This window comes from Psychroflexus planctonicus (assembly GCF_014640195.1).
Classification (GTDB): Bacteria; Bacteroidota; Bacteroidia; order Flavobacteriales; family Flavobacteriaceae; genus Psychroflexus; species Psychroflexus planctonicus.
This window is the reverse complement of record NZ_BMGM01000007.1, coordinates 1-57,671: the sequence shown is the minus strand read 5'-3', so window position 1 is coordinate 57,671 and position 57,671 is coordinate 1. Positions and strand designations below refer to the sequence as shown.

55 protein-coding genes and 1 tRNA gene (1 of these 56 running past the window's edge) are annotated in these 57,671 nt (G+C 34.9%); 35 read left to right on the top strand and 21 right to left on the bottom strand.

All coding sequences use genetic code 11. The annotated features are described in order from the left end of the window. On the bottom strand, window positions 1-365 hold the 5' portion of the coding sequence (locus IEV72_RS08705) for a hypothetical protein (RefSeq protein WP_188458712.1). Its footprint begins 103 nt before the window's first position; 365 of the gene's 468 nt are visible here — the first part of the coding sequence; the start codon lies at window positions 363-365; the stop codon falls past the left edge of the window. A gap of 629 nt (window positions 366-994) precedes the next feature. Here IEV72_RS08705 and IEV72_RS08700 point away from each other — a divergent pair. Then, the gene (locus tag IEV72_RS08700; protein ID WP_188458711.1) at window positions 995-1,507 is read left to right on the top strand and encodes a hypothetical protein; all 513 of its coding nucleotides are present in this window, start codon (window positions 995-997) and stop codon (window positions 1,505-1,507) included. Window positions 1,508-1,519: 12 nt separating this feature from the next. Here the strand turns inward: IEV72_RS08700 and IEV72_RS08695 are convergent, their stop codons facing one another. The 4 genes from IEV72_RS08695 to IEV72_RS08680 all read right to left on the bottom strand — a co-directional run bounded on the left by IEV72_RS08695 (window position 1,520) and on the right by IEV72_RS08680 (window position 6,554). Beyond that, on the bottom strand, window positions 1,520-2,671 hold the full coding sequence (locus IEV72_RS08695; RefSeq protein WP_188458710.1) for a tetratricopeptide repeat protein: 1,152 nt from the start codon (window positions 2,669-2,671) through the stop codon (window positions 1,520-1,522). A 111-nt stretch (window positions 2,672-2,782) separates the two neighbouring features. Continuing rightward, window positions 2,783-4,363, bottom strand: a complete 1,581-nt coding sequence (locus IEV72_RS08690) for a M56 family metallopeptidase (protein ID WP_188458709.1) — start codon at window positions 4,361-4,363, stop codon at window positions 2,783-2,785. Next, window positions 4,363-4,725 (bottom strand): BlaI/MecI/CopY family transcriptional regulator, encoded by a 363-nt coding sequence (locus IEV72_RS08685; RefSeq protein ID WP_188458708.1) that lies wholly within the window; start codon window positions 4,723-4,725, stop codon window positions 4,363-4,365. Before IEV72_RS08685 ends, IEV72_RS08690 begins: the two co-directional genes overlap by 1 nt. A 104-nt stretch (window positions 4,726-4,829) precedes the next feature. Beyond that, entirely contained in the window at window positions 4,830-6,554 is a 1,725-nt protein-coding gene (locus IEV72_RS08680) for an energy transducer TonB (RefSeq protein WP_188458707.1), read from the bottom strand. Between the two features lie 159 nt (window positions 6,555-6,713). On the opposite strand from IEV72_RS08680, the gene IEV72_RS08675 reads away from it, so the two are divergent. The 6 genes from IEV72_RS08675 (at window position 6,714) to IEV72_RS08650 (ending at window position 12,894) form a co-directional block, all read left to right on the top strand. Then, window positions 6,714-7,466: an enoyl-CoA hydratase/isomerase family protein gene (locus IEV72_RS08675; protein ID WP_188458706.1), complete on the top strand. Its 753-nt coding sequence runs from the start codon at window positions 6,714-6,716 to the stop codon at window positions 7,464-7,466. Between the two features lie 93 nt (window positions 7,467-7,559). Next, the gene (locus IEV72_RS08670; protein WP_188458705.1) at window positions 7,560-8,165 is read left to right on the top strand and encodes an acyltransferase; all 606 of its coding nucleotides are present in this window, start codon (window positions 7,560-7,562) and stop codon (window positions 8,163-8,165) included. A gap of 109 nt (window positions 8,166-8,274) precedes the next feature. Further along, the gene (locus IEV72_RS08665) at window positions 8,275-9,600 is read left to right on the top strand and encodes a dihydrolipoamide acetyltransferase family protein (RefSeq protein ID WP_188458704.1); all 1,326 of its coding nucleotides are present in this window, start codon (window positions 8,275-8,277) and stop codon (window positions 9,598-9,600) included. Window positions 9,601-9,718: 118 nt separating this feature from the next. Beyond that, a complete protein-coding gene (locus IEV72_RS08660) occupies window positions 9,719-10,096 on the top strand; it encodes a GxxExxY protein (protein ID WP_188458703.1) in 378 nt (125 codons plus the stop codon). A 44-nt stretch (window positions 10,097-10,140) separates the two neighbouring features. Further along, window positions 10,141-12,198 carry an alpha-ketoacid dehydrogenase subunit alpha/beta gene (locus IEV72_RS08655; RefSeq protein ID WP_188458702.1) on the top strand — a complete coding sequence of 686 codons (2,058 nt, stop codon included), beginning with the start codon at window positions 10,141-10,143 and terminating at the stop codon, window positions 12,196-12,198. 264 nt (window positions 12,199-12,462) lie between these two features. Beyond that, window positions 12,463-12,894, top strand: a complete 432-nt coding sequence (locus IEV72_RS08650; RefSeq protein ID WP_188458701.1) for a hypothetical protein — start codon at window positions 12,463-12,465, stop codon at window positions 12,892-12,894. Between the two features lie 8 nt (window positions 12,895-12,902). Here IEV72_RS08650 and IEV72_RS08645 read toward each other — a convergent pair whose 3' ends face one another. Continuing rightward, window positions 12,903-13,565 (bottom strand): ferredoxin reductase domain-containing protein, encoded by a 663-nt coding sequence (locus IEV72_RS08645; RefSeq protein WP_188458700.1) that lies wholly within the window; start codon window positions 13,563-13,565, stop codon window positions 12,903-12,905. A 145-nt stretch (window positions 13,566-13,710) separates the two neighbouring features. On the opposite strand from IEV72_RS08645, the gene IEV72_RS08640 reads away from it, so the two are divergent. Next, window positions 13,711-14,562 carry a mechanosensitive ion channel family protein gene (locus tag IEV72_RS08640; protein WP_188458699.1) on the top strand — a complete coding sequence of 284 codons (852 nt, stop codon included), beginning with the start codon at window positions 13,711-13,713 and terminating at the stop codon, window positions 14,560-14,562. Between the two features lie 32 nt (window positions 14,563-14,594). Here IEV72_RS08640 and IEV72_RS08635 read toward each other — a convergent pair whose 3' ends face one another. Next, window positions 14,595-15,686: a diphosphomevalonate decarboxylase gene (locus IEV72_RS08635; protein WP_188458698.1), complete on the bottom strand. Its 1,092-nt coding sequence runs from the start codon at window positions 15,684-15,686 to the stop codon at window positions 14,595-14,597. Between the two features lie 230 nt (window positions 15,687-15,916). On the opposite strand from IEV72_RS08635, the gene IEV72_RS08630 reads away from it, so the two are divergent. Beyond that, a complete protein-coding gene (locus IEV72_RS08630) occupies window positions 15,917-16,393 on the top strand; it encodes a TspO/MBR family protein (RefSeq protein WP_188458697.1) in 477 nt (158 codons plus the stop codon). Window positions 16,394-16,805: 412 nt separating this feature from the next. Here the strand turns inward: IEV72_RS08630 and IEV72_RS08625 are convergent, their stop codons facing one another. The 5 genes from IEV72_RS08625 to fabD all read right to left on the bottom strand — a co-directional run bounded on the left by IEV72_RS08625 (window position 16,806) and on the right by fabD (window position 20,738). Beyond that, window positions 16,806-18,068 (bottom strand): BaiN/RdsA family NAD(P)/FAD-dependent oxidoreductase, encoded by a 1,263-nt coding sequence (locus IEV72_RS08625; RefSeq protein WP_308420170.1) that lies wholly within the window; start codon window positions 18,066-18,068, stop codon window positions 16,806-16,808. 34 nt (window positions 18,069-18,102) lie between these two features. Further along, window positions 18,103-18,525 (bottom strand): hypothetical protein, encoded by a 423-nt coding sequence (locus IEV72_RS08620; protein ID WP_188458696.1) that lies wholly within the window; start codon window positions 18,523-18,525, stop codon window positions 18,103-18,105. 115 nt (window positions 18,526-18,640) lie between these two features. Next, on the bottom strand, window positions 18,641-19,513 hold the full coding sequence (locus IEV72_RS08615) for a hypothetical protein (RefSeq protein ID WP_188458695.1): 873 nt from the start codon (window positions 19,511-19,513) through the stop codon (window positions 18,641-18,643). Between the two features lie 71 nt (window positions 19,514-19,584). Further along, window positions 19,585-19,731 carry a BCCT family transporter gene (locus IEV72_RS13660; protein WP_262890029.1) on the bottom strand — a complete coding sequence of 49 codons (147 nt, stop codon included), beginning with the start codon at window positions 19,729-19,731 and terminating at the stop codon, window positions 19,585-19,587. Between the two features lie 119 nt (window positions 19,732-19,850). Then, the gene (fabD, locus tag IEV72_RS08605; RefSeq protein WP_188458694.1) at window positions 19,851-20,738 is read right to left on the bottom strand and encodes an ACP S-malonyltransferase; all 888 of its coding nucleotides are present in this window, start codon (window positions 20,736-20,738) and stop codon (window positions 19,851-19,853) included. Between the two features lie 205 nt (window positions 20,739-20,943). On the opposite strand from fabD, the gene hpt reads away from it, so the two are divergent. The 12 genes from hpt to hisS all read left to right on the top strand — a co-directional run bounded on the left by hpt (window position 20,944) and on the right by hisS (window position 30,160). Further along, the gene (gene hpt, locus IEV72_RS08600) at window positions 20,944-21,483 is read left to right on the top strand and encodes a hypoxanthine phosphoribosyltransferase (protein WP_188458693.1); all 540 of its coding nucleotides are present in this window, start codon (window positions 20,944-20,946) and stop codon (window positions 21,481-21,483) included. Further along, window positions 21,476-22,051, top strand: a complete 576-nt coding sequence (locus tag IEV72_RS08595) for an adenylate kinase (RefSeq protein WP_188458692.1) — start codon at window positions 21,476-21,478, stop codon at window positions 22,049-22,051. The genes hpt and IEV72_RS08595 overlap by 8 nt, the downstream gene beginning before the upstream one ends. A 163-nt stretch (window positions 22,052-22,214) precedes the next feature. Continuing rightward, on the top strand, window positions 22,215-23,216 hold the full coding sequence (obgE, locus tag IEV72_RS08590) for a GTPase ObgE (RefSeq protein ID WP_188458859.1): 1,002 nt from the start codon (window positions 22,215-22,217) through the stop codon (window positions 23,214-23,216). A gap of 85 nt (window positions 23,217-23,301) precedes the next feature. After that, window positions 23,302-23,841 carry a DUF4136 domain-containing protein gene (locus IEV72_RS08585; RefSeq protein ID WP_194428398.1) on the top strand — a complete coding sequence of 180 codons (540 nt, stop codon included), beginning with the start codon at window positions 23,302-23,304 and terminating at the stop codon, window positions 23,839-23,841. Between the two features lie 88 nt (window positions 23,842-23,929). Further along, window positions 23,930-24,502, top strand: a complete 573-nt coding sequence (locus tag IEV72_RS08580; protein ID WP_194428397.1) for a DUF4136 domain-containing protein — start codon at window positions 23,930-23,932, stop codon at window positions 24,500-24,502. 12 nt (window positions 24,503-24,514) lie between these two features. Continuing rightward, a complete protein-coding gene (locus tag IEV72_RS08575; RefSeq protein ID WP_188458689.1) occupies window positions 24,515-25,252 on the top strand; it encodes a tetratricopeptide repeat protein in 738 nt (245 codons plus the stop codon). Between the two features lie 69 nt (window positions 25,253-25,321). Continuing rightward, entirely contained in the window at window positions 25,322-26,677 is a 1,356-nt protein-coding gene (locus tag IEV72_RS08570) for a UDP-N-acetylmuramate--L-alanine ligase (protein ID WP_188458688.1), read from the top strand. A 406-nt stretch (window positions 26,678-27,083) separates the two neighbouring features. After that, window positions 27,084-27,425 carry a 30S ribosomal protein S6 gene (rpsF, locus tag IEV72_RS08565; protein ID WP_188458687.1) on the top strand — a complete coding sequence of 114 codons (342 nt, stop codon included), beginning with the start codon at window positions 27,084-27,086 and terminating at the stop codon, window positions 27,423-27,425. 2 nt (window positions 27,426-27,427) lie between these two features. After that, window positions 27,428-27,724 carry a 30S ribosomal protein S18 gene (rpsR, locus tag IEV72_RS08560; RefSeq protein ID WP_188458686.1) on the top strand — a complete coding sequence of 99 codons (297 nt, stop codon included), beginning with the start codon at window positions 27,428-27,430 and terminating at the stop codon, window positions 27,722-27,724. A gap of 13 nt (window positions 27,725-27,737) precedes the next feature. Beyond that, window positions 27,738-28,190, top strand: a complete 453-nt coding sequence (rplI, locus tag IEV72_RS08555) for a 50S ribosomal protein L9 (RefSeq protein WP_188458685.1) — start codon at window positions 27,738-27,740, stop codon at window positions 28,188-28,190. A gap of 66 nt (window positions 28,191-28,256) precedes the next feature. Then, complete coding sequence (locus tag IEV72_RS08550; RefSeq protein ID WP_188458684.1) at window positions 28,257-28,730, top strand: DUF6495 family protein; 474 nt, start codon at window positions 28,257-28,259, stop codon at window positions 28,728-28,730. Window positions 28,731-28,777: 47 nt separating this feature from the next. After that, window positions 28,778-30,160 carry a histidine--tRNA ligase gene (gene hisS, locus IEV72_RS08545; RefSeq protein WP_188458683.1) on the top strand — a complete coding sequence of 461 codons (1,383 nt, stop codon included), beginning with the start codon at window positions 28,778-28,780 and terminating at the stop codon, window positions 30,158-30,160. 414 nt (window positions 30,161-30,574) lie between these two features. On the opposite strand, the gene IEV72_RS08540 is transcribed toward hisS, so the two are convergent. The 8 genes from IEV72_RS08540 to miaB all read right to left on the bottom strand — a co-directional run bounded on the left by IEV72_RS08540 (window position 30,575) and on the right by miaB (window position 38,718). Beyond that, window positions 30,575-32,059: a S10 family peptidase gene (locus IEV72_RS08540; protein ID WP_188458682.1), complete on the bottom strand. Its 1,485-nt coding sequence runs from the start codon at window positions 32,057-32,059 to the stop codon at window positions 30,575-30,577. A 238-nt stretch (window positions 32,060-32,297) separates the two neighbouring features. Continuing rightward, the gene (gene groL / locus IEV72_RS08535; protein WP_188458681.1) at window positions 32,298-33,932 is read right to left on the bottom strand and encodes a chaperonin GroEL; all 1,635 of its coding nucleotides are present in this window, start codon (window positions 33,930-33,932) and stop codon (window positions 32,298-32,300) included. A 32-nt stretch (window positions 33,933-33,964) separates the two neighbouring features. Continuing rightward, window positions 33,965-34,240 carry a co-chaperone GroES gene (locus IEV72_RS08530; protein WP_188458680.1) on the bottom strand — a complete coding sequence of 92 codons (276 nt, stop codon included), beginning with the start codon at window positions 34,238-34,240 and terminating at the stop codon, window positions 33,965-33,967. Window positions 34,241-34,371: 131 nt separating this feature from the next. Next, the gene (gene secG, locus IEV72_RS08525; protein WP_188458679.1) at window positions 34,372-34,698 is read right to left on the bottom strand and encodes a preprotein translocase subunit SecG; all 327 of its coding nucleotides are present in this window, start codon (window positions 34,696-34,698) and stop codon (window positions 34,372-34,374) included. Continuing rightward, window positions 34,698-35,492 carry a DUF8458 domain-containing protein gene (locus IEV72_RS08520; RefSeq protein ID WP_188458678.1) on the bottom strand — a complete coding sequence of 265 codons (795 nt, stop codon included), beginning with the start codon at window positions 35,490-35,492 and terminating at the stop codon, window positions 34,698-34,700. Before IEV72_RS08520 ends, secG begins: the two co-directional genes overlap by 1 nt. After that, window positions 35,492-36,001: an LptE family protein gene (locus IEV72_RS08515; RefSeq protein ID WP_188458677.1), complete on the bottom strand. Its 510-nt coding sequence runs from the start codon at window positions 35,999-36,001 to the stop codon at window positions 35,492-35,494. The genes IEV72_RS08520 and IEV72_RS08515 overlap by 1 nt, the downstream gene beginning before the upstream one ends. Beyond that, a complete protein-coding gene (locus IEV72_RS08510; protein ID WP_188458676.1) occupies window positions 35,991-37,268 on the bottom strand; it encodes a sigma-54 interaction domain-containing protein in 1,278 nt (425 codons plus the stop codon). Before IEV72_RS08510 ends, IEV72_RS08515 begins: the two co-directional genes overlap by 11 nt. A gap of 1 nt (window position 37,269) precedes the next feature. Further along, on the bottom strand, window positions 37,270-38,718 hold the full coding sequence (gene miaB / locus IEV72_RS08505; protein WP_188458675.1) for a tRNA (N6-isopentenyl adenosine(37)-C2)-methylthiotransferase MiaB: 1,449 nt from the start codon (window positions 38,716-38,718) through the stop codon (window positions 37,270-37,272). A 69-nt stretch (window positions 38,719-38,787) separates the two neighbouring features. Here miaB and IEV72_RS08500 point away from each other — a divergent pair, with 69 nt between their 5' ends. The 8 genes from IEV72_RS08500 to IEV72_RS08465 all read left to right on the top strand — a co-directional run bounded on the left by IEV72_RS08500 (window position 38,788) and on the right by IEV72_RS08465 (window position 49,023). Beyond that, window positions 38,788-39,261, top strand: a complete 474-nt coding sequence (locus IEV72_RS08500; RefSeq protein ID WP_188458674.1) for a hypothetical protein — start codon at window positions 38,788-38,790, stop codon at window positions 39,259-39,261. 165 nt (window positions 39,262-39,426) lie between these two features. Next, window positions 39,427-41,955: a type I DNA topoisomerase gene (gene topA / locus IEV72_RS08495; protein WP_188458673.1), complete on the top strand. Its 2,529-nt coding sequence runs from the start codon at window positions 39,427-39,429 to the stop codon at window positions 41,953-41,955. Window positions 41,956-41,960: 5 nt separating this feature from the next. Then, on the top strand, window positions 41,961-43,121 hold the full coding sequence (locus tag IEV72_RS08490; protein ID WP_188458672.1) for a formimidoylglutamase: 1,161 nt from the start codon (window positions 41,961-41,963) through the stop codon (window positions 43,119-43,121). A gap of 101 nt (window positions 43,122-43,222) precedes the next feature. After that, the gene (gene porK, locus IEV72_RS08485; protein WP_188458671.1) at window positions 43,223-44,581 is read left to right on the top strand and encodes a T9SS ring complex lipoprotein PorK/GldK; all 1,359 of its coding nucleotides are present in this window, start codon (window positions 43,223-43,225) and stop codon (window positions 44,579-44,581) included. 44 nt (window positions 44,582-44,625) lie between these two features. Then, complete coding sequence (gene porL, locus IEV72_RS08480; protein ID WP_188458670.1) at window positions 44,626-45,279, top strand: type IX secretion system motor protein PorL/GldL; 654 nt, start codon at window positions 44,626-44,628, stop codon at window positions 45,277-45,279. Between the two features lie 44 nt (window positions 45,280-45,323). Beyond that, window positions 45,324-46,904, top strand: coding sequence for a type IX secretion system motor protein PorM/GldM (porM, locus tag IEV72_RS08475; protein WP_188458669.1), 1,581 nt, complete (start codon window positions 45,324-45,326; stop codon window positions 46,902-46,904). A 4-nt stretch (window positions 46,905-46,908) separates the two neighbouring features. After that, window positions 46,909-47,925, top strand: coding sequence for a type IX secretion system ring subunit PorN/GldN (porN, locus tag IEV72_RS08470; RefSeq protein ID WP_308420169.1), 1,017 nt, complete (start codon window positions 46,909-46,911; stop codon window positions 47,923-47,925). 72 nt (window positions 47,926-47,997) lie between these two features. Then, window positions 47,998-49,023 (top strand): NAD(P)/FAD-dependent oxidoreductase, encoded by a 1,026-nt coding sequence (locus tag IEV72_RS08465; protein WP_188458668.1) that lies wholly within the window; start codon window positions 47,998-48,000, stop codon window positions 49,021-49,023. On the opposite strand, the gene IEV72_RS08460 is transcribed toward IEV72_RS08465, so the two are convergent. After that, a complete protein-coding gene (locus tag IEV72_RS08460; protein WP_188458667.1) occupies window positions 49,010-49,393 on the bottom strand; it encodes a DUF983 domain-containing protein in 384 nt (127 codons plus the stop codon). The genes IEV72_RS08465 and IEV72_RS08460 overlap by 14 nt on opposite strands. Before the next feature lie 64 nt (window positions 49,394-49,457). Here IEV72_RS08460 and IEV72_RS08455 point away from each other — a divergent pair, with 64 nt between their 5' ends. From IEV72_RS08455 to IEV72_RS08430, 6 genes are all read left to right on the top strand, one after another. Beyond that, entirely contained in the window at window positions 49,458-51,389 is a 1,932-nt protein-coding gene (locus tag IEV72_RS08455) for an ABC-F family ATP-binding cassette domain-containing protein (protein ID WP_188458666.1), read from the top strand. Window positions 51,390-51,410: 21 nt separating this feature from the next. Beyond that, window positions 51,411-52,520 carry an efflux RND transporter periplasmic adaptor subunit gene (locus IEV72_RS08450; RefSeq protein ID WP_188458665.1) on the top strand — a complete coding sequence of 370 codons (1,110 nt, stop codon included), beginning with the start codon at window positions 51,411-51,413 and terminating at the stop codon, window positions 52,518-52,520. 6 nt (window positions 52,521-52,526) lie between these two features. Beyond that, window positions 52,527-55,721, top strand: a complete 3,195-nt coding sequence (locus IEV72_RS08445; RefSeq protein WP_188458664.1) for an efflux RND transporter permease subunit — start codon at window positions 52,527-52,529, stop codon at window positions 55,719-55,721. After that, the gene (locus IEV72_RS08440) at window positions 55,699-57,045 is read left to right on the top strand and encodes a TolC family protein (RefSeq protein ID WP_229731848.1); all 1,347 of its coding nucleotides are present in this window, start codon (window positions 55,699-55,701) and stop codon (window positions 57,043-57,045) included. Before IEV72_RS08445 ends, IEV72_RS08440 begins: the two co-directional genes overlap by 23 nt. Window position 57,046: 1 nt before the next feature. Then, window positions 57,047-57,229 carry a CPXCG motif-containing cysteine-rich protein gene (locus IEV72_RS08435; RefSeq protein ID WP_188458663.1) on the top strand — a complete coding sequence of 61 codons (183 nt, stop codon included), beginning with the start codon at window positions 57,047-57,049 and terminating at the stop codon, window positions 57,227-57,229. Between the two features lie 246 nt (window positions 57,230-57,475). Continuing rightward, a tRNA-Met gene (locus tag IEV72_RS08430) sits at window positions 57,476-57,548 on the top strand. Window positions 57,549-57,671 lie beyond the last annotated feature (123 nt).

The following is a 57,671-nucleotide window of genomic DNA, read 5'->3' as shown; positions in this document are numbered from 1 at the left end:
TGGTTTAAATTCAGTTTTAAACTTTGGGGTACTTTTCCTTTTGAACTTTGCACATCGATAAGCCTTATTTTTCCTTTCTTATCTACCTGAATAGCTAAATTTAAGCTATCATTTTGAGTTTGGTAATTTTCAAAAAATAAGTTGAAATGTCGATGTAAAGTTTCAATAAAACATTGCTTTGTAGCCTTAGCATCTTCGCTGGTTTTACAAGTAGAAAAGCTAGGATAAATGTCTACTTCTTCAAAAGAAATTTGGTTTAGCTCGTTTGTGAAAACATCATTCTTGTCAATTTTTTTTACATTTTTATTTTCACATGAAGCTAACATCATGCAGAACAATGCAAGTACACACAGTATTAATCTCATACATCAAAAATAGCTAAAAAAAGTGATTTACTAATTTTTACTACAAGTGTTTAATCCTTTGTTGTGCTTTTGATTTTTTTTACAATTCTATTCAATTATATTTTTAAAAAGGCTATTTTAGTTTAATGTTAGCTTATCGGTCAGACTTATTAAATCTTTTATTTATACTAATATCTTTTGTATTAGCAGTATTCCTTCCGTTCGAACTATTTTTATTCTCGTATGCGTTTTTAGGACCGCTTCATTACTTAACTGAAATTAATTGGCTTAAGGGTAAAAAATATTTTTCCAAAAGCAACTTTCCAATTTACTTTATTATTGCTGTAACGCTTATTGTTAGTCTTTTGTATCTCAATGCTTATTTTGAAATTTGGCAGATTTCATTTAAGCAAATAAGCGCAGTTTCTATAGTAACTTATTTTATACTAATCAGCTTTATGTTTGTTTTGTGTACAGAACTTCTAAAGGATCGGCTCTCTAAATATAAATACCATGTGGCCATTATTTTTGCTACATCATTGCTACTCACTTTTATAATACTTAAAAACAACTATCATGCTCACTTGGCCACATTTGTGTTTTTACCCACTTTAATTCATGTATTTGTTTTTACGCTTTTGTTTATGTGGATGGGCTATTTAAAAAGTCCTAATGCAATTGCATTAATTTCCCTAATTTCTATGCTTGCTATACCTATGCTTATTTTTCAAGCACCATCAGATTTCATTTTTCGTGCAGCTTCAGTTGCTGGTGTCGAGCTTTATAAAAATAGTGGATTTAACATACTCAATAATACTTTTTTAAGTTATTTAAATGCTGGTGATCAGCCTTCTATAGATGTGTATAATTCTGCAATTGGATTAAAAATTCAATCTTTTATAGCATTTGCTTACACATATCATTATTTAAATTGGTTTGCTAAAATCAATATTATAGGTTGGGCTAAGTCCATTTCAAAAACCAATATTTCAGTGATTATTTTGATTTGGCTTTTTGCAATTGGTTTGTATCTTTATAATTTTAGACTTGGTTTAATAGTATTGTTTTTTATGAGTTTAGGCCATGTTTTATTAGAGTTTCCACTAAACATAAAAGTAATGAAAGGTATTTTTAGTCATTACCAAATCAAGTTTTTTAGGTAAGCATTTCATACATTACTTTCTCTTTTCCTTTAGCCGTTCTCCTGCTAAAAAAATCTCTTTTCGGAGTTCTTTTACTCTATAATTAGCCAAATCTGCATAATTCCCATCAGGAAAATTTTGAAGGTATAATTCGTAAGCTTCTAGTATTTTTTGTTGGTCAGCATAAAATCGATCTTTTGCATTAGCTAAGGCATAAGTGGCTTTTTCGTGGTTGGCATCTTCTTCAATACATTGTGTAAATAATCCAATAGCTCTTTCAAAATCTTCTTTTTGTAAAAAAACAGTTCCAAAAATATAATATTGCCGAGACCGGCTTACATCTTTTAATGCAAAAGCTTGCGAAATATAGATTTGTGCTTTTTTGGTTTCTTCGCAAAAAGTAGCCACTTCGGCAGCATCTTCTAAGATTTGAAAATCGGTTGGGTCTTTGGCAATGCAGTTTTCGTAATGCTTAAGCGCATCGGGGTAATTGCCTAATTTTACATGCGCTTTGGCCAATCGTAATTCTACAAAAAGTGGAACATCGCTTACTTTTTTCAGCTGATTAAAAGTTGAAACGCATTCTTCCCACTTGCCTCGCGCATACAAAGCTTGACCTTTTATGGAAAGTAAGCTTGTGTTTTCAGGATTGTTCCATAAAGCTTGTGTAGCAATACGATTGGCAATTGCATAATTTTTCTGCTTGAGCTCTTCTTTGGCTAATTCGTAAGCTACTAGCAAATGATTTTGCTGTAAATCGTAAGCTTGATACAAGGTTTTTTTGAAGTCTTCACTGTCTAATTTTTGTTTGGCTAAAGCCGAACGATACAAAAACTCAGCATTATTAGGATTCTTTTCGTGTAAATAGGAGAAAATGGAATCGGCTAATTTTGCCTGATTTTGTTGAAGAAGGACTTTTCCATAAGAATAGAAATGTCGCAAGTCGTCGCCATCTTCTAGATTTTGTTGATAGACTTCACTTGCTTTTTTAGCATTTCCTAAACCAATATAGGCTTTAGCTACTAAAAAAGCTTCTTTCTTGCTTTGGCTTTCAATTGAAGCATCTGCCATTTCAATTAGCTTAGCAAATTCACCAGTAATCATCAAAGAATCTAAGGCTTTGGTTTGCGCAACGCTTAGGTTTACAAGAAGCAAAATCAACAAAAAGGATAAGAAGTTTTTCATAGTACATTCATTAGTTTCAATTTTGTATTCCAACAGAAACATATCTAACTATACAGATCAAGTTCATTTAAATTACAAAGAATCTTAAATCAACAATCTGAAATCGAAAAATCATTTTCCTTCCGTTTCTTCTTTCTCTGGTACCATAAGTGTTATGGGTAAAGTATAAATTACATTTACCGCTTCTTTGTTATGTATACCCGGTTTCATTTTAGGTAAGCTGTTTACAACTCGTTCACCTTCATCTGATAAATCTGGATGCGCTGCACGAGCGTTAACATCGGCAATATTTCCATCTTTTGCTATGGCAAATCGTACGTAAATTCTAGTTTGTCCTTCTATTCCTAGTTTTGATGCCACTGAAGTCTTAAAATTGGAGTTGACGTGCTGTTGAATCTTTTCAGACATGCATTTTCTTAATTCATTATTGTTTAAGCTTTCATCACAACCCGGATAAATGGGAACACGATCTACAGATGCGAAAGGCACGTCAGAATTATATTCGATTTTTTTATTTTCTTTTTTTGCACTTCCCATAACAACAATCTCTTTCCGCTTATTCATTCTTTTGGTGTAAGCAGAATAATCTTCTGTTAATAAAGCCTTATCCAATTTTTTTGTTGGCTTCATCCCTTTTTCATTAGCCAAAATGCCGAAAGCCTTCATTCTGTAAAATGCATCTTTGGTAAGCATATTGTTTTCGTCTTTTTCAACATTTATTACATAATCGTAATAAACAGACATGTCTCCTTGCTCAACCAGTTCAGCAATTTCTTTTTTATACTTCTCTAAAAGCACTTGTTCGTCTTTGGGTAAGCTACTTTGCGCTACTAAATTGAAGCTGAAAGCCATCAATAAAATAGGTGTAACAATGGCATATTTAAAAATGCTTTGGCTGTTTTTGTTTCTTTTTTGTAACATAGTTATTCGGTTTTTAATGAATGATGAATGATAAAATGAACTCATTAAGCTCATGTTTTTGGTTTTAAATGCAGAATTGAGCAACTGCCATGCATAGGTTTTCGGATTGTGTTGTTCGCACACCTTAGCATCGGCTTGGTACTCATGTAACAATTGCAATTCTTTTTGATAGTAATAGAGTAGTGGGTTAAACCACATGAATACGCGCAATGCAGCTACAAAGCTATTGTCTAAACTGTGTTTCAATTTTACGTGTTGTTGTTCGTGTGCTAAAATGGTAATTTGTTGCTTTGGGCAAATTTCTTCACCTATAAATACATAATTGTAAAAGCTAAACGCTTCGTGTTCGCCTTTTAAATAAACAAGTTTACAATTTGGTTTGGGTAATGAATTGTTTTCTTGAATTAGCTGAATAAGTCCTTCAACTTTAATGTATAATAGACTAACTGCAATTGAAAAACCTAAAAAGTATAGATTTTCCAAAATAGCCATATATTGAATTGATGTGTGTTGTTGTGTGTTTTTTGTAGTTGAAGCGGCATCGTTTCCAATAACTACTTCTGGTAAATTGATGGCGTTTAGTTTTTGAAAAGTTTCTTGTTCTAAATTAAACTGAAACCAATTCCACTCCACAAAAGGCAAGGCAAATGAAGCGATTAAAGTGAATAGCAAATAAAACCGATTCAGTTGAAAAAAGGGCTCTTTTTTTATCAGCTGGTAAACCAGTAAAAACAAGCCTTGATAAAATAGTATTTGAATTAAAATCGGCATTATTTTTCGTTTTTATTCAAGTCCTTCATAATCTGTTCCAAATCTGATAAACGCAAGTCATTTTTTTTCATAAAAAAGGAAACCATCGAAGAAAATGAACCTTCAAAATAGTTATTGATTAGCTTTTTCATGCTTGCGTCTTTGTATTGCGCTTGTTCTACTTTTGGGAAATATATATGTCCACGGCCTTGTTTTTGGTAACCTACAAATCCTTTTTGTTCCAAAATCCGAATTAAGGTAGAAACCGTGTTATATGCTGGTTTCGGATTTGGCATGTGTTCAATAATATCGGCTACTTTAGCTTCTTTTAGCTTCCATACATATTGCATTACTTCTTCTTCTGCCTTGGTCAATTCTTTCATTGGATAAATTTATTTTTCAAATATAACTAAATATTTAGTTTAAACTATTTTTTTAGTTGAAAAAATCTAAATTGCTCTATTTAAGAAAGCTTAATTAACTTTTATTAGTCAATTTCAATGCTAAAAGAAATACGATGTTCGCTCTTTACTGCCAAGCCTTCTTCTTTTGCTGGAAAAATAGGAGGCAATTTTTTTAAAATTGATTCCACTTCATTATTCAATGAAGTAAAAAGTCCATCGGCATTGATATCTGAAACTTTTCCTGTAGCATCAATTTGGAAGTTCACTAGCACATTATAGTTTCCGGTGTCAATTTTTTCTGAAAAATTGGCCTTTTTAATTTGCTTTTGAAAGAAATATTGAATTTTCTCTTGCATACAGTGTTTAAGCTCATAATTGCTCATATCCATATCACATCCCGGGTAAATGGGAGCTTTAAAATTTTTAGTTGAGCTAGAATTGCCGATTTTTATATTTAAAGGAATGGTGTAAAATACTGCAACTGATTTTCCTTTTAATAAAGCAGGTTTCATTTTTGGTAATCCAGCAATCATTTCTTCAACAAGTGGAATTAATTTAGGTTGGTCTGTGTTTATTTTGAAAACTTCAACATAACCTTCTTTTGTAACTTTAAATTTAACATAAGCTTTGTACATGCCTTCATCTAAAACTTTTTTAGCTGCTTCGCTAAGTGAACTTTTGTTGAGAAATGAAGAAACCTTTTCGTTCATGCAATCCCTTAGAAGATTGTTACTCATTTTTTCATCGCAGCCAGGATAAATTGGTGCTCTACGTTCTTGCATCTTTAATCTTTGGTTTTTAGCAGCATTGGTATCAAATCCAAATGGCATTACGTAATTGTACTCAACAGCTTTTCCTTCACTTTTTGCTGGTTTTAGCTTAGGTAATTTTTCCAAGGCTTCTTTTGCTAATACATCTAGTTTTTTATTTGGTGTGTAGCCTTGTATATTTTTAATGTTCCCTTGTTTATCAATATCAAAATGAACAAAAAACTGAATTGTTTCAGTATTCATTATTTTTTGAGCCTGCTCCATATCAAAATTTTTGTCAAAAAAAGCTTTGATTTTAGAACGAGTACAATATTCTAAGCTTTGATTAGGTAAGTTAGGATCACAACCTTCATAAACTGGAGACTTAACAAAATGATAATTTTCTTTTGTTAACTTTTTTTCATTACTACTAGCGTTTAGCATGCCTGTACTAATCATTCTATCAAGATAATAATCGTAGTCTGACTTTAGATTTAGAAGATCTTCTCTAATATAATCTAAGAAGTCGTATCGAGCAGCAACTTTTGCGTAAGCCTTAAGTTTATAGAAGCTTTCTCTAGATAAAATCTCATTTTTATCCCGATCTAGTCTTAAGTCTTTATTTATAATTTGATTAGTTTTTTGCTTTTCAAAAAAAGCTTCCGCTTCAGCTAAATAATTCTGGTATATCTTTTCTTCTTCAGGAGAAATTTCAGTTACATTTTCAACAAATCCTTTTTTTAAATGCTGTAAATAGGTAGTGTACGAAACATTGTATTGATTAAATAAGCTGGCATATTTACTAGATAATTCTCTTTTAGCAAGAACATTTAAAAATGCTTTGGTTTTATAAAATTCATTTCTATTTACTTTTTCTTTTAAGTCTTCAATCAAGACATCTACTAACATTTTAAATTCTTCATCTGAATCACTAAAAAGCGTTTCACCTATTTTCACATACTTTTCGTGTGTTTTTTGAACAGATTCAATTTTCTGTGCATGAGTTCCGCTATATAAAAGCAAAATGAAACTGAATAATAAAAGGATGTTTTTACTCATAATGGAAAAACTATTTTTAGTTACAGCACACAAACATAAAAATTTCTAAAAATATGACTTTATAACTCATCATTTTAAAATCCTAAAGTTTTGTACATACGCCTAACAATTGTTAGTTTTGAAACACTCGAAAACGATTTAGAATTTAAACTATAAATTATGTCTGAAGCTTACGTAAAACACGATATTCAACACCAAATAGCTACTATCGAATTTTTTCATCCGGCACACAATTCATTGCCTAGTAACATTTTAGCAAAATTAGCAGATACCATTACCCAAATGGGCGAAAATAATGAAGTGCTAGTTATTGTTTTAAAATCTGGTGGCGATCGAACTTTTTGTGCAGGAGCTAGTTTTAAAGAACTCATTGCTATTGAAGACGAACAAACAGGAGAAAAATTTTTCAGTGGTTTTGCCAATGTAATCAATGCTATGCGTAAGTGTCCAAAATTTATCATTGGTCGGGTACAAGGTAAAACCGTTGGTGGTGGAGTTGGTTTAGCTTCAGCAATGGATTATTGCATGGCAACCCAATATGCAGCTATTAAGTTGAGTGAATTAAACATTGGCATTGGTCCGTTTGTAGTTGGACCTGCAGTTGAACGAAAATTAGGCGTAAGCGGAATGTCGCAAATTGCTATTGATGCCAATTCGTTTTACTCACCAGAATGGGCATTACAAAAAGGCTTGTTTACCAAGGTTTTTGAAACTACAGAAGAACTCGACGAAGCCGTAGCGGAAATGGCAGAAAATTTATGTCAGTATAACCCCGAAGCGGTAAAACACATGAAACAAATGTTCTGGCGTGGAACAGAAGATTGGGACAAACTACTTATTGAACGCGCAAAAATAAGCGGTAAATTGGTATTGAGTACTTTTACAAAAGAGAAGTTGAAGAGGTTCAAATAGAATAGAAAGCCCACCCTAACACTCCCAAAGGAAGGGAATTGAAGTGTGGCATAATTAATAACTAAAAAAGTCCCCTTTGGGGATTTGGGGCTTATGATCTACAAATTCAAAAACCACATACCAGTAATTCACGAATCGAGCTTTGTGCATCCACAAGCTGCTGTCACTGGAAATGTAATTATCGGTAAAGATTGTTATATTGGACCTGGCGCTGCGATACGTGGCGATTGGGGTGAAATTATTTTAGAAGATGGAGTTAACGTACAGGAAAATTGTACAGTTCATATGTTCCCGGGGAAGTCCATTGTGCTTAAAAAAGGAGCGCATGTTGGGCATGGAGCTATTATTCACGGAGCCAATTTAGGTGAAAATTGCTTGATAGGAATGAACGCTGTAATTATGGACGATGCTGAAATTGGAAACGAATGCGTTGTTGGTGCTATGGCTTTTGTTAAAGCTGAAACTAAAATTCCGAATAGGAGTTTGGTAGTGGGAAATCCAGCTAAAATAATTAAGCAAGTTTCAGATGAAATGATAGCTTGGAAAACCGCTGGAACAAAATTATATCAGCATTTGCCAGCCGATTGTCATGAAAGTTTAGAAGAAGTCGAACCGCTTAGGGAAATTCCTAAAAACCGACCAAAGCAAGAAGATTTCTATAAGACGTTAAATAATTTTATGCGAGAAGATGATGAGTGAAAGTTTTGTAGATTGAGTTAAGAGTAAGAAGAAATGAAAAATAAAAACAGCTTTGCGCCCCTGCCTATGCCGGAAGGTAGGTTTCCGTACAAGCATGAAAAAGTAAAGTATGAGTAATTCAGATAAAACCGAAATTTCAAATAAAGTTGATTTCAAACTCCCCAAAATGGGAGAAAGCATTACAGAAGGAACAATTTTAAATTGGATTGTAAATGAAGGAGAAAACTTTAATGAAGGCGATATTTTAGTTGAAGTAGGAACAGATAAAGTAGACAATGAAGTTCCAGCCCCTTTTTCAGGAAAGTTAATTGAAACCAAATATGATGCTCAAGACATTGTAAAAATAGGTGAAGTAATTGCTGTTTTAGAAGAAATTGACGCTTCGGAAAAACAAGCTAAACCTACCGAGTTAAAAAAGGAACAGTCTTCATCTGAACCTAAAACACAAACTAATCCAGCTACTACGAAGTCAAAATCACCCAAAACAAAAAAAGTTTCTCCCCTTAGGGGAGATAAAAGAGGGGATTTTTATTCGCCACTAGTAGAAAAAATCGCAAAAGAACATCACATTAGCTATGAAGAATTAGCTCGAATTCCAGCAAGTGGTGCGAACAACCGACTGCAGAAATCGGATATTTTTAAATACATAGAAGACGGAAGACCAGCTCAATTTGCTCAGCCTGTCGCTGAAACTCCTGCTGGATTTCAAGTACCCGATTTGCAATTTGATAAAGGCCAAGGAGAGCGCATCAAGATGGACCGCATGCGTCAAATGATCGCAGACCACATGGTGTTTTCAAAACATACTTCGCCACATGTAACGGCTTATGTGGAAGCTGATTTAACTAATTTGGTAAATTGGCGTAACCAAAATAAAGCTTCTTTTCAGGAAAAAACAGGCGAGAAACTCACGTTTACGCCCTTGTTTATTCAAGCCGTAACAAAAGCTATTCAGGACTTTCCAAAAATCAATTCGTCTTTAGATGGAGATGAAATTATTGTAAAAGATGAAATTCATATTGGGATGGCAACGGCTTTACCTAGCGGAAATCTTATTGTTCCTGTGGTAAGAAACACTGATCAAAAAGACTTGGAAACTTTAGCTAAAAATGTAAATGCATTGGTAGCAAAAGCAAGAGATAATAAGCTTACTAGCGATGAAACCAAAGGCAGTACGTTTACCATTTCTAATGTTGGGACTTTTGGTAGTTTGATGGGCACACCGATTATCAATCAACCGGAAGCTGCTATTTTGGCAACTGGGATTATAAAAAAACGTGCAGAAGTTATGGAATACGATGATGGTGACAAAATTGAAATAAGACAAATGATGTATTTGTCTTTGTCCTTCGACCATAGAATTGTAGATGGATTTTTAGCAGGTAGTTTTTTAAGACGTATTGCGGATTATTTGGAAGAAAAACAAATTGATTAATTTCACGCAAAGACGCAAAGACGCAAAGTTTAATAGGGCTAAGACCCCTCGCTAAAATGCCTACCACCATAGACAGGGTCGCTAAGACGCAAAATGACTTTTAAAATTGCAAAAAATTATGAATGAGAATGAACTTTCAAAAATTATTGTAAATACTGCTTATCAAATTCATACAGAATTAGGTCCTGGGCTTTTGGAGTCTGTCTACGAAGAAATTATGGATTATGAATTGAGACAATTGAATTTAAAAGTAGAGCGTCAAAAATCAATTCCAGTTATTTGGAATGATTTAAAAATGCAATTGGGTTTTAGAGCAGATTTAATTGTAAATAATAAAGTTTTAATTGAATTAAAGTCGGTTGAAAATATTGCTATGGTTCACCCCAAACAAGTTTTAACCTATTTGAAATTAACCAACCTAAAATTAGGTTTACTTATAAATTTCAATGAGCCTTTAATCAAAAATGGAATTACAAGAATTGTAAATAATTTATAGAACAGCCTTGGCGTCTTAGCGTCTTTGCGAGAAAATATATAAATATGAAGTTAGACAAAAACCTACTAAAAAAAGCATTCAAAAACCTAGTCACTGCAAAAGCCATGGCAGAACTCTACGAAGATAATTTCAAAGTAGTTTCCAAATACGTACACGCGACTTCGCGTGGCCATGAAGTCATTCAAACTGCTGTAGGCATGCAACTTTTACCCCAAGATTACGTCTATCCGTATTACCGAGACGATTCTATTTTGCTCGCCATCGGTATGCAGCCCAAAGATTTAATGTTGCAGCTTTTAGCCAAAAAAGACGATCCATTTTCAGGCGGTAGAACTTATTATTCGCATCCCAGTTTACGCGATGATGATAAACCCAAAATTCCACATCAAAGTTCCGCTACCGGCATGCAAGCCATTCCTGCTACGGGAGCTGCTTTAGGTTTTTCATACAAAGAAAAGCAGGAGTCAGGTTTTGACAATCAAGGTGAAGCACCTGTGGTAGTTTGTTCATTAGGCGATGCATCCGTAACCGAAGGTGAAATTGCTGAAGCTTTTCAAATGGCCGCGCTGAAACAATTGCCTATTATTTATCTGATACAAGATAATGGCTGGGATATTTCGGCTAATGCTGAAGAAACCCGTGCACAAGATGCATTTGAATATGCCAAAGGATTTCACGGTTTAGAAGCCATCAGTATCGATGGAACCGATTTTGAAGAATCTTATACTGAATTCAAAAAAGTTTTAGAAACAGTAAGAAAAGAACGCCGTCCATTTTTAGTACACGCTAAATGTCCATTGCTAAATCACCATACTTCAGGTGTGCGAATGGAATTTTATAGAGATGATTTGGAAGAGTCTCGTCAACGTGATCCGTATCCAAAATTAAAAGCTAAGCTACTAGAAAATGGTTTCAACCAACAAGAAATAGATCAAATTGAAACAGAAGTAAAAGATGAAGTAGCCAAAGATTACCAAGAAGCTTTAGCTGCCGAAGACCCAACACCAGAAGATTTATTTACCCACGATTTTGCGCCAACGCCAATCACCGAAGAAATAGGAGAACGCTCACCAAAAGGAGCAGAAAAAGTAGTGATGGTCGATTCAGCTTTGTTCGCTATCGAAGAATTGATGAAAAAACACAAAGAATGTCTATTATACGGTCAAGATGTGGGTGGCAGATTAGGAGGTGTGTTTCGCGAAGCGGCTACTTTGGCACAAAAATTTGGCGATCATCGGGTTTTTAACACTCCCATTCAGGAAGCTTTTATTGTGGGTTCTACTGTAGGAATGTCGGCGGTTGGTTTAAAGCCAATTGTTGAGGTACAATTTGCCGATTACATTTGGCCAGGACTCAATCAATTGTTTACCGAAGTAAGCCGAAGTTGCTATTTATCTAACGGAAAATGGCCTGTTTCTATGATTTTACGGGTGCCAATTGGCGCCTACGGAAGTGGTGGACCCTATCATTCATCTTCTGTAGAAAGTGTAGTGACCAACATTCGCGGACTCAAAATCGCTTACCCAAGTAATGGAGCCGATTTAAAAGGTTTGCTAAAAGCAGCGTATCACGACCCTAATCCAGTAGTTATTTTCGAACATAAAGGTTTATATTGGAGCAAAGTGCCGGGAACCAAAGGTGCAACGAGTATTGAACCCGCAGAAGATTACATTTTGCCATTTGGCAAAGCTTGGGTTTTACAAGAAATTTGGCCGCAAGATGAGCACGAAACACTTAGTATAATTACTTACGGAATGGGTGTGCATTGGGCGATGAATGCTTCGCAGGAACTCGGATTACAAGATAAAATTGAAATTGTAGATTTACGTACACTACATCCTTTAGATGAAGAAACCATCATGAAATCGGTGAAGAAATGCAAGAAGTGTTTGGTAGTTACCGAAGAACCTTCCGATAATTCCTTTGCTCGTGCTTTAAGTGGAAAAATTCAAGAACAATGTTTTCAGCATTTAGATGCGCCGGTAATGACTATCGGTTCCGAAAATATGCCTGCCATTCCGTTGAATTCAGTTTTAGAAGAAACCATGATTCCGAGTACCGAAAAAGTAAAAGTGAAAATTCAGGAATTGTTAGCGTATTAGTTGAACTTAACCTTGATTTAAAAAAATCAGGGTCGAGCTTGCCTTTTATAGCAATGGGATAATATGATTTCCGATTTAATTTCTTGTTTTATTAAATCTCTTTTAATGTTTCTAATTGTATTTTTTAGCATAAATATTCAATTTAGTGTTTCGAAATATCAAACAAACAATTTTAAATATCAGCAACTAACGAATACATCAGGAAACAATGAATTATTTGTGTAATTACACAACAAGTAATAAGTTTGAATTTAATTGTTATTTATGAAAAACATTCATTTCGATAACCTTTACTCCAAATGGTATTATATACCTGTATTGAGTGTTTCAGTTTTACTTATTGCTTCATTTATTCTGTTTAGGGAAAGTGAATATGCCCATCTATTTTATATTTTTTCAACTGTATTATCGGTAAGTTTGATTACACGAAATTTTTGGTATAAAGCTTATGTGCAATACAATTCTAATCGAATCAGTATTCGTATTAATACATCATCGCAAATCAACTTAAAATTTGATGGCATTACTAAAATAGAACATCAAGTAGATCAATTGCTTATTACAGAAAATGCTAAAGTTCATCTAATAAATATTCAACATATCAATCCTGAAGATGTACAAAAGCTAGTCAATTTATTGGTTGAACGAACAAGCGCTTTCTATGAAGACATTAGAGAGTTGACCTATTATAAATAAAATTGAATTTACTCTTCAACAATAATGTTTTCATCATCCACACCAATGTCCTTTAAATTCTTTACAACACTTTCAATCATTGGTTCTGGACCACAGATGTAAAATTTTTGTTGCAAATTAAGAATGTGATTTTTTAGAAAATCTTTGTCTATGTGACCATGAGCATATTCATCTGTATCTTCTTCCGAAAGAATATTAATAAAACCTTTACCGAGCATTTCATTGAGCTCATCTTCCATAATTATATCAGCTTTTGTTTTATTGGCAAAAATGAGTTTGTTGTCTTCATTTTTTCCATTTTGGTTTCGATCTTTTAAAATGGCAATGAGTGGAGTTAAACCAGCGCCACCCGCAATAAAAGTTCCTTCACCCCTAAAGTAAATATTACCAAAAACTTCATTCTGGAGAAACTCATCTCCTACTTTTAAATCAAGTAATTTTTCAGTAACTCCATTATGGTCTGGGTAGGTTTTAATTACAAATTCTAGGTTAGAATTAGCTGGAAGACTTGTAAAAGTAAAAGGTCTACCTTCTTCCTTCCAACCTTCTTTGTTGATAAAAAGCTCAGTTGCTTGACCGGGTTTAAAATCTAGACCTGATGGCTTATTGGTTCTAATTCGTAAAACGTTATGCGTAATTTTCTCAATGTCTTTAATTTGTAAGGTGTTCATTTTTTATTTTAAAGTTAAATAAGATAAGTGTTTTATCAATTGAGATTAAGAAATTTACACCGATTATTTAACAAACGAAATCTATTCCGATAAACTTTCTTAATATGAGTTTTAATAATTACCTTCTCAAAAATTATTTTAGAATATGGATACTTCTTTTATTGAAACACTCAAAAACTTTTTAAAGGAAAGTCTTTTTCAAATAGGTCCTAAGCTTATTTACTCAATTGTTGCTTTTGTTGTAGGCATTTTTGTAATTAAGTTAGTCATGCGGGTTTTAAAAGCTACTTTAAAAAAATCTAAAGTAGAATTATCGCTCAAGACTTTTGTAGAAAGTTTATCTGTTTTTCTGTTGTACGGGTTGCTTTTTACACTTATAGGATCTATTTTAGGAGTGAAGGCAACATCTTTTTTAGCCATTTTTGGTGCGGCAGGTATTGCGGTAGGTTTGGCATTACAAGGCAGCTTGGCTAATTTTGCTGGCGGTGTGCTTATTTTGGTTTTTAAACCTTTTCAAGTAGGCGATTTAATTCACGTAAATAATAATCTTGGTTTTGTAATTAAAATAGACATTTTGTACACCAGAATTGAAACGTTTGATGGAAGAGTCATCACCATGCCGAATGGAAATGTTGCCAACAGCGATGTAGACAACCGAACCATGAATAATTTGAGAAGAGTAGATTTAACGTTTAAATTTGCTTTAGCTACCAAAATGGAGACCATCCGTCCAATTATTTTAGAAGCGATGAAAAATCATTCTATTGTTGAAAAAACACCAGAACCTGATGTTTGGCTTGACCAAATAGGTGAATCTGAATTGCAAGTTACCGCCCGAAGTTGGGTTAAATCAACTGAGTATTGGCCAACCTACTGGGAACAATTAGAAGCCGTTAAAAAAGCATTAGACGAAAACGGAATAGAAATTCATATCCCTCGAAGAGTAGTGTTCCAAGGTGGAGATTATAAATCTACTGATTTATCTAAAAAGGAATGAACCTAACCAAGAGATACTAAATAAAAATTTTTCTATTTTATTTGAATTATTTCCGCACCATTACCCACTTCATCATGAATTACCTGTTGGTTTTCGCAATACATTTTAAGCGATTCATCAATAAGATTGTGTACATCTTGTTGATGCTTTTTAGGATACAGCAAATGAACGTTAGCACCTGCGTCTAAGGTAAAGCACACGGGGATTTTGGTAGTTTTTCTAAATTCCCAAATGGCATTGAGTACAGCAAGGGTGTTGGGCGTCATCAACATAAAATAAGGTAGGCTGCTCATCATCATGGCATGCAAGGTCAAGGCTTCAGATTCTACTAAAGTCATAAAAGCTTCTATATTTCCTGACTTTAAAATCTCAAGTAACTCACTGCAATTTTCTTGCGCTTGTTCAAAACGTTTTTCGGCAAAAGGGTGACCATTCATTAAACTGTGTCCTAAGCTGCTGCTCACTTTTTTCTGACCTTTGTCTACCAACAAAATGCTGTCTTGGTAGTCTTGAAAAATAGGATGAATGTCTTTGTTAAGCGCAACGGCATACAAATCTGAACTTTGGTTTAACTGCTCGTGTTTACCCCAAAGCATGAGTTTGCCTTCAATGCTTCGGCTTGCGCTGCCCGAACCTAATCGAGCTAAAAACGAAGCTTTTTTCAGCATAAATTCATCAGAAATAGCGGGATCTATTTTTTTCTCTAACTGCATTATGCACATCGCTAAAGCACTCATGCCACTAGCTGAAGATGCAATTCCACTAGAATGTGGAAAGGTGTTTTTAGTTTGTATGGCAAAATGATAATGCTTTACATACGGACAGTAGGTTTCAATTAATTTTAGAAATTTTTCAATCTTAGGATGAAAACTCGGCGTGCTCACACCATCTAATTCTACTTCAATTGTTGTTTTTTCTTCGGTTTTGGTTTTGGCTTCCAATTTTAGTAAAGTAGAAGTATAGCAATTGGAAAGCGTAAAACTAATCGATGTATTTTTAGGAATTTGAATATCTGCTTTTCCCCAGTATTTCACCAAAGCAATATTACTTGGCGAAGTAGATTGGAAGGCTATTTTTTGGGGCAGTTGACTTGTTCTTGGAAACTTAAATTGTTCGAAATCCATCTGGTTTTTGCTTCAAATATTATAAACACGAATTTACTACTTAAAAGCATTTTTCTAAACTATTTACAACTTCATTTTTGTTTTTTAAAACCAAGGTTTTTTCTTTTTACAAATGCACGAATAATTCTAATCGAAAATCAAGATTTGAATTTGAAGTAGAATTGATTCAAAAATTGACTTTGTGCATGTAAAATAAATTTCTATTTTAAGCCTTTCTAAGAAAGCAGCACATGAAGAAAAAATTACTCACCCGCATTGGTATTGGCGTTTTAATTTGTTTGGTAGTTGGTTTTTTGGGAGCTATTGCTACTCAAAGTAGCGTAAACGATTGGTATACTACGCTGAATAAACCCAGTTTTAATCCACCCAATTGGCTATTTGGACCGGTTTGGACAGCATTATATATTTTAATGGGAATTGCCTTTGGTCTTGTCTGGGCAAAAGGAACCTATCATTCTTGGGTAAAAACAGCCATGTATCATTTTGGTTTTCAATTGATTTTAAACTTGACTTGGTCGGTTGTTTTCTTTGGCTTACATGCTCCATTTTACGCCCTGTTGGTAATTGCAGCTCTACTAATTTTTATTGTACTTACTATAAAGTGGTTTAAAATTGTAAAACCCATTGCGGCTTATTTGCTCATCCCGTATTTACTTTGGGTATTATTTGCCAGTGTGCTTAATTTTGAAATCTGGCGATTGAACTAAATGATTTCCTATTTTTAGAGCGTTTATATGATTTCTTAAAAGTATTAAAAATCTGAGTTAGATATAAAATGCAGTGATCATATAAATATGAAAAAAGCAACCACCCTAACCATCTTTTAAGTGATGAAACTCTTGCAACTTTCCCCTTGATGGGATTAAATGGGTGTTTTTTTATACACCTATTACCTTACGGCATTTCCCTCAAGGGAAAATTAAGGTGGGGAATTTTTAGAATTATACTCATTGCTTCTGCATTTCTTTTAAGGGAAAATTATGAACAGAAAGAGACAAAACTTCTTCCCTGGCTTGTGCTGAGCAAAGTCGAAGCAAGGGAAGATTAGAGAAGGGTGTAAATAGATTTTAAATTTAATAAAAACACCCATTGCCTTATGGCATTTCCCTCAAGGGAAAATTAAAATGGGGAATTTTCACTTTTTTTAGTTACAATACTTTTAGCAATTACATAACCGCCTGTCCAAGCATTTTGAAAATTGAAACCGCCTGTAACGGCATCGATGTTGAGTACTTCGCCAGCAAAATACAAATTGGGGTGAAGCTTGCTGCTGAATTCCTTAAAGTTAATTTGTTTTAAATCTACTCCACCAGCGGTAACAAATTCTTCTTTAAAGGTGCTTTTTCCGTTTACTGAAAAGATGCATTTGGTGAGCAAATTCTGCAATGTGCGCATTTCTTTTTTAGAAAGGTCTGCCCATTTACTTTCGGCTGAAATTCCACTTTGATTTACAAAACTATGCCAAAGTCGTTTTGGAAATCCAAACAACGGATTGGCGGCTAATTGTTGTTTAGGATGCGTATTTTTCTGTTGAAGCATTTGCGCGGTAACTTCATCTTCCGATAAATTAGGCAACCAATTTACTTTCAATTGAAATTGATAATTGAGTTGATGAAAGCTTCGCGCTCCCCAAGCTGAAAGTTTTAAAATGCAAGGTCCGCTTAAACCCCAATGCGTAATTAACATGGGACCTGAAGATTGTAAATTTTGCAATTGTTTTTTTGAAATGTTTTTTTGCTCATCTACTATTTCTACTGCGGTTTCCCAACTTATTCCTGCTAGGTTTTGAATTAAGGCACCTTTGATGTTGAAGGTAAATAAGGAAGGAACAGGATTTATAATGCTGTAGTTTTTTTGGGCTAAAAGTTTCCATATTTTTGTACTGCTTCCCGAAGCAAAAACAAGGTGTTTAGCTAAAAAAGCTTCATTTTTAGTTTTTACTTTCCAAAGCTTTTCTTCGGTTAAGTGAAAATCTTCAACCCCACATTGGGTTTTTATTTCGATGTTGAATTTATGGCAAGCATTTAAAAATAAATCGATAATAGTTTGAGACGAATCGCTTTCTGGGAAAATTCTACCGTCTTCTTCAATTTTTAAAGGCACGTTTTCTTCGGCTAACCATGCCATCATATCGCCAGTAGCAAATTGATGAAAAGGTCCGCGCAATTCTTTGTGTCCGCGTGGATAATTCTTAGCAAGTTCGGTAGGGTCAAATTCTGCATGGGTTACGTTGCATCTTCCGCCACCAGAAACTTTTACCTTGCTCAGCAAGTTTTTTGATTTTTCGAGAATGCAAATGTTTAAGTTAGGATTTTGCTGTGCACAATTAATGGCGGTAAAAAAACCCGCAGCGCCACCGCCGATGATGAGAACGTCTTTCAAATAATTAATTTTTTAAATGCTGATTTTAGTAGCATTATTCATATTCATACAGGATTTGATCACCAGAATTGGTCAAGTTTAAATTGACTTGATTTGATTCTGGTACTTGCAATTCAGTAAGGTCAAAGCTAAAGGTTTTTGAAATAACGGCATCACAGAGTTCCATGTTTTGTAAAGACAATCGGATGTTTCTTTGCACTGGAAAAGATTCTAAAAGTTGGTCGGAGTCGATAAGTTGAACTTCCCAAGTATTGCCATCGCAACCACTTGAACTCAATTCTAACACCAAACAGTTTTCATTTATTTCAAAATTAGTGATACTGAGTGGGTCATCAGGCGCATTAGCAAATAAGTCAGCACTAATCAAGGTGTTGAAATCGCAGTTTCCTGCATAATTTGTGTTGTTGTCATCATCACTATCACATGAAATTAATGCAAACAGACATAGCCATATCATAAAGAAGACTCTGTTTTTTACTCTTTTTTTGTCTAAAAGAGTTGATATATTGTTTATCATAATTTTCATATTTATAAAGTAATCTATAATGCATCAATTATATTTGGAAGTAGCATTATTCATGTCCATCAAGATCTTTTGCTAAGTTTTCGGTTTCTTGTATAACTTGTTTGTACAAACCTTTTTGTTTTTCAGCCAAGTCAATTTCTTGTTGAAGAATATTTATTTTTACATCTCTACCTGATTTTTCTGATGCATAAGTTACTAATCCTTGCACTAAACCTGCTAAATTGAGTAAGGGAACATAAAAAAAGAACATTAAAAAAACGGAAACCAGATTGCCAAGTATGGTTTTCCACAATTGTTTTTTGCCTGTTTTGGCATAGGTGCCCATTAAAATAAAATGTAAACCTATGTAATTGCCAAATTCTATAGGTTGAATCTTTCGTTGTTGCTCGAGGTAGTGTTGTTTTTCAATTTCGGCTCCTTTAATAGCTAAGTTTAAAGTTTCATGAAATAAGCCCGAAGTGAGTCGTACTACTTTTTCAAGTTTTTCTAAATGTTTCTCATTTTCTGCTTCATCTAACTCTAATAAATCAGCTATGATTTCAGCTTTATGATGAAATTCTTGTTCCATTGTAAAGATGAGTTTGGCTTCTTCGCTATCTATAAAACCATCTTTTTTTGCTTTAAAAATTTCATTATTAATCACTTCATAAACTCCCATTAATTTTCGAACCATGGTAGGAGCTGTGAAGGTGGTTGCAAAACCAATGGCTTTATCGAATGCTGCTGAAGTGAGTTCTTCAGTTTGTGTTTGTGTTTGTGTTGGTTGAGTTGGAATTTGGCTAGTCTGTTGAATGCTCACCCTATTTCGACGGCCAACTCTTCGATACGGAGTAGAATGACTGTCTCTAAAAAGTTGGTTACTGATAACCTTCCCTAAATCTCTTCCAACTTGACGGATTATTGCTTTTGCAAATGCCATAAATTGTTTTTTTGCAAGATAATTATAAAACAATTCAGCTTAAAGAATAGATAGGTGTTTTACAATTCTACTTAAGTTGAATTTTTTAATTGGTCATCTTTCTTTAAAATTTTCAAAAGTGATATGCTTACGAATATTAAAATAATAGCAAAAAGGAAGCCTGTTGAAATGGAAGCAGATTGCAGAGCCGTTAAGCCACCGCCTACTAATAATACAATGGCAATGCCGCCTTTGTTTTTTTAAAAACAAATAAAAACATTTATAGAAAAATAAAAAAAGGCTTCAAGGTTTCTATTAACGAAACTTTAAAGCCAAATGAATCATATGTTGAATATGACTATGCTGGAATTTCAGCACTCATCGTTTCTAGGTTTCTATCTACCTTTTTCAATAAACCTTGCAAAACTTTACCTGGGCCAACTTCAATGTATTGGGTCATGCCATCGGCTATCATTTGCTGCATGCTTTGCGTCCATTTTACCGGTGCTGTTAATTGAGCAATTAGATTTTCTTGAATTGCCGCTGCATCATTGACTGCCGTTGTGCTCACATTCTGATAAATCGGACAAATTGGATTTTTAAAATCTGTTGCAGCAATTGCTTTTGCCAATTCTTCTCTTGCCGGTTCCATTAAAGGCGAATGAAATGCACCACCAACAGGTAAAATTAAAGCTCGTTTTGCCCCTTGTTCTTTTAGTAATTCGCAGGCTTCTTCTACTGCTTTTACTTCTCCAGAAATAACCAATTGTCCCGGGCAGTTGTAATTTGCAGGAACAACAATTCCTGAAACTTGTGCGCAAATTTGTTCAACCACTTGATCTTCTAAGCCAAGAACAGCAGCCATGGTCGAAGGTTGTTTTTCACAAGCTTTCTGCATAGCTAAAGCGCGTTTGTAAACTAGTTTTAGGGCATCTTCAAAAGCCAATGTTTGGTTAGCCACTAAAGCGGAAAATTCACCTAACGAATGACCAGCTACCATATCGGGTTGAAAACTTTCGCCCAATACTTTGCTTAATATTACCGAATGTAAAAAAATAGCTGGCTGGGTAACTTTAGTTTGTTTTAAATCTTCAGCGCTACCTTCAAACATGATATCAGTAATGTTGAAGCCTAAAATTTTATTGGCATTTTCGAATAATTCTTGGGCTTGGTGGGATTTTTCGTATAAATCTAAACCCATTCCTGAATATTGGGCGCCTTGCCCAGGAAATACGTATGCTTTCATATTTTGTTCAATTTTTACAAAAGCAAAGTTAACGAGTTTATTCATTTAGCCTTGCTCATCGGGTGTATTTTTGAAAAATCAATAATTATTTTTCTTCGAACAGTTAATTCTACTCTAAAAGACAATATCGCAAGTAAGATTAAAATACAAATCCATAAGCATCAAAAAACTAGTTGATTTACTTATATTTGCACTTATTTTACAAATGATTCAATTACACGACTTACAATTTCAGCCTTATCTTTCTTCAGAAGAGATTCAAGAAACTGTTCAAACTTTAGCATCGAGTTTGGTGGCTGATTATCAGGATAAAAATCCAATTTTTGTTGGCGTTTTGAATGGTGCTTTCATGTTTTTATCCGATTTGCTTCAAAATTTTAATGCAAGTTGCGAAGTAGAGTTTGTCAAGATGAAATCCTACGAAGGAACATCCTCTACCGGCGAAGTAAAAATTGATTTAGATTTTTCTGACTTAACTAATCGGCATGTAATTGTAGTAGAAGACATTGTAGATACTGGAAATACTTTGGTTAAGATAAATGAATTGCTTCAAACTAAAAATTTAAAATCTTTAGCTTTCTGCAGTTTGTTTTTGAAACCCGAAGTGTACGATAAAGACCTTGAAATCAATTACGTTGGCATGGCTATACCCAACAAATTTATTGTGGGCTATGGCTTAGACTATAACGGATTGGGTAGAAATTTACCAGAAATATATCAATTAAAAGAAGCACAAAATGACTAATATTGTTTTATTTGGCCCGCCTGGGGCAGGGAAAGGAACACAAGCAGACATTATTAAAGACAAGTATAACTTAATACACATTTCTACAGGCGATGTGTTTCGTTACAATATTAAAAACGAAACTGAACTTGGAAAAAAAGCAAAATCTTATATAGATCAAGGTGCTTTAGTACCTGACGAAGTAACCATAGATATGTTGGCTAAAGAAGTAGATAAAAATTTAGCAAAATCAAATGGATTTATCTTTGATGGTTTTCCCAGAACTGAAGCACAAGCAAAAGCCTTAGATGCATTATTAGAAGAAAAAAACACCCAAGTAAACGCCATGATTGCTTTAGAAGTTGACGATGAAGTCTTGGTGCAACGACTTTTAGAACGCGGAAAAACATCAGGCAGGAAAGACGATGCAGATGAAGATGTAATTCGCAACAGAATAAAAGTATATTATAACGAAACAGCTATCTTAAAAGACTATTACCAAGCCCAAGATAAATTCTTCGGAATTGATGGCGTTGGAAGTATTGAAGATATTACTTCTCGAATTAGTGAAGTAATGAACAAACTATAAGTACACTACATAAATCAAAATTGCATTGTGTTGAAAACCAGTTTTGTCTCTAACCTTAAAGAGCATCTGATTTTCTTTGATTTTTCCTTTTATGAAAGGGACAAAAATCGACAATCAACAAAGAAGTGTTTTTGAGTGTACTTCAAATAAATTATTAAAAACAATGACCGAAGGCAATTTTGTAGATTACATAAAAATCCACCTAAAATCGGGTGATGGCGGGAAAGGCTCAACCCATTTAAGAAGAGAAAAATATATTCCTAAAGGCGGTCCCGATGGAGGCGATGGTGGTCGAGGTGGTCATATTATCATTAAAGGCGACAAAAACCTTTGGACTTTATTTCATCTGAAATTCAAACGGCACATTAAGGCTACGCATGGTGGCGCTGGCGGAAAACAAACCAGTACTGGTGCCGATGGAGAAGATCAATTTATTGAAGTGCCATTAGGAACGGTTATACGAGACACTAAAACCAACGAAATTTTAAAAGAAATTACTCAAGACGGCGAAGAGTTTATCGCTGCTCAAGGTGGAAAAGGCGGAAAAGGCAACGCGCATTTTAAGTCTTCAACTAACCAAACTCCACGTTATGCTCAACCCGGTATAGAAGGGCAAGAAATTGATGTTACTTTAGAACTGAAAATTTTAGCAGATGTAGGTTTAGTTGGTTTTCCTAATGCTGGAAAATCTACCTTGCTCTCCGTTGTTACTGCAGCAAAACCCAAAATTGCAGACTACGAATTTACTACCTTAAAACCCAATTTAGGAATTGTGCAATACAGAGATTTAAAAACCTTTGTCATGGCTGATATACCTGGAATTATAGAAGGAGCCGCAGAAGGTCGTGGACTTGGACATCGTTTTTTACGACATATTGAACGAAATTCTACCTTGTTGTTTTTAATTCCTGCCGATGCTAAAGACTTGCGTAAAGAATACGATATTTTGTTAGATGAATTACGCAGATATAATCCAGAATTACTAGATAAAGACCGCTTGATTGCTATTTCTAAATCAGATTTACTGGATGATGAATTAAAAGCAGAATTAAACTCAGAATTAAAAGAGACTTTTAAAAATATACAGTTTGTTTTTATTTCTTCCGTTGCACAACAAGGTCTAGATCAACTTAAAGATTTGTTGTGGACAAATCTGAATAAGTAATAGAAATTTCACAATATTTTTTAAAAATATACTCTTCGTATATGAATAATTGTATTTTTAGCTAGATAAATTTAAAAAATTCGTTTTGGTAAGTTGGTCTAGAAAAATAACATATTTAGTTTTAATTTCTTTTTTACTTTCATGCATAACACCAATGACGTATGTAGATTACGATGAAAAAGTTGATTTTACTGAGTATAGTTCATTTAATTTTTACGCGACAGAAACTATTTTAAATCCAGCTGAAGAAGATATTTTAATGCTGTTAATTGAAAATAACCTGAGATCTAAAGGCTTTAATAGTAGTACTTTTTCTAAATTTAGTGTAGATTTTTATGTGGAATTTTTTGAAGTAGGAAACTCTGCTGTTAGCGCAAATGATAATTCTTCATTTAGCAATAATGTCAACTACATGTCTATAACTATCAATTTTTCTGATACACTTACTAATGAGCTTTTCTGGCAAGCTGTTGTTGAAAGAAGAACAACGAGATATATTTCTAAGGAAAAAAAATTTAAATATTTTCGAGAGCTTGTAAATGAAGCCCTAGAGCAATACCCACCAAAAGAAGAAGATAATTCAGAAGTAAATGGAGACTTAGTTAATAATGATATTTATAAATAGTAGCTGCATCTAAATAGAAATTTCACAATTTTGCTTTAAAGCTTCATTTGCAAATTAGAATAATCGTATTTTTAATTTGTTAATTTAAATGTTGAAGAAAGTGAATTCCAATAAAATAGTTTTTTTGTTAGCTGTTGCTTCTTTGTTGTTTGCATGTTCAGCGCCCATTGCATATGTAGACTACGACGAACAAGTAAATTTTGATGAATACACATCTTATAATTTTTTTGCTCCAGAAACTATTTTGAATGTTGCTGAAGAAGATACAATAATGGGTTTTATTGAAAATAACCTTCAGGCTAAAGGCATTGAAAGTAAAGTTATTTCAAAATTTAGTGTAGACTTTTATGTCGATTTTTTTGATGTAGAAAATCCAATTGTAACCAGTGAAGGTTATGCTATGTTTAATAACGATGTTCCTTACATGGCACTAACAATCAGCTTTGCAGATGCATTAACTAGTGAGCTTTTTTGGCAGGCAGTTGTAGAGCGAAGAGTGCCAAGATACATGTCTAAAGAAGAAAGAATTGAATACTATAAAGAGCTAGTAAAAACTGCTTTAGAAAAATACCCTCCCAAACCTGAAGATTCTCCTAATGCAAAAGAAGAAGAATCGCCACAAGAGAAAGCTGATCAAGATGCTAAGACCTCCAATCAATAAGATTTCAATACAATGAAAAAAATAGTTTTCTTTTTTCTTATCATGTTGTTTTCAATCCACTCTTGGAGCCAAGATAATTGTAGCTTAGGAGATGAGCAGTATAACAATGAAAATTATAAAACTGCTATTAGAAGCTTCCAACTTTGTTTAAAAAACAATCCAAAAAACCAAAATGCCCAATATAATTTAGGTAAATCTTATGCAAAACTTGAAAACTGGGAAAAAGCTTCAGATGTATACGAGAGATTAGTTCAAAATTATCCAAATAATGCAGAATATAATTTTTTATATGGAGGAAGTTTAGGGCTTTACGCTAAAAACTTGAATCCGTTGAAAGCGGTTAACTACATCAGCGACATTAAATTTTACCTAAAAAAAGCAATAGAATTAGATGCAAACCATATTGATGCACGTTGGGCATTAGTTCAAATTTATATGGAATTGCCCTTTGTTGTTGGTGGCAGCAAATCTACAGCAGAAAAGTATGCAGAAGAATTGTTGGAGATTAGCCCAATAGATGGACACCTGGCTTTTGGTTTTATTGAAGCTTACGATGAAAATTGGTCAGATGCCGAAAAACATTATAAAAAAGCCGTTGAAGTTGGTCAATCTGAAACTGCATTTCAAAAATTAATAGATGTTCAACTTCAACAAAATAAAATTGAAGAAGTAAAAACTACACTACGTAAGGCTTATAAAATTACTCAAAAAGAACAGTTCAAGAAAAAGCTAGAAGAGCTTCGATCCTAGTGATATTTTTCAAGATGCTTTTACTTTCCTTGAATATCTAAGTATATTTGAACTTTCAAAACAAAATACATGAGAATTCATTTTATTGCCATAGGTGGAAGTGCAATGCACAACTTAGCACTAGCATTACATCACAAAGGCTATGCTATTTCAGGAAGCGATGACGAAATTTTTGAACCATCTAAATCTAGACTAGCAAAACACGGCTTATTACCTGAAAAAATGGGTTGGTTTCCTGAACAGATTTCATCAGAAATAGATGCTATTATTTTAGGAATGCACGCCAAAGCAGATAATCCGGAATTGCTAAAAGCACAAGAAATAGGACTCAAAATTTATTCTTATCCAGAATTTATTTACGAACAATCCAAATACAAAACACGTGTGGTTATTGGTGGTTCGCATGGCAAGACTACCATTACATCTATGATTCTTCATGTCTTGCATTACCACGATCGGGAAGTAGATTTTATGGTTGGTGCGCAATTAGAAGGTTTTGATACCATGGTGCATCTCACCAAAGAAAACGATTTTATTTTATTAGAAGGCGATGAGTATTTATCATCTCCCATAGACCGCAGACCAAAATTCCATTGGTATCAACCCAATATCGCATTGATTAGTGGAATTGCGTGGGATCACATCAATGTCTTTCCTACAATTCAAAATTACGTAGAGCAATTTAAAATCTTTGTCGAATCCATGACCAACGGAAGTACTTTAGTGTACAACGAAGAAGACCAAGATGTAAATAAAATAGCTATCGAAGCTACCAAGCCCACGAGAAAACATGCTTATAAAACTCCAGAATTCACTATAGAAGATGGCGTAACTTATTTAGAAACGCCAGAAGGACCCATGCCGCTAGAAGTTTTTGGAAAACACAATTTACAAAATTTAGCCGGCGCCAAATGGATTTGCCAACACATGGGAATAGACGAAGAAGATTTCTATGAAGCTATTGCATCCTTTAAAGGAGCTTCCAAACGTTTAGAACAAATTGCATCTACAAGTAAAGCTGTGGTGTACAAAGATTATGCGCATAGCCCATCAAAAGTACAAGCTACCACAAATGCAGTAAAAGCACAATACGTCAATCGCAATGTAATTGCTTGTTTAGAGCTGCACACCTACAGTAGTTTAAGCGCTGAGTTTTTAAAAGAATATAAAAATGCTTTAAATAAAGCAGATGAAGCGGTGGTCTTCTATTCACCCCAAGCCATTCAAATTAAAAAACTGCAAAAAATAAACGAACAACAAATTTTCGATGCCTTTGGTAGAAATGATTTAAAAGTATTTACCAACCCTGAAGAATTTCAGAGTTTCCTAAAAGCAAAACATTTTCAAAATGACGTTCTATTATTAATGAGCAGCGGCAATTATGGCGGAATGGATTTTAATGAAGTAAAAAAATGGGTTCAATAAAATAAAGAGTTTCAACCGGAAACCTAAATAACCTATCAATCTAAAATGCCTTCAAGAACTGTCATGCCGCACTTAGATGCGGCATCTGTTAGTCGTAAGTTTTAATGCTGCTAAAGTATTTGTATTCTGTTTAAACGCTATGCGAATTTTGCAACTTCGCATCCCTAAACTTCCCTGTGTCAACTTCCTAAGTTCATGCTGACGCTGTAAGTATCTCTAGCTAAACAAGCTTTGTAATCCCGTAGTAAAGCAATTCAATAAAATCGCTCATGCTATAAACGCCAAAATCCGATAAACGGCATCTTATTCTAAGAGACGGATTATGTATAATTTACTTCATAAAATCATTTTTGGTATATCAGAATAATATCGTAATTTTGCGCTTCATTAAATTAAACGTAGAATTATGAATCATTATGAAACTGTTTTCATCTTGAATCCCGTTTTATCTGAAGACCAGATAAAGGAAACAGTGAAGAAATTCGAAGATTTTCTTACCTCCAAAGGTGCCAAGATGCAAAACAAAGAAGATTGGGGCTTAAAAAAATTAGCTTACCCAATCCAGCACAAGAAAAGTGGTTTTTACCACTTATTTGAGTACCAAGTAGACGGAGAAGCAATTGATCCGCTAGAAGTTATGTTCCGCAGAGACGAGCGCATAATGCGTTATTTAACGGTTAAGTTAGATAAGTATGCAGCAGAATGGGCTGTAGAACGAGTTAAACGAATCAAACAAGGAAGCAAGTAGTTATGGCAACAATTGAAGAGCAATCAAAAGAAAAAAACGACGGGCAAATTCGTTATTTAACGCCCCTAGATATTGAGACGAAATCTAAAAAACGCTTTTGCCGTTTTAAACGCGCAGGAATTAAATATGTTGATTACAAAAACCCAGATTTTTTAATGGAATTTGTAAATGAGCAAGGTAAAATCCTTCCTAGAAGACTTACTGGAACTTCATTAAAATACCAACGTAAAGTTTCTGTTGCTATAAAAAGAGCACGTCACTTAGCATTAATGCCATACGTAGGCGATTTATTAAAATAAAAGGCAAATAATTATGGAAGTTATATTAAGAAAAGACGTAGATAAATTAGGATTTGCCGACGATGTTGTAGAAGTTAAAAACGGTTACGGTCGTAACTATCTAATTCCGCAAAAATTGGCAGTATTAGCAACTCCTTCAGCTCGTAAAGTATTAGCAGAAAATTTAAAACAACGTGCTTACAAAGAGCAAAAAGTGGTAGATGAAGCTAAAAAAGAAGCAGCAAAACTAGAAGAAGTTCAAGAACTTAAAATCACAGCCAAAGCTGGAGGTGATGATAAATTGTTTGGTAGCATTACAGCTGGAGACTTAAGTGAAGCACTAGCTAAACACGATGTAACTATCGATAAAAAATACATCAGTATTTTGGGTGGTAACATCAAGCGTTTAGGTCAGTATGAAGCTAAACTTCGTTTCCACAGAGAAGTGATAAAAGATTTCACTTTCGACGTAGTAGCTGAAGCTTAAGCAATACAGATATATAGCTAAGCCTACTCATTTTGGGTAGGCTTTTTTATTACAAAAAATTATCTTATGAAATACGAGCGTTTAACCCGAGAGCAATTGGAAGAATTGCATGAAGAATTCGCTAAATTTTTAGCCACACAACAAATTACAAAAGATGAGTGGACAAAAATTAAACAAGAAAAACCCAAAGTAGCTGAAGAAGAATTAGATTTATTCAGCGACTTAGTTTGGGAAGGAGTATTAAATAAAGTAGAATTCATCGAACATTTTTCTCCACAACAAATATTTCTGTTTTACTTTGATGACCAATTCATTCACTTAATTGGTATAAAAGTAAATAACCCAGCAGTAGATTTACAAACTACAGAAGGATACGATTGGTTGAAGCAAAATTTAATGAACGATGATGTAGATTTATACACTTCAGAAAAACCCATTACTGAAGACCGAAACAAAGATATTTTTGCCTTGATTAAGCAAGGAGCAAGAATTACCAAAGGCGAATTGTATCTTTATTTTGAAAGATTGGTTCACGCTTAAATTTCCTAACTTAGTTATATTTGTAACACTTAAAACTCGCGATTAAAATGGCTCAAAAACCAGGATTACCAAAAGGAACACGTGATTTTTCACCTGAAGAAGTAGCAAAACGAAACTACATTATTCAGCAGATTAGTCATCACTTTTCTAATTTTGGATTTCAGCCTATCGAAACCCCTAGTTTTGAAAACAATTCTACTTTATTAGGAAAATATGGAGATGAAGGCGACCGATTGATTTTTAAAATTCTCAATTCTGGTGACTTTTTAGCTAAAGTGAAAGATGAGGCTTATCAGGCAAAAGATTCCAATTCACTTGCACAACAAATTACAGAAAAGTCACTACGTTACGATCTAACCGTTCCGTTTGCACGCTATGTAGTGCAACACCAAAATGAAATTGATTTTCCTTTTAAACGCTATCAAATTCAACCGGTTTGGCGAGCAGATCGGCCACAAAAAGGAAGGTTTAGAGAATTTTACCAATGCGATGCCGATGTGATTGGAAGCAAAAGCCTTTGGCAAGAAGTAGAATTTATTCAATTATACGATGCGGTTTTTTCTAGTTTAGGACTCAATGGAGTAAGTATCAACATCAACAACAGAAAAGTGCTTTCGGGCTTAGCTGAAGTTATTGGCGAAACCGATAAACTTATCGATTTTACGGTAGCCTTAGATAAATTAGACAAAATCGGTAGGGCAGGAGTTGAAAAAGAAATGTTGGAAAAAGGAATCAGCCAAGAAGCCATCCAAAAATTAGCTCCCGTATTTGAATTTTCAGGCGACTTTGATCATCAGTTACAGGATTTATCACAACTGCTTTCTGATTCAGAAGTAGGTTTACAAGGAATTCAAGAATTGCAATTTATTAGTAACTGCATCAAAGAAATGCCGTTGCAAACCGCACAACTTAGCTTAAACATTACCCTAGCACGTGGCTTAAATTATTATACCGGTTGTATTTTTGAAGTTTCTGCACCTGAAGAAGTAAAAATGGGTTCGATTGGTGGCGGTGGAAGATATGATGATCTTACTGGAATTTTTGGTTTAAAAGACATGTCTGGTGTAGGAATTTCTTTTGGTTTAGACCGAATTTACTTGGTGCTAGAAGAACTTGATTTATTCCCCAAAACCATCACAGAAGGTACACAAATCTTATTCATCAACTTTGGTAAAAATGAAGCTTTGTATGCATTAAAAGCAGTGAGCAAACTTAGAAAAAAAGGTTTTTCTGTCGATTTGTATCCCGATGCAGCCAAGATGAAAAAGCAGATGAATTTTGCCAACAAACGCAATATTCCCTACGTAATTTTAGCCGGTGAAGCCGAAATGCAAAAAGAAGTTTTCACTTTAAAAAACATGCAATCAGGTGAACAATTTGAGTTAAACCTAAACCAAATTGCACAACGATTAGCAGATAAGTTTGCTTAAAATAGACCTTCAGAAATTTAAGATTTCATTTTTAGGCAAGCGACATTTCTTATCTTTGTTAAAGAAATCGAGCGCAGTAACATTTTATCTATGTTTCAGCATCGAGCGGAGTCGAGATGTGAGTGTTCATCGTTTTTAGTTTATCTTGGGCAAAGTCGAAGAGCTTTGCTTAGCGAAGTCTGAGACTTCGCTTTTTCAATTGTACCATTTTTTAGGCTACACTTTTAATAAAATAGAATGCGAAGTTTCAAACTTCGCATAGCTTTGGAAAATTTCATTTAATATAAAGTAACATCTTTATCAATGTTTCAGCATCGAGCGGAGTCGAGATGTGAGTGTTCATCGCCTTTAGTTTATCCTGAGCAAAGCCGAAGGGTTCGACTTATACAAGTTAAGGTTTTATATTATATGCAACTAATACTTAATCGCTTCACCTTCTTTTGGAATGTTATTTAGTATAAATTTCCTTATATCTTCATTAGCCGATTTTAGGTCTTCTTTACGTAAGTACATCATGTGTCCGCTTTCGTAGGTTTTAAAATGTAATCTATCTTTCAGTTTACCGCTTTCATCAATATGCCACATGGTGTATTTTGCATTGAAGTAGGTTGTAGCACCATCAAAATAACCTGATTGTATCATTACTTCCATACTTGGGTTTTGCGCCATAGCTTGTCTCAACTGCTTTCCTGTGTTGTTGTTTTTTGTTCTGTCCCAAGGATACACATTGCCAAACATATTGTATGCATTTCGGGTTTCAAATTTTAAATCGTGTTTAAAATAATGGTTCACTGCAGGCGTAAATGAATGCAACCAAGAAGTAAGTTCTGCATTGTAATCTGGACTTCCACCTGCTTCTTTTTCGTCTAAACCTTTGTAACGTGAATCTAACCTGCCTACTGTAAAACCTTCATCACGAAGTAATTCTTTCCAAAAATAATTATAAGGTAATTCTAAATTATGTTGTAAAAATACTTCAGCTGAAACACTGCTATATTCTTCCATTTGCATGGCCATTTTTTGCTTTTCATCAGGATTTAAAAAACCACCTTTTACCATAGCAGGAGTTAGTTTTTCAATAGTGAATTTTTCAACTTCATCTAAATAATCCTGAATAGGCATATTTTGAAATTGTGCATCCAATTGATTATGATACCAAGCGGCAGCAGCAAAATAGGGTAAACGATTAGCCACTTCAACTGGTCCGTTTCTTTCTATGCCTAATTCGGTTGGAGAAACTAGAATTACTCCGTTGATGTACATCCAATGATTGTTTTGTAATCGGTTTGCTAAACCAGAAACGCGAGTTGTTCCATAGCTTTCACCGATGAGGTATTTAGGATTTCTCCACTTGTCTTTTCGACTTACAAAATCGTTGATCCATTTAGCTAGATAAGTAATGTCTTCATTTACACCAAAAAATTCTTTTTTATCAAATTTTCCATCTTCATCTTTTATGGGTCTAGAATAGCCTGTGTTTACAGGATTTATATAAACAATATCCGCAATATCTAAAATGCTATGCGGATTTTCTTTTACTCCATAGGGTTGAACTGGATAACCTTCATCGTCAATATTCAAAACTCTAGGACCAGTGTAGGCTAAATGCATCCAAACTGAAGCTGAGCCAGGTCCACCATTAAATGAAACCACCAAAGGCCGATTGACATCGTTTTTTAAATTGGGTCTGGAATAATAGGTGTATAGCAAAAAAGCAGATGTTTTATCGTCATCGTTATATACTTCTTGCATTCCAACTTCTGCGGTATAATCTATAGATTTCCCGTTGATTTTAACTTCATGTTTTGTAATGCTAGGTTCATCTGGATTAAAATCTATTATTTGTGCATTTCCAATAAGCGAAATTGTCAATAGAATAAGCGTGAAAATATTTTTCATTTTGAGCATTTTTTGAATTGGTTTAAAAATAAGTTTTTTGATTTACATATCTAGCGAAGTATCGATTTTTATGAAATAGTTCTATTGTGATGATAAATCTGAATTGAAATTCAAAGTTCTAACCCTGATTGAAGCCTTATCGCGCTATCGTTTGCAAGGAATGACAGCTTCAAAGTGATTAAAAAAAAATCCGTTACAATTACTGCAACGGATTTTATATTTATAACTGATGTTTATTTTACATCATGCCTGGCATTCCGCCACCCATTGGAGGCATTCCGCCACCGCCACCTTCATTTTCTTCAGGTAGGTCAATTAACGCACATTCTGTAGTTAATATCATTCCGGCAACTGAAGCTGCATTTTCTAATGCTACACGAGTTACTTTCTTCGGATCGATGATACCAGCTTTAAGCATATCTACATAAGTTCCAGATTTGGCATCGTAGCCTTTTTTGCCTTCTCTTACTTTGTTAATTACAACCGAACCTTCGCCACCTGCATTTTCAACAATAGTACGCAATGGAGACTCGATGGCTTTGGCTACCAATTGAATTCCTGTTTCTTCATCTGGAGTTTCCGCTTTTAAGCCTTTTAAAGCTTCAATAGAGCGAACTAAAGCAACTCCACCACCAGCTACAATTCCTTCTTCTACGGCAGCTCTAGTTGCGTGAAGTGCATCGTCTACACGGTCTTTTTTCTCTTTCATTTCTACTTCTGAAGCGGCTCCAACATAAAGTACTGCAACGCCACCAGCTAATTTAGCTAAACGTTCTTGCAGTTTTTCTTTGTCGTAATCGCTTGTAGTAGATTCTACTTGAGATTTAATCTGATTTACTCTATTTTTGATGTTGTCTTTATCGCCAGCACCATTAACAATAGTTGTGTTGTCTTTATCAATGCTAATGTTTTCAGCTTGACCTAGCATATCTATTGTAGCATTTTCTAAAGTGAATCCACGCTCTTCAGAAATTACGGTTCCACCAGTTAGGATAGCGATATCTTCTAACATTGCTTTTCTACGGTCTCCAAAACCTGGAGCTTTAACAGCAGCAATTTTTAAAGAACCACGTAATTTGTTTACTACTAAAGTAGCTAAAGCTTCCCCTTCAATATCTTCAGCGATAATTAAAAGTGGCTTTCCGCTTTGAGCGGCAGGCTCTAAAATAGGAAGCAAATCTTTCATTGCAGTAATTTTCTTGTCTACAATCAAGATTTGTGGATTTTCTAATTCCGCTACCATTTTTTCGCTATCTGTCACGAAATATGGAGATAAATAACCGCGGTCAAATTGCATACCTTCAACAACGTCAACATACGTTTCAGTTCCTTTGGCTTCTTCAACCGTAATTACACCTTCTTTTCCTACTTTTCCGAAGGCTTCAGCAATTAACTCACCAATATGCTCATCGTTGTTAGCAGAAATAGAAGCTACTTGCTTAATTTTATCGGAAGAATCTCCAACAGCTTCAGCTTGATCTGCCAAAAATTTGGTGATTGCTTCAACAGACTTATCAATTCCTTTTTTCAATTCCATTGGATTAGCACCAGCGGCTACGTTTTTCAAGCCTTCTTTTACAATAGCTTGTGCTAAAACTGTTGCCGTTGTAGTTCCATCACCAGCTAAATCGTTGGTTTTTGATGCTACTTCTTTTACCATTTGTGCCCCCATGTTTTCATGTGGGTCTTTCAATTCAATTTCTTTTGCAACGCTAACACCATCTTTAGTTACAGTTGGAGCGCCAAAAGATTTAGAAATAATTACATTTCTTCCTTTAGGTCCTAAAGTTACTTTTACTGCATTAGCCAAAGCATCAACGCCACGTTTAATTCCGTCTCTTGCTTCTAAATTGTATTTAATATCTTTTGCCATTTTTATTTGGTTTTAATGTTCAACAATAATTTCTAGATAATTCCTAAGATGTCGTCTTCACGCATCATTAAATAATCTGTTCCTTCAAGCTTTAATTCAGTTCCTGAATATTTTCCGTAAAGAACCATATCTCCTTCTTTTACGGTCATTTCATAATCTTTTTTTCCATTACCAACTGCCACAACTTTACCTTTTTGTGGTTTTTCTTTAGCGGTTTCGGGAATAATAATTCCAGATGCAGTTTTTGTTTCGGCTGCTTGTGGCTCGATAAGCACACGGTCTGCTAATGGTTTAATATTTACTGCCATTTTATATATGTTTTAAAGTTTGACAACTACATCCTTTTCGAAAAGTGTGCCAATATCAAAATGCTGACATTGATCAAAAAAAAATGCCAGCTTGTCATAAGCTGGCATTTTTACTATATTTTAGATGGAAACTATTCTTCTTCTTGCATTGGTGGAATTGATTGCGATTCTGGTATTTCAGTATTTTGCTCGTATCCATCAATAAGTTTGTTGCCGCCATCAGATTTCATGATGGTAACGTTAGATAATAAAATTAAAACTAAAAGCAAGGTTGCTAAAACCCAAGTACTCTTATCTAAGAAATCTGATGTCTGCTTCACACCACCTACTTGCTGATTTCCGCCGCCGCCAAAAGACGAAGATAATCCACCACCTTTAGGGTTTTGTACCATTATGGTTACAATTAATAAAAAGGCTACAATTAGGATTAAAACTAAAAATATGGAAAATGTACTCATTATATATTGTTTTCTAAAAGTTGTTCTAGTCGTTCAATTTGGGTTGCAAAGAAACTATTTTTTTCGGGATTATTCAAAATTAATATTTTATATGCTTGAATTGCTTTTTCGTAAGCTTTTTGTTCTTCGTAAACTCGCGCTAAGGTTTCCGTCATGAGTTGAGTTGACGGGGATGTTTTAAGTTTTATTTCTTTTTTAGGCGAATAGTTTTTGGTTGGTTTTATTTTTGGATTGTTCTTCAAAAAGGAATCAACTTTATCCATTTTTGGATTTGAAACGGATTTTTCAGCTTCCTTTTCTTCTTTTTGTTTGTTTTCAGACTTTTCAACTTTTCTTTGGACAGGTTTAACTTGTGTAAGTTGAAGCCATTGATGAAAACTGTGTTTTTCATCTTCAGAAAAATTTAATGCCTTACTGTTTTTTGGCTTTGGAACAAACAAATCGGGGTCTGCAATTTCTTTTGCTTCGGTTGCTGTGATGCCTAACCCAAAATCTTCATTATCTTCAAATTGGCCCTGCTGTTCCCTGATTTGATCTGCTATTTCTTGTTGAGCAAATTCCTTTGATGTAATAAAGTCGAATAAAATTGAACGATTTCCAGTTGTAGCAGCCGTTTTTTTCAGTTGCATATTGTATTGAAAACTATCGTTTATGAATAGCTTTTTCAAATAAACACATTGCAAGGCTTGAAAATAAGGATATTCTTTTACCCAGTTTTGTAAAGTATATGCATCCAAATTAGCTAATAATTTTGGCTGCTGCAATACTTGATTAATTTGTTTGCTTTTTTCCATTACCAATTGGTTAACGAAGCATTGAATATATCCTGTGTAATTCTCGTAAATATTTCTTCTATGGCTTGATCCTTTACAGGGCCAATCAGTTGCTCATTTGCACCATAATCAAAATAAAAAGAAAATTTTTGTTCAAAATCTTTTTCTGGCTCTAAGGTGTTGTAGTACCTTACGTTTACAGCAATGGTTAAACGGTTTTCAGCAGCTCTACTATCGCTAGTAGCGGTCATGGGTGCTACGTAATATTGCACAATTTCACCTTCGTAAATTAAATCTGCACCTGAACTAGCTAGCGATAATTTGGTTTGATTCTGAATTAAATCTTGCAATTGTAAGGTGAAGTCACGATCAATTCCAGGTTCTATTAAGGGTGCTTCATTTTGAAAGAAATTGACTTGATAGGTTTCGGCATTGCCTACATCTGCACCTGTAAATCCATAATATTTACATGATGTGAAGCTCAAAATAGTTAAAAGTAAACTGCAAAAATAAAGGCTTCTATAAGTCATATTGTTTGATTTTTCGGTACAGAGTTCGCTCGCTAATGCCTAATTCTTCTGCAGCGGGTTTTCTTTTTCCGTGGTAGCGTTCTAGGGATTTTTTTATCAATTCCACTTCCTTTTCTTGTAAAGATAAGGTTTCTTCTTCTTCCACATCTTCAGCAAAATCGTAAGATGAAGCTCTTTCAATGGAGATTTCATCTTCATCTTCTTCAATAGAACTTTTTTCAGGAATTTGTAAAACTTCTAGACGTTCATCAAAATCGTCTTCGGTATCTTGACTTTCCTTAGTCTTGCCGTATATTTTTTTGATCAGGTTTTCCTGCTCGTCTTTTACTTTTTCGGTATTTCCATTGCTGAGCAATTCCAACGTCAATTTTTTCAAATCGTTCAAATCGCTCTTCATATCAAAAAGCACTTTGTATAAAATTTCACGTTCGTTGCTAAAATCGTTCTTGGCTTTTTCAGCTTTAATTACCGATGGTAAATTACTGGTTTTAGGAATGTATTCTCGCAATCGATCGGCATCTAATTCGCGTTCTTTTTCTAAAACGGAAATCTGTTCTGCTACGTTTTTCAATTGCCTGATGTTTCCTGGCCAGTGGCAATTTTCCAACATTTGTTGAGCGGAAGAAGTTAATCTTACCGTTGGCATTTTGTACTTGGTAGCAAAATCAGAAGCAAATTTCCTAAACAATAAATGAATGTCGTCTTTTCGGTCGCGAAGCGGTGGCAAATGAATTTCAATCGTACTTAAACGGTAGTATAAATCTTCTCGAAATTTATTTTTCTGAATGGCTTCATGCATATTTACATTGGTCGCTGCCACAATACGCACATTGGTTTTTTGCACTTTTGAAGAACCTACTCTTATAAATTCGCCGTTTTCCAACACCCGCAGCAATCGCACTTGGGTGGTTAGTGGAAGCTCTCCGACTTCGTCTAAAAAAATAGTGCCGCCATCAGCTACTTGAAAATAGCCATCTCGTGCTTGTGAAGCTCCTGTAAAAGCTCCTTTTTCGTGGCCAAATAATTCTGAATCTATCGTGCCTTCAGGAATGGCGCCACAGTTTACAGCAATGTATTTGTTGTGTTTTCGATGCGAAAGCGAATGGATGATTTTCGGCAAACTTTCTTTACCTACACCACTTTCTCCAGAAACTAAAACCGAAATATCCGTCGGTGCAACTTGAATGCTTTTCTCGATGGAACGGTTGAGTGCGATATTGTTTCCAATAATGCCAAAACGTTGCTTGATGGCTTGAACTGATTCCATTTTACTGCATTATAGTTGAATATCCAACAGGAGTTCCTTTTAAGGTTGCACTGGTACAATCTTCAATTTTTACCATAACATAGTCGCCCACTTGGTAATTTTCTTTTGGAAAAACCACCATGGTATTTTGTGTATTTCGTCCAGCCCAATGCTGATCGGATTTTTTCGATTCTTTTTCAATCAAAACTTCTACCGTTTGATCCAAATATTGTTGGGTTCGATACAAAGCATGACGTTGCTGTAGATTGATGATTTCCGTTAGTCTACGTTTTTTAACTTCTTCAGGAATATCATCTTCAAATTTTCTGCCGGCCAAAGTCCCTGGTCGTTCCGAATAAGCGAACATAAAACCGAAATCGTATTTTACATATTCCAATAAGGTAAGCGTATCTTTATGGTCTGCTTCGGTTTCGGTGGGGAAACCGGTGATGATGTCATGCGAAATTCCACAATCGGGAATGCGTTTTTTAATGTTGTCAATCAAATCAAAATATTCTGCTCGGGTGTGCAAACGATTCATTTTTTTCAGAATTCGGTCACTTCCGCTTTGCACCGGCAAATGAATATAATTGCAGATGTTATGGAATTTCGCCATTACATCAATCACATCTAAAGTCATGTCTTGTGGGTTGGAAGTAGAAAAACGAATACGCATTTTAGGAACAGCTCTGGCCACCAATTCCAATAAAGCCGCAAAATTTACGGCAGTAGCTTTTTGCATTTCGCTGGCATCTTTGAAGTCTTTTTTCAATCCACCGCCATACCATAAATAAGAATCTACATTTTGCCCAAGTAAGGTAATTTCTTTAAAGCCTTTTTCCCAAAGGTCTTTTACTTCTTCGAGAATACTTTGTGGGTCACGGCTGCGTTCTCTTCCACGGGTAAACGGAACCACGCAAAACGTACACATATTGTCGCAACCACGGGTAATTGAAACAAAAGCAGAAACACCGTTGCTTTGCAAACGCACAGGAGAAACATCGCCATAGGTTTCTTCTTTAGATAAAATTACGTTTACTGCATTTCTGCCTTCTTCTACTTCGCCTAGTAAGTTGGGTAAATCTTTATAGGCATCGGGACCAACTACTAAGTCTACTATTTTTTCTTCTTCCAGAAATTTTTCTTTCAATCGCTCTGCCATACACCCCAAAACGCCAACTTTCATATGAGGTTGTTCGCGTTTTACCGCATTGAATTTTTCCAAACGTTTGCGTACGGTTTGTTCTGCTTTTTCACGAATTGAGCAAGTATTGACCAAAACCAAATCGGCTTCACTCATTTCTTGCGTGGTGTTATAACCATTTTTAGAAAGTATAGAAGCCACAATTTCGCTATCGCTAAAATTCATCTGGCAACCGTAACTTTCTATATACAGTTTTTTCGTGTTTTTTTCTTCTGTAGCTTGGTTTAAAGCTTGTCCTTGTACAGCTTCATCAATCAGCTTTTCCATCTTCAAAATTTTGGCAAAGATACCTTGTTTTGCACTTCTGACAAAGTGTCACTTCAACAATCTTGTTTTATGTTTACTTTTGAAGCCTTTGATAAATTAAATAAACAGTATTTGAAAAAGCAACATCAACTCATATTTGTGTTATTCATCGGAATCATTACTTTGGTTTCTTGGTATTTCTTTGTGAAAAAATATACCTATGAATATGAAATTGATACTCCTTTAGATAAAGCTGTTTTAATTGAAATCCTGAACAAAACCTATCCAGCAACACACCCAGATTTAGTTTTAGTTGAAGCTATTGATGACGAAATTATCATCTTTCAATATACAGATGCAGATGTTTCCTTTATACAGGAGATTAGAATTTTTGATGAAAATTCAGACCAAAGGACTTTAACTATAGGAGTAAATGCACAAAGTCATTTTTTTAAAGAACGATTTTTAGGCTTATACAAAGAAACCTTAGTACAAGTTTTCAATCAATTTCTTTTGCTTCAATTAGACCAGGAAATTGCTTCGAAAGAAAATTTATTTCAATAGAAATTACAGGATATGTAAATGCTTCAAAGCTAGTAACATCTTAGGTTTTCAATTTAAAAGGTCTTTCCATAAAAGCATAATTAATTACGAAACATTTTCGAAACTATTCCATTTCAAAAACCGAAATCAAAAAATTCGTCTACTTTTGCAGCATAATTTTTAAGTATGGCTAAGAATTTAGTGATTGTAGAGTCTCCTGCAAAGGCAAAAACCATTGAGAAATTTCTGGGCAAAGATTACCATTTGGCTTCCAGTTATGGACATATTTCAGATTTACCTTCCAAAGAAATTGGTGTTGATGTGGATCAAGACTTCAAACCCAAATACATTATTAGTAAGGATAAAAAAGATGTTGTAAGCAAATTGAAGAAGCTAGCAAAATCATCTGAAATGGTATGGCTAGCAAGTGATGAAGACCGAGAAGGAGAAGCCATTGCTTGGCATTTATCGGAAGCTTTAAGTTTGAAGCCAGAAAATACCAAACGTATCGTTTTTCACGAGATTACCAAATCGGCTATTAACAAAGCTATTGAAAATCCACGTGAAATTGATTATCATTTAGTCAACGCACAACAAGCCAGACGAATTTTAGACCGCTTGGTGGGATATGAATTATCTCCCATTTTATGGAGAAAAGTAAAAGGCGGCTTGTCTGCCGGTCGAGTACAATCAGTTTCAGTACGATTAATTGTTGAACGCGAACGCGAAATCATCAATTTTACGGCGGAAGCATCTTACCGAATAGATGCTGAATTCAGTACCAAAGATGGTTCGAGTTTTAAAGCCAAACTAGCCAAAAATTTACCTTCGAAAGAAGCAGCCAAAAAATTCTTAGAACAAAATTTAGGAGCTGATTTTAAAGTTGGGGAGTTAACTACCAAACCAGCTAAAAAATCGCCAGCACCGCCATTTACAACTTCTACTTTGCAACAAGAAGCAGCTAGAAAGCTGTATTTCCCAGTTGGAAAAACCATGAGTTTGGCGCAACGATTATACGAGTCAGGTCACATTACGTACATGCGTACCGATAGTGTAAATTTATCGAATGAAGCCAAAAAAGGGGCGAAGCAAGAAATAGAATCTGCTTATGGCGAAAAATACCACAAAGAACGCAGCTACAAATCAGGTGCAAAAGGAGCGCAAGAAGCACACGAGGCCATCCGTCCGACTAATTTTGCTATTCACAATACGGGAGCAGATTACGACCAAAAAAGATTGTATGAGCTGATTTGGAAACGTGCCATTGCTTCACAAATGAGTGATGCTCAATTGGAACGAACCACTGTAAAAATTGAAGCCAATAAACACAAAGATGCATTTACTGCACGTGGCGAAATGATTAAATTTGATGGTTTCCTAAAAGTATATTTAGAAGGTAAAGACGACGAAGAAGAAGAGCAAAGCGGAATCTTACCAAGAATGAAAGAAGGTGACGAATTAACCAATAATATTATTCAAGCTACCGAGCGTTTTACCAGACCACCTTCTCGCTATACAGAAGCATCTTTAGTGAAAAAGTTAGAAGAATTAGGTATTGGTAGACCATCTACATACGCGCCGACCATTTCTACCATTCAGAATAGAAAATATGTTGAAAAAGGTCAAGTGGAAGGCAAAGAACGAAAATATACACAGTTTACCTTAACTGAAAATAAAATTGCCGAAAAAGAACTATCTGAAATGGTAGGTTCGGACAAAGGTAAATTAGTACCTACCGATGTAGGAATGGTAGTAAACGACTTCTTAGTCGAGCATTTTAGTGGGATTTTAGATTTCAATTTTACAGCAGAACTAGAAGAAGATTTCGATAAAATAGCTGAAGGAAAAAAAGACTGGACGCAAGTACTAAAATCATTTTACAGTAAATTTCATCCCACGGTAAAAGATGTAGAGAAAAATGCCGAGCGAGAAGTAGGCGAACGCGTTTTAGGAACCGATCCCAAATCAGGAAAACCCGTAAGCGCAAGATTAGGTAAATACGGCGCCATGGTGCAAATTGGTTCGGTGGAAGATGATGAGAAACCCAGATTTGCAGGCTTAAGACCCAGTCAAACTTTACAAAGCATCACTTTTGAAGAAGCTATGGATTTGTTCAAGCTTCCAAAAGCATTAGGCGAATACAAAGGGGAAGAAGTGGAAGCCAATGTAGGCAGATTTGGACCTTATGTTCGTTTTGGGAAAAAGTTTGTTTCCTTAGCAAAAGACGAAGACCCATTGGAAGTTACATACGATCGCGCTTTGGAACTAATCAAAGAAAAAGAAGAAGCCGATAAACCCATTTATGAATATAAAGGTAAAGGAGTTCAAAAAGGAGTGGGAAGATTTGGTCCATTTTTAAAATGGAACGATATGTTCATCAATGTGAGTAAAAAATACGATTTTGATAATTTGAGTGATGAAGATATCGAAACTTTGATTGAAGATAAAATTCAAAAAGAGAAAGATAAATTAATTCACCATTGGGAAGATGAAGGCATAAAAGTTGAAAAAGCACGATGGGGAAGATTTAAAGTGTCTAAAGGGAAAACTAAAGTAGAACTACCCAAAACTACAGATGCTGAAGCTTTAACTTTAGATGAAGTAAAAGCCATGTTGGAGAAGAAAGCTCCTAAGAAGAAAAAAGCAGCTGCCAAAAAGAAAACTTCAACTAAAAAAGCATCATCTAAAAAGACCAATACTAAAAGTAAGAAATAATTTTTATGGAAGCCTTTTCATTTTTAGAAGCTTTACCAACAGATTTTACAAATCGAGTTCATGCTTTTGAAAAAGAAAGTATTGGTAGAGCAGTTCAATTTTATCACGAAATAGAAATTGAAGACTGGTCAGCATTTGATTTGGCTTTGATATCCGTTACTGAATTTGAAGATGAATATTCTAAAAACCCTAACTTTTATATACATATAAGAGAAGATTTATTTCGGCTATATCAAGGCAATTGGAATAAAAAAATTCTTGATTTAGGAAATATTTCACCTGGAAATCAGCTTTCAGATACATTTTACGTTCTACAGGAAATTCAACGAGAATTGATGCGTAAAAATATAATTCTGATTATTTTGGGTGGCCGTCAAGATTTAACCTACGCGCAATATCGCGCTTATGATAACTATAAGTATATGGTTAATTTGGTGGGTATAGATGCTAAATTTGACATTGGAGATGCAGATCAACCCATAAGTTCGCAATCTTACGTTAGCCACATGATTGTAAACGAGCCTTACAATTTGTTTAATTTTTCAAATTTGGGTTACCAAACTTACTATGTCAAGCAAGAAGAAAAAGATTTAGTAGAGAAACTTTATTTTGAAGCTTACCGTTTAGGCGAAACCAGCGATGAACCTACAGAAATGGAGCCTGTTTTAAGGGATGCGGATTTAGTTAGCATAGATTTTGAAAGCATTAAGGCTTCAGAAATTGCTCTACCTAATCATAAAATGGTCAATGGTTTTACAGCCAAAGAGCTTTGTATTTTCGCTAGATATGCTGGCTTAAGCGATAAAAATACAAGTTTTGCAATATATCATCTAGAAAAGTTTGAAAATCTCGATTCAATTTCTCAAATTGCGGCACAAATATTTTGGTATTTTATTGAAGGGGTAAATTTTAGATTAAAAGAAAATCCAAAACTTAATACATCTTTATTTACTACTTATAAAGTGCCTATAAATGAAAGTGTTCTTAATTTTTATGAAAGTGAAAAAACAGGTAGATGGTGGATCGAAATTCCACAATTTGCAAATAAACGTAATAAACTTTCAGAAGTTTCGTTCTTACCATGTAGTAAGGAAGATTACTTAAATGCTTGCGATCAAATATACCCTAATCGCTGGTATAGAGCGAAATGTAAAAATGAAATTTAGTTGATTAGTTCTAAATTAAGTCATTTTTAAGAATTATGTTGTATTTTTGAAAATAATTAAATAGGTTTACGACTTTAAAAATTGATGATAATCAAATGCAGATGAGAAATATATTCCCAGTCCTTATGTTAGCTTTATTAATTGTTAGTTGTGGAAGCAACGATCGTGGACAATTGGTAGGTGTAAAAGGAAAAAAATGGAATCCAGAAAAGCCTTTTGGTATGGTGCTCGTGCAAGGCGGTGCTTTTATCATGGGTAAATCAGATTACGATATTGCTGGATTGAAAAACGCTCCAACTAAAACAGTAACTGTTCCATCGTTCTACATGGATGAAACTGAAATCACAAATTCTGAATACAGACAGTTCGTACGTTGGGTCAGAGATTCAATAGTGCGTCAAAAGTTGGCTGAAGCAGCTGATGTAGCTGGCGGAGGCCAAGGCGGAGGTGGAAGAAATAATAGAACCATCGGAGATTATGCCTTTAAAAATGCAGCTGATCAAGATGCAGGAAACTTAACTCCATTTCAAGAATTTTCGAAACATTATGATCCGATGAACCAGAAAATTAATTGGGATGTTGATATAATTTGGGATGTTGAAGAATATCCAGATGCAGATTATGTATATGTTATGGATGAATTTTATCTTTCAGATGATCAGTCATACAATGGCGAGCGTATGATGGATGTAACTAAATTCACTTACTCATTAAAATCTATGGATGTTCAGGCTGCTGCTAGAGCAGGTGCTGATAGAACTAATTTTATAGAAGAAGCAGAAGTACAAGTTTATCCTGATACAACGGTCTGGATTCGTGATTTCCATTATTCATACAATGAACCTTTGCACAACGATTATTTTTCACATGCAGCTTACGACAACTATCCTGTAGTTGGTGTAAATTGGAATCAAGCTAAAGCATTTTCAGATTGGAGAACTCAATATTTAAATGGCTTCAGAAAATCTAAAGATTTGGAACATGTGAACTTCTTTAGGTTGCCAACTGAAGCGGAATGGGAATATGCTGCACGTGGTGGCTTAGAATCTGGAACTTATCCTTGGGGTGGTCCTTATGCAAAAGATGATAGAGCATGCTTCTTAGCAAACTTTAAACCCTTACGTGGCGATTATGCAGCAGATGAAGCTCTATATACTGTAGAGGCTGATTCTTATCAACCAAATGATTTTGGATTGTATAATATGTCGGGGAATGTTTCAGAATGGGTAGGCGATTCTTATGAAGCAGATTCTTATGAATACATGTCTAGTATGAGTCCTAACGTAAATAACAAAGGAAATAAGCGAAAAGTTGTTCGTGGTGGTTCTTGGAAAGATGTAAGTTATTTCTTGCAAGTGAGTACCCGCGATTTTGAATATGCAGATACAGCTAGAAGTTATATCGGTTTTAGGACCGTTCAAGATTTCTTAGGGAATAATCTCGATTTAAGAAATAAATAAAATTAAACAATAAACATCAATAAAAACAATTAAAATTTAACAAAATGGCAAAGTCAAAAGCACAGAAGAAAATAATGAATATGGTATATGGTCTAGGAGCAGCAATTGTAATCCTTGGAGCATTATTTAAAATTCAGCACTTAGAATTCGGATTTCTAACAGGGGGTGTAATGTTAACAATTGGTCTTGTAGTTGAAGCTTTAGTATTTGCTATATCAGCTTTTGAGCCAGTTGATGATGAATTAGACTGGTCTAAAGTTTATCCTGAATTAGCTGGAGGTGAGTCTTCTGCTGCAAATGATGCTGTTGAAGCACAAGACGAGCAAGGTTTATTATCTAAAAAGTTAGATAATATGCTTAAAGAAGCAAAAGTTGATTCTAAATTGATGGAAAGTTTAGGCGAAAGTATCAAAAACTTTGAAGCTGCATCTAAGCACATTGCTCCTACAGCTGAAGCTATGGAATCTCAACAAAAATACAGCAGCCAAATCTCTCAAGCTGCTACACAGATGGAGTCTTTAAATAATTTATATAAGGTACAAGTTGACGCTGCTACAAAGCAAGCTGAAATTAATCAAGCAGTTACTGATAATGCTGGGCGTTTAAAGGATCAAATGGAATCGCTTACTGCAAACTTAAACTCTTTAAATGGCGTTTACGGAGGAATGTTAAGTGCTATGTCTCCAAAAAATAATTAACCCTAATTAAAAAAAAATTAATTATAATTTAAAAGCATTATTTTATGGCAGGAGGAAAAGAAACGCCAAGGCAGAAGATGATTAACCTTATGTACCTCGTATTTATTGCAATGCTTGCACTAAATATGTCTAAGGAAGTATTATCTGCATTTGGACAAATTAATGAATCTCTAGAAGATTCAAGCTTAAATTTTGAACAAAAAAATTCGAAAGCTTTAGAGCAGCTTAATATAAAAGCTCAGGATCAACCTGAACAGTTTGCAGAAGTAAGAAACGAAGCAGTAAAAGTTGTTGAGTATACTGAAGAATTATATGCTTATCTTGGTGATTTAAAAGCCAAATTTGAGGCTTCAGTTGATGATCCTAAGGATTATGAAACGATGGATAAAGATGCCTTTGTGAGTGAATACTTTCGTAAAGGTGATAAACTCAAACCAGAAGGTGAAGCTTTTCTCAATAATATGAGAACTTATCAGGAGAAAATGACTGCATTACTAGGAGACGCAGATGTGTATGCTCCGTATGTGAAAACTATAAATGAAAAATTTAGTGCTGCCGATGTAAATCCTAGGGATGGTGGTAAGAACTCAACCCCTCAAAATTATATAAATTATCATTTTGTTGGATATCCTTTAATTTCTACAATTACAAAACTATCAAATCTGCAGCATGATCTGAAGATTATTGAAAATGAGGTCTTATCCGTTAAATTAGCAGGACAGTTGACTTCAATTGCTTCTATGGATAAATATACAACCTTATTAAAGCAAGAAAAAGGTGCTTATTTTCAAGGTGAAACTTTTGATGGTTCAATTGTATTAGGTCGTGAAGATGCATCTACCGTTCCATCGGATGAAAATTTGAAATTAAATGGACGTAAATTAGTTAAAGGTACTGATTATACTATTGAAGGTGGTCGTGTAAAATTGAATGTTACTGCTTCTCAACTCGGTGACCAAACTATTGAGGGTGAATTGATATTTAAACAAGATGGCGAAGATGTTGTAGTTGATGTAAATCAAAAATTCCAAGTAATACCTAAGCCGAATCAAGCAATTGTATCTGCAGATAAAATGAATGTGGTTTATCGTGGTGTTGATAACCCGATCACTGTATCCATGCCAGGTGTACCAGAAAACAAGATGCAAGTATCGGCTTCGGGATCAAAACTTACAAAATTAACAGCATCGAGTTATATTCTTAAACCTTCTACTGGTAAAGAAGTAAAAGTAAATGTACGTGGTGAAGTTGATGGGTCACCATTTAACTCTCCACCAGTAACTTTCAGAATCAAATCTTTACCAAGACCAACAGGAACTGTTCGAGGTCAAATTCCAGAAGGTAAGCCTATTGGTATAACTAAAAACGCACTTTCTCGTTCGCCTATAGGTGCTGAGTTTGAAAACTTTGATTTTGATATTTCTGCAGTCGTAAAACGATTTTCTGTTAGAGTTCCAGGAAGACCTGCTGTTACAGTTAGTGGTAATACTTTTGATGCAGCAGCCCAACAATTATTAAATTTTGCAAATGCTGGAGATGTTTTAACTATTTTTGATATACGTGCTGATGTTCCAGGTGTAAACGTACCTAGTCCAACTTCTTTTGAAGTACAATTGACAAATTAAATTTATGATTATGAAATTAATGGCTTATAAACTTTCCTTCCTTTTCGCTGTCTTATTCACTTTGCAATCTTTCGCTCAGTCGAATATTCTTAATGCAAAGACACCGAAGGAAGTAGGAGTGATGACGGAAGACGAAAAGTCAGGTAACAATGATGAGCCACTTGAGTATGGTTATATTGGTGATCGGGATATTTTGTGGTCCAAGGTTATTTGGGAAAAAATTGATTTAAAACAAAAGGTAAACTTTCCATTGTTTTATCCTACAAGGGAAACTATGTTTAGTGATAATAGAAAACCTTTATTTCAAGTTTTAGTTGATGCCATAAAAGACGGTGCTTCAGAAAATCCATCTGAAACAGCGATTACCCAAATTTATGGATCAGATTATTTTAGGGAAGAAGACCAATATGTTGGTGAAAAAGCTCTAGGACAATTAAAATATACTCGAATTATTGACGCAGGTTTGCCTATTCTTGATGAGTATGGTATTGTAGGTACTGAACAACAAGACTTATATATTGAACGGTTCAAAGAAGGTACTTTAGAAGATCATTATCCAGCTGATTTAATAGATAGATTGAGTTATTTTATTGAGACTACTGAAATTACTCCTTCTGATATTTCTTATTATCACATCAAAGGAATGTGGTATTTTGATAAAATACAAGGAGAAATGCGTTACCGCCTATTAGGTATTGCACCAGTTGGAGACGATGTTAGAACTAAAGGAACTAGTGTAGCTTCAACTCCTGTCGAATATTTTTGGATCTGGTTTGCTGATGCTAGAATGGCTTTGCATAAAGGAAAAGTCTTAAATAATGATAACGGAGCAAAGCCGGTAAGTTTTGATCATTTATTGAATTCTAGACGATTTGATGCTGTTATATATAAAACTCAAAACGAATATGGTGATAGAAAAATTCAAGAATATATTCAAAATGATGCTATGATGCAATTGTTAGAAGCAGATCGTATTCGTGAAGAAATAAGAAATTTTGAATTGGACATGTGGAATCACTAATCCTTTGATAAATACAAAAGACATTAAAACGCCCACTTTGGGCGTTTTTGTGTTTTAAAAAAGAATTATTCTATGTTAGATTATATTGTTGTAGGTTTTGGAATTTCGGGTTTATCACTTTCAAAAGCATTAAGTAATAAGAATAGGAGTTTTATCATCGTTTCTGATGCATCCCAAAAAGCGACACTTGCAGCAGGTGGACTTGTAAACCCTGTGATGTTGAAAACAGGAAAGCTAGTTTGGAACATCAATGAATTTTTACCTTATGCAAAGCAATTTTATGCTTCATTTGAAGTAAACGCTTTCTCGGAATATCCTATTCATCGAATTTTTAATTCGGTTGAAGAGCAGAACAATCATTTGGCTTTAGCGAATGTGATTAATCAGGAGTATGTTTCCACGGAACTTGTTTCTGCTTATAATGGAATTCATGCCCCTTTTAAAATGAGTAAAGTTAATGGTGGTGGGGTTATTTCAATTCAAAAAATTGTAAATCATGAAATGGACAGGTTAAAGCAACTTGAACAATTTGTGTTTTCTACATTCGATTATGCTAAACTGAATATGCATTCCGACCATGTGGAATATGATGGTTTAAAAGCTAAACACATTATCTTTTCAGAAGGTTTTGGTATTGTGAACAATCCTTTTTTTCAGAAGTTATCCATTCAAGGAAACAAAGGCGAATACTTGATTATTCAATTGAAATCGCTTCAACTAAAAGCCATATTGAAAAATAAATACTTCTTAATTCCATTAGGAGATGATTTGTATAAGTATGGCGCTACCTACAACCGGAATGAATTCGACAATCAACCTTCGACCGTGGCAAGAGATGAATTGCAATTCCACTTAAATAAGATGCTCACGAGTGAATATACAATTGTTGACCAAGTAGCGGGTATTCGACCTACGGTAAGTGACAAAAAACCGATTTACGGTACTCATTCCAAATACAAAAATGTACATGTGTTCAATGGTATGGGAAGTCGAGGTTTGTTATTGGCTCCTTTGCTTGCTAATGAATTGATAAATCAACTTGAAGACCAACTTCCATTAAAGAAAGAAATCGATATAAAACGCTTTAAGCATCTTTAGCTTTTTCTTTGTCGTAACTCATAAACATATTGATCCAAATATTTCTAGACAAACGCAAGTTGATGGGCATCAACACAACTAAACTACCTAAAATCACAAAAAAAGCAGTCAGTTTATCTAAGGATAGAAATGAATAGGTTATAATGAATGCAGCTACAGCAATAGCTACGCCTAATCCATAACTAACATACATGGCTCCATAGAAAAAGGAAGGCTCTATTTTGTATTTGGTGTTGCAATGCGAACAGCGTTCGTTCATCGCGGTCGCTTTAGAAAGATTATATGGGTTGGATGATACATACATACTTTCAGATTGACAAACTGGACAGGTTCCAGTGAAAATACTATAGAGTTTTGAGCCTTTCAGCATTTTAATTTTATTTAATGAATAAGAATTCAAAAATAGCAATATTTGCAAAAACTTACAGTAACTAATGATACATATAAATAATTTGTCGGTTTCCTTTTCTGGAGAGTACTTGTTCAAAGACATTAGCTTTAAATTGTCTGCTGGTGATCGAATTGGTCTGGTGGGCAAAAATGGGGCAGGGAAGTCTACTATGCTGAAGATTATTTCTGGAGAAATGCAAAAGGATACTGGTGAAATCGCTAAAGAAAAAGGCATTCGAATCGGATTTCTGAAACAGGATATCGACTTTGAAGAAGGACGAACGGTGATTGAAGAAGCACATCAGGCTTTTTATGAAATCAAACAATTAGAAGCAGAATTAGCAGAAATTAATCAACAATTGGCAGACCGAACTGATTATGAGAGTGATTCTTATCATCAACTAATGATCGATTTGAGCGAAAAGCAAACTCAATACGAATTTCTTGGTGGTTACAACTACAAAGGAAGTGCAGAGCGTGTATTGAAAGGTTTAGGTTTTTTAGAAAGTGATTTCAACAAAGTAACCGACACCTTTTCTGGTGGATGGCGTATGCGGATTGAATTGGCGAAACTATTACTTCAAAACAACGATATTTTGCTTTTGGATGAGCCCACTAACCACTTGGATATCGAAAGTATTATATGGTTGGAAGGTTTCTTAACCAATTACGCCGGTTGTGTAGTAATTGTTTCGCACGACAAAATGTTTTTAGACGAAGTGACCAACCGTACCATTGAAATTTCCTTAGGTAGAATTTACGATTATCCTAAAAATTATTCTGATTTTAAGGTGCTTCGAAAAGAGCTGATGGAGCAACAACTTTCGGCACAAAAAAATCAACAGAAGGAAATTGACCAAACCGAGAAATTAATCGAAAAATTTAGAGCTAAAGCATCAAAAGCTACCATGGCTCAATCATTGATTAAAAAACTGGACAAAATCGATCGCATTGAAGTAGACCAAGAAGACAATGCTAGCATGAACATAAAATTTCCGATTTCGGTAAATCCAGGGAAAGTAATTGTTGAAGCTGAAAAAGTATCCAAAACCTACGGCGATAAAACCGTTTTGAACAACTTCAATTTTATGATTGAACGCGGAACTAAACTGGCTTTTGTTGGGCAAAATGGTCAAGGAAAAACCACCTTAGCTAAAATTATTATCGGCGAAATTGAACACCAAGGCCAATTGAAACTGGGTCACAACGTGCAAATTGGCTATTTCGCACAAAATCAAGCGGAATATTTAGATGGAAATAAAACCGTTTTAGATACCATGATTGATGCTGCCAATGAGACTAACCGAAGCAAAGTACGAGACATTTTAGGTTCGTTTTTATTCCGTGGAGATGACGTTGGAAAATACGTAAAAGTACTTTCCGGTGGCGAAAGAAACCGACTGGCATTAGCCAAAATGTTGCTCAGCCCATTTAATGTGTTGGTAATGGATGAGCCTACTAATCACCTGGACATTCAGTCTAAAAATGTGCTGAAAAGTGCATTGAATAATTTTGAAGGAACGCTGATTTTAGTTTCTCACGACCGAGATTTCTTACAAGGTTTAGCAGACCGTGTTTTTGAATTCAGAAACCATGAGTTGAAAGAATTTTTAGGTGGAATAGACGATTATTTGAAAGAACGAAAACTAGGCGATATGCGTCAAGTTGAAAAATCTACTCCTTCGGCTTCCAATGAAAAACAAACTGAGAATGCTCCTGAAAAGAAGCAACAATCTTACGAAGACCAAAAGAAACAAAAATCATTGAAAAACAGACTTTCTAAAATTGAAGCCGAAATAAGTCAATTGGAGAAGGAAATCAAAAAAACGGATGTTGAATTGCAAGTAAATTACGAAAAAACCATAGCTCAGGAAAACTTTTTCGACACATACAACCAAAAGAAAAAAAGACTGTCTAAGCTAATGGAAGATTGGGAAGAAGTACAGATAAATCTTGAAAAAGTTTCCGTTTACTAACCCATTCAAATTAAATTATTCATGAGAAAAGTTATACTTGCCATTATTGGGTTAATCATCATTGCACTTTCCATTTTTGGTGCTATATATTTGGTGAAAAGCAATGTAAAGGAAGTCAATGAAAAAGTAGACATTGCAAAACCTATTTCAGTAAAAACAGTTGAGAACAAAGATATCCTTGTTGAAATCAAAACCAATGGAAGCTTAACCGCGCTAACCAAGTTTGAAATTTTTAGTGAAGTGCAAGGCGTTTTTAAGCCTTCAAAAAAACTGTTTCGTCCTGGACAGGAATACCGAGCTAACGAAGTTTTGGTCAATATCAATAGCGAAGAATTTTTAGCCAGCTTAAAATCCACCAAAAGTGAATTTATCAATTTGTTGGTTTCCTTGATGCCTGATTTAAGAATAGATTATCCTGAACAATATAAAGCATGGCAGGATTACCTAAATTCACTTTCAGTTGAAAAAGATTTACCGAAGTTACCCGAAATACAATCAGAATCTTTCAATTACTTTATTAGTGGTAGGGGGATTTTAACTTCGTATTATAACATCAAAAACTTAGAAGTTCGTCTGGCTAAATTCAACATTCGTGCACCTTTTACAGGTATTTTAACCGAAGCAGACATTACTCCAGGAACTTTGGTAAGACCCGGCCAACGCTTAGGAGAATTTATTGACCCCGAAGTGATGGAATTGGAAATTGCCCTTCAAAAAGACTTTATCAAATACATTCATGTGGGCGATAGCGTTAATTTGAAAGCACTGGACAATGTGCAACATACGAGCGGAGTAGTAAGCCGAATCAACAGTCAGGTAGATCCAAATTCTCAAACCATTCAAGTGTTTGTAAATGTGGAAGATGAAAACCTAAATGAAGGCATGTACTTAGAAGCCACCATAAAAGGGCAAACCATTCAAAACGCATTTGAGTTGAATCGCTCGTTAATCAATAACACCAACGAAGTTTTTGTGGTGAAAGATTCAATTTTAGCATTAAAAAAAGTTCAGCCTTTGCATTTCGATGCGAATACAGCCGTTGTAAAAGGGCTTGATAATGGCGATGTAATTATGACGTCTAACTTATCCAGTGCCTATTCAGGAATGTTAGTCAAGCTCAACAAAAACTAAACTGCCTTGAGAAAACTCATTACCTATTTTATAAAATATGAAGTGGCCGTAAATGTCATTATTCTTGCATTTGTCATTTTTGGATTTGTAGGGATTTTCAGTTTAAAGTCATCTTTTTTTCCGCTTCAGGAATCCAAAATAATCAATGTAAACATCACTTATCCAGGTTCGTCTCCAGAAGAAATTGAAGAAGGCATTATCCTTAAAATTGAAGACAACTTAAAAGGTTTAGAAGGCATCGATAGAACAACAGCTGTGGCTCGCGAAAGTGGCGGTTCCATTACTGTTGAAATTGAAGACGGCGAAAACATCGACGTCATGCTTACCGAAGTGAAAAATGCGGTAGACCGAGTGCCCAATTTTCCTGTAGGCATGGAACCTTTGGTGGTTGCCAAAACCGAAAATGTAAGGCAAACCATAGAATTTTCGCTTTCTGGTGAAAGTGTTCCTTTGAAAACTTTGAAGGACATCAGCTATAAAATTGAATCTGATTTGCGCATGATTGACGGAATTTCTCAAATTGAAATCCGCGGTTTTCCCAACGAAGAAATTGAAATCGCTTTAAGTCAAGATGCACTTTTGGCCTACGATTTAACTTTCGATGAAGTTGCGCAAAGGGTGAGTGGCTCTAACTTACTTTCAACCGGTGGCACCATCAAAACCGACGCAGAAGATTATTTAATTCGCGCCAACACTCGAAGTTATTATGCTGATGAACTCAATAAAGTCATCATCAAAACTACAACTGGCGGTTCACCCATTCGATTGAGCGATGTCGGAACGGTAAGAGATCGCTTCGAAGAAACGCCAAACGCCTTATTTTTTAATGGAAACGCAGCGGTAAACTTGGTAATCAGCAACACCAATTCAGAAGATTTACTTTCCACTGCAAGCAATATCAAAGAGTATATTGAAGAATTTAATGCTGCTAATAACAATGTTCAATTAAATGTAGTTAGCGATTCTTCCATTACCTTAGAACAGCGTACACAGCTGTTGTTAGAAAATGCGGCGGTGGGAATTTTATTGGTGCTTACTTTTCTTTCCATTTTCTTAAACATCAGGCTGGCACTGTGGGTTTCGTTAGGTTTGCCCTTGTCGTTCTTAGGAATGTTCATCTTTGCCAATCTTTTTGGTGTTACCATCAACGTACTTTCCTTATTTGCCATGATTATTGTAATCGGTATTTTGGTAGACGATGGAATTGTCATAGCTGAAAACATATACCAGCATTACGAAAACGGAAAACCCCCAATTCGAGCTGCCATAGATGGTACTTTGGAAGTAATTCCACCCATTACATCAGCCATTTTAACTACTATTTTAGCCTTTGCTACTTTTTTCTTTTTAGAAGGAAGAATAGGCGAATTTTTCAGTCAGGTTTCCATAGTTGTCTTGCTAACGTTAACTATTTCTTTAATTGAAGCATTCATCATTTTACCAGCGCACATTGCGCATTCCAGAGCAATCAAGCCAAAGAAAATCGGGAAGCAGAAAAAAACATTGATCGGAAAGTTTTTCGCCAAAATGAAAAACATCAATGAATTCGGTGATAAAATCATGGGTTTCTTACGCGATAAATCCTACGCTCCCATCTTAAAATTCGCACTTCATAATCGAATTTTTTCATTGTCCATCATATTTGCTGCTTTGGCATTGACCATTGGTGCAGTTGCTGGAAATATTGTAAAAGTCACCTTTTTTCCGAGTGTAGCCAGCGATCGGGTAGATGTCAATTTGTTAATGACCGAAGGGGTAAATCCAGCCCAAACCGATTCCATTATTTCAATTGTTGAAGAAGCCGCATGGCGAGTAAATGAAGCATATTCAAAAAAACAAAGCAATAATTTACAAGTTATTGAAAACACGGTAAAACGCGTTGGACCTGGTAACAACAAAGCTTCTGTACAAGTAAACTTATTGCCAGGAGAAGACCGTGATTTTTCTTCTGCTGAAATCACCAACGCCATTCGAGAGGAAACAGGACCCATTTACGGAGTAGAGAGCATCACTTTTGGCTCGGGAAGTAATTTTGGGGGTTCGCCCATTTCGGTTTCCTTGTTAGGAAATAACATCGAAGAATTACAAAATGCGAAGAATAAGTTGAAGTCGTGGATGGAAGACAACAACCAATTAAAAGACGTAACCGATAACGACCCCAAAGGAATCAAAGAAATTGAAATCAATTTGAAGCCAAGTGCCTACGCATTGGGTTTAGATTTAGGTGAAGTAATGCGCCAAGTGCGTAATGCCTTTTTTGGTCGGGAAGCACAACGTTTTCAGCGTGGAAAAGACGAAATACGCGTTTGGGTTCGCTACGATTTCGAAAACCGTTCTTCCATTTCTAAATTAGATGAATTTCGTATCAACACCGCTTCTGGCGGAAAAGTTCCTTTTAGTGAAATCGCTTCCTACCAAATTATTCGCGGTACAGAATCCATCAGTTACTTAAACGGAAAACGCGAAATCAGAGTCGATGCCGATTTAGAAAACCCCAACGATAGTTCTACTGAAATTCTTACCGAAATACAAACTGATGTCATTCCATCGATTTTGAATGAAAATCCTACTTTGTCCGTGGTTTACGAAGGTCAAAATCGAGAAGCAGGAAAAACCATCGATTCAGCTAAAGCTACATTTCCCGTCATAATATTTCTGATTTTTGTGGTTATCGCCTTCACTTTCAGAAGTTTTAGTCAGCCCATAATGCTTATTTTACTCATTCCATTTAGTTTGGTTGGAGTAGCTTGGGGGCATTATATTCATGGTTTTCCCATTAATATTTTATCCCTTTTAGGAATAATTGCTTTAATCGGAATTATGGTAAATGATGGTTTGGTATTGATCGGTAGATTCAACAACAATTTGCGAGAAGGCTTAAAGTTCAATGATGCACTTTATGAAGCTGGAAAATCGAGATTTAGAGCTATATTTTTAACTTCATTAACCACCATTTCAGGTTTAGCTCCTTTGATTTTTGAACAGAGTAGACAAGCTCAATTTTTAATTCCTATGGCCATTTCCATCGCCTATGGAATTGGGATTGCTACCATTTTAACCCTTATTTTACTACCAATCTTTTTGTCATTGAGCAATTCTTTAAAAGTGAATGTAAAATGGTTAGCAACCGGTAGAAAAATTCACCCAGAAGAAGTGGAAAGAGCAATAAAAGAAAAAAATGAAGAAGCACATTATGAATAGAAAAAGCGCTTTTTATTTAGTTTTCAGCTTCTTGCTTGTTTTTAGTTGGAAAGGACATGCACAAGAAGTGCTCACCAAGTCTGAAGCAGTAAAGTCGGTTTTAGATAACAACTATGGGATTAAAATTGCGGAAAACGATGTTGAAATAGCAGAAAACAACACAGGGATCCTTAATTCGGGTTACTTGCCGTCATTGAGCACCAACATGGGTTGGGATTTTAGTTTACAAGATCGACTTGCAGAAATAGAAGGTCGTGACCCGCTTGACCAAAACGATTTAGAAACGCAACGCTACAACGCTAGTTTAGATTTGAATTATACCCTTTTTGATGGAATGGGTAGGATTTACAATTATGAACAACTTAAGTTAGAACATAATTTATCTCAATTAGAAGCCCGCGAAACCATTGAAAATACCTTAACACAAATGTTTAGTGTGTATTACGAATTGGCGAGAAGATTCAAAAATGTGGAAGTGCTTGAAAACACCTTGTCTCTTTCAAGAGAACGTTTGCAGCGTGTTGAATATCAATTTAATTATGGGCAAATCAATAAGCTAGCAGTGCTGAATGCTGAAGTAGATGTAGCCAATGATAGCATCAATTTAATCAACGAAAAGCAAAATTTAGACAACATCAAACGCGATTTATCAGTGGTTTTAAACGAAGAACTTTCAGCTGAATTTGTAGTAGACACAACGGTGAATTTCATACCCATTTTAGAAATTGAAAACTTTATAGATGAAGCGGAAGACAACAATGTTTCTATTCGGCAAATAAAAGAAAATTTACTGATTTCTGAATATGACCGAAAGTTGAGTTTTACGGGATATTTACCAAGATTAGATTTATTTGGCTCTTACGGTTGGAACAGAAACATCAGTCCAGAATCGCCTTTCTTTCCTGGATCGGTGCAAACTACAAAAGGCTATTCCGCTGGCGTTAGTTTAAGCTGGAATTTATTTGATGGCGGTCAGACTTCAGTGCGCATTCAAAATGCTAAGGTAGCTTATGAAAGTCAGCAACTTCAAAAAGAACAAATCAAGATTAGCGTAGCAAGAGACATTAAGAATGCCTTTGAAAATTATAAAAATCGTTTGTATATTTATAATTTACAAGAAAAAAACGTAGCTACGAATGAAAATAATTTCGATCGAACACGGGAGCAATTTAAACTCGGTCAAATCAATTCAGTAGAATTTAGGCAAGCACAATTGAACTTATTGAATGCCCAAACCAGCTACAATTTAGCCAAATACGATGCTAAATTAGCCGAAGTACAATTGTTGCAGCTGACAGGACAACTCTTAAATACAGAATTTTAAAATGAACGAACACTTTTTTCAATGTCCATATTGTTGGGAAGAAGTCAGCATTTTAGTGGATGTATCCATTAGTAATCAATCATTTATTGAAGACTGCGAAGTGTGTTGCAATCCAATTCAGTTCACCGTTACGGTTGAAGCAGGCGAAATCGCTGGTTTTCAAGCCGATTCCATTGAACAATAATTTTCCAAGAAATATTTTTGCAGATTGATATTTAGTTGTATATTTGCAATCCAAATCGCGGGATAGAGCATTAGGTAGCTCATCGGGCTCATATCCGCCTTAGGCGGACACAAGTTCGAAAAAGTTTGAAATAAGATATTAAAAATATATATCGCGGGATAGAGCAGTAGGTAGCTCGTCGGGCTCATATCCGCCTCAGGCGGACACAGGTTCCAAAAATTTTGAAATAAAGGTATTAAAATATATCGCGGGATAGAGCAGTAGGTAGCTCGTCGGGCTCATAACCCGAAGGTCACTGGTTCGAGTCCAGTTCCCGCTACTAATTAAGCCCCACATTGGGGCTTTTTTTATGGAACAATTTGTAGTTTACATATTATATTCTGGGAACTTTGACAAAACCTATGTTGGTTATACATCAGATTTAATCAATCGTTTTTACTCC

Bases quoted from the DNA above. Each gene is read 5' to 3' on its own strand.
- IEV72_RS08700 (WP_188458711.1), top strand. From the start codon at position 995: ATGGGCTATTTAAAAAGTCCTAATGCAATTGCATTAATTTCCCTAATT.
- IEV72_RS08695 (WP_188458710.1), bottom strand. From the start codon at position 2,671: ATGAAAAACTTCTTATCCTTTTTGTTGATTTTGCTTCTTGTAAACCTA.
- IEV72_RS08690 (WP_188458709.1), bottom strand. From the start codon at position 4,363: ATGCCGATTTTAATTCAAATACTATTTTATCAAGGCTTGTTTTTACTG.
- IEV72_RS08685 (WP_188458708.1), bottom strand. From the start codon at position 4,725: ATGAAAGAATTGACCAAGGCAGAAGAAGAAGTAATGCAATATGTATGG.
- IEV72_RS08680 (WP_188458707.1), bottom strand. From the start codon at position 6,554: ATGAGTAAAAACATCCTTTTATTATTCAGTTTCATTTTGCTTTTATAT.
- IEV72_RS08675 (WP_188458706.1), top strand. From the start codon at position 6,714: ATGTCTGAAGCTTACGTAAAACACGATATTCAACACCAAATAGCTACT.
- IEV72_RS08670 (WP_188458705.1), top strand. From the start codon at position 7,560: ATGATCTACAAATTCAAAAACCACATACCAGTAATTCACGAATCGAGC.
- IEV72_RS08665 (WP_188458704.1), top strand. From the start codon at position 8,275: ATGAGTAATTCAGATAAAACCGAAATTTCAAATAAAGTTGATTTCAAA.
- IEV72_RS08660 (WP_188458703.1), top strand. From the start codon at position 9,719: ATGAATGAGAATGAACTTTCAAAAATTATTGTAAATACTGCTTATCAA.
- IEV72_RS08655 (WP_188458702.1), top strand. From the start codon at position 10,141: ATGAAGTTAGACAAAAACCTACTAAAAAAAGCATTCAAAAACCTAGTC.
- IEV72_RS08650 (WP_188458701.1), top strand. From the start codon at position 12,463: ATGAAAAACATTCATTTCGATAACCTTTACTCCAAATGGTATTATATA.
- IEV72_RS08645 (WP_188458700.1), bottom strand. From the start codon at position 13,565: ATGAACACCTTACAAATTAAAGACATTGAGAAAATTACGCATAACGTT.
- IEV72_RS08640 (WP_188458699.1), top strand. From the start codon at position 13,711: ATGGATACTTCTTTTATTGAAACACTCAAAAACTTTTTAAAGGAAAGT.
- IEV72_RS08635 (WP_188458698.1), bottom strand. From the start codon at position 15,686: ATGGATTTCGAACAATTTAAGTTTCCAAGAACAAGTCAACTGCCCCAA.
- IEV72_RS08630 (WP_188458697.1), top strand. From the start codon at position 15,917: ATGAAGAAAAAATTACTCACCCGCATTGGTATTGGCGTTTTAATTTGT.
- IEV72_RS08620 (WP_188458696.1), bottom strand. From the start codon at position 18,525: ATGATATGGCTATGTCTGTTTGCATTAATTTCATGTGATAGTGATGAT.
- IEV72_RS08615 (WP_188458695.1), bottom strand. From the start codon at position 19,513: ATGGCATTTGCAAAAGCAATAATCCGTCAAGTTGGAAGAGATTTAGGG.
- fabD (WP_188458694.1), bottom strand. From the start codon at position 20,738: ATGAAAGCATACGTATTTCCTGGGCAAGGCGCCCAATATTCAGGAATG.
- hpt (WP_188458693.1), top strand. From the start codon at position 20,944: ATGATTCAATTACACGACTTACAATTTCAGCCTTATCTTTCTTCAGAA.
- IEV72_RS08595 (WP_188458692.1), top strand. From the start codon at position 21,476: ATGACTAATATTGTTTTATTTGGCCCGCCTGGGGCAGGGAAAGGAACA.
- obgE (WP_188458859.1), top strand. From the start codon at position 22,215: ATGACCGAAGGCAATTTTGTAGATTACATAAAAATCCACCTAAAATCG.
- IEV72_RS08580 (WP_194428397.1), top strand. From the start codon at position 23,930: ATGTTGAAGAAAGTGAATTCCAATAAAATAGTTTTTTTGTTAGCTGTT.
- IEV72_RS08575 (WP_188458689.1), top strand. From the start codon at position 24,515: ATGAAAAAAATAGTTTTCTTTTTTCTTATCATGTTGTTTTCAATCCAC.
- IEV72_RS08570 (WP_188458688.1), top strand. From the start codon at position 25,322: ATGAGAATTCATTTTATTGCCATAGGTGGAAGTGCAATGCACAACTTA.
- rpsF (WP_188458687.1), top strand. From the start codon at position 27,084: ATGAATCATTATGAAACTGTTTTCATCTTGAATCCCGTTTTATCTGAA.
- rpsR (WP_188458686.1), top strand. From the start codon at position 27,428: ATGGCAACAATTGAAGAGCAATCAAAAGAAAAAAACGACGGGCAAATT.
- rplI (WP_188458685.1), top strand. From the start codon at position 27,738: ATGGAAGTTATATTAAGAAAAGACGTAGATAAATTAGGATTTGCCGAC.
- IEV72_RS08550 (WP_188458684.1), top strand. From the start codon at position 28,257: ATGAAATACGAGCGTTTAACCCGAGAGCAATTGGAAGAATTGCATGAA.
- hisS (WP_188458683.1), top strand. From the start codon at position 28,778: ATGGCTCAAAAACCAGGATTACCAAAAGGAACACGTGATTTTTCACCT.
- IEV72_RS08540 (WP_188458682.1), bottom strand. From the start codon at position 32,059: ATGAAAAATATTTTCACGCTTATTCTATTGACAATTTCGCTTATTGGA.
- groL (WP_188458681.1), bottom strand. From the start codon at position 33,932: ATGGCAAAAGATATTAAATACAATTTAGAAGCAAGAGACGGAATTAAA.
- IEV72_RS08530 (WP_188458680.1), bottom strand. From the start codon at position 34,240: ATGGCAGTAAATATTAAACCATTAGCAGACCGTGTGCTTATCGAGCCA.
- secG (WP_188458679.1), bottom strand. From the start codon at position 34,698: ATGAGTACATTTTCCATATTTTTAGTTTTAATCCTAATTGTAGCCTTT.
- IEV72_RS08520 (WP_188458678.1), bottom strand. From the start codon at position 35,492: ATGGAAAAAAGCAAACAAATTAATCAAGTATTGCAGCAGCCAAAATTA.
- IEV72_RS08515 (WP_188458677.1), bottom strand. From the start codon at position 36,001: ATGACTTATAGAAGCCTTTATTTTTGCAGTTTACTTTTAACTATTTTG.
- IEV72_RS08510 (WP_188458676.1), bottom strand. From the start codon at position 37,268: ATGGAATCAGTTCAAGCCATCAAGCAACGTTTTGGCATTATTGGAAAC.
- miaB (WP_188458675.1), bottom strand. From the start codon at position 38,718: ATGGAAAAGCTGATTGATGAAGCTGTACAAGGACAAGCTTTAAACCAA.
- IEV72_RS08500 (WP_188458674.1), top strand. From the start codon at position 38,788: ATGTTTACTTTTGAAGCCTTTGATAAATTAAATAAACAGTATTTGAAA.
- topA (WP_188458673.1), top strand. From the start codon at position 39,427: ATGGCTAAGAATTTAGTGATTGTAGAGTCTCCTGCAAAGGCAAAAACC.
- IEV72_RS08490 (WP_188458672.1), top strand. From the start codon at position 41,961: ATGGAAGCCTTTTCATTTTTAGAAGCTTTACCAACAGATTTTACAAAT.
- porK (WP_188458671.1), top strand. From the start codon at position 43,223: ATGAGAAATATATTCCCAGTCCTTATGTTAGCTTTATTAATTGTTAGT.
- porL (WP_188458670.1), top strand. From the start codon at position 44,626: ATGGCAAAGTCAAAAGCACAGAAGAAAATAATGAATATGGTATATGGT.
- porM (WP_188458669.1), top strand. From the start codon at position 45,324: ATGGCAGGAGGAAAAGAAACGCCAAGGCAGAAGATGATTAACCTTATG.
- porN (WP_308420169.1), top strand. From the start codon at position 46,909: ATGATTATGAAATTAATGGCTTATAAACTTTCCTTCCTTTTCGCTGTC.
- IEV72_RS08465 (WP_188458668.1), top strand. From the start codon at position 47,998: ATGTTAGATTATATTGTTGTAGGTTTTGGAATTTCGGGTTTATCACTT.
- IEV72_RS08460 (WP_188458667.1), bottom strand. From the start codon at position 49,393: ATGCTGAAAGGCTCAAAACTCTATAGTATTTTCACTGGAACCTGTCCA.
- IEV72_RS08455 (WP_188458666.1), top strand. From the start codon at position 49,458: ATGATACATATAAATAATTTGTCGGTTTCCTTTTCTGGAGAGTACTTG.
- IEV72_RS08450 (WP_188458665.1), top strand. From the start codon at position 51,411: ATGAGAAAAGTTATACTTGCCATTATTGGGTTAATCATCATTGCACTT.
- IEV72_RS08440 (WP_229731848.1), top strand. From the start codon at position 55,699: ATGAAGAAGCACATTATGAATAGAAAAAGCGCTTTTTATTTAGTTTTC.
- IEV72_RS08435 (WP_188458663.1), top strand. From the start codon at position 57,047: ATGAACGAACACTTTTTTCAATGTCCATATTGTTGGGAAGAAGTCAGC.